Origin of the sequence: Paenibacillus sp. GCM10028914 (assembly GCF_042666275.1) — a bacterium.
In the GTDB taxonomy this organism is placed as follows: Bacteria; Bacillota; Bacilli; order Paenibacillales; family Paenibacillaceae; genus Paenibacillus_AQ.
In genome coordinates, this window is sequence record NZ_JBHTFO010000021.1 from 1 (window position 1) to 57,671 (window position 57,671).

The following is a 57,671-nucleotide window of genomic DNA, read 5'->3' on the forward strand; positions in this document are numbered from 1 at the left end:
TAAGCCTTCCAGCGCCGATGGTACTTGGACCGAAGGGTCCCGGGAGAGTAGGACGTCGCCAAGCGAAAAACCACTGTCGATGTAATCGATGGTGGTTTTTATTTTTTTGTCATTTTAATATAGATATATGCAAAAATGAGGATAAGTAATGAAGATTTTGTTACCGATGGATTGATAAAAATCAGTATAATAGAATTATTCGGGAAGCAGGGAACTATTACCTATATTTTTCCTATTTATGCAGGCCGTAGGATTAAAGACCTGAATGGAAGTTTCTCCATTAACCCAATCAACTATGTTCATTCAACAGGAGCCAGGTTACGGTGGAGAAAGGAGGATAATGTATGTTTCTTAATAGTAGACTGCGTTTTGTAGTAATATTATGCGCTTGTACTATATTGATATTGGTATCAGGATGTGGAGCATCATCAGAGCCAACATGGGAGTCATTTGACGGAGCCGCCAATGTTAAATCTTTTCCGATACCTAAGGAAGCGAATAAGACGGAGCAGACGAAAGGGAACAGCGATCTGGATTATGTTCGCTACGCGCTTCCAGGACTTAAAGAGTCAGAGAGTCTCCCTGAGGAATATATTAAAGAAATTGAATCATGGGGCTGGAAAGAGAAGAAAGAAGAGCAGAAGGGTTCATCTTTGGTTTTTGAGAAGGGAAAAAGTATCGTTCATCTTACGGTGCATGATGACTTTTTGATCATAACGGTGCCTAGTCCTCTGAAGAAGCAAGCGATTCAGGGCTTGGAAAGTAAAAAATAAAAGATCTCAATCCTTTTTGGATGAGGTCTTTTATTTTTGTGTATGTATTATTACTGCTTATAATATGAAATATCCTGATCGTTGAATTTAAGCATACCATCCTTGCGTTGGTTTGAAAATCGAATGAGTGCATAATAACGAGGGATGAGCATCCATATATGCCAGAATAGTATAGATATAATAAATGATAAAGGCGACCAGAACGCCATTATACCGATTAAGCAGATACTAATCCAAGAGGTATGTAATTGGACTTTACTAAATACGCGTGAGCTCACATGCTGATCAGGCATATATCCTAACCAGGGTGTTCTAAGAGAGAAGCGCCATTTTTTTTGATAAATCGAACCAAGGAGAAACAATACGGAACGACCGATCACAAAATGAATCCATAAGATAAGGGCAAACGCCAGCAAGAAATAAATAAAACTGTCCCAAGATAGAATGAACATTTCAGTTGCGACTACAGCACACGGCAGGAAAAGATAAATCCCGAGAATATGCTTGGAGAGTGATATTTTTTTGAGAAGCCGGTATTGATAAAAGGTAGCTTGGCCATGAGGTTGTTCTGCCATCGAGATTGCTGGCCTCCTTTATTGGGCGGTGGAAGTGTAATGACGAATGATCTTTATGTTTTTATCGGTAAGAATCTTATTTTTGTGAAGCGCTTTAAGTACAGACACCATAGAGAAATTAATACATATACATATAAAACAACAGGAGATACTATGAAAATGTTTAAAATAGTAGAAACTGTGTCATACTAATAGTAAAAGGATCAAGGTGGGATGGCTCATGGAAGAGATGAATGAACGCGTCTGTATTATATGCAGCCAGAATAAAACAGAGGGCATCACTATAGTATCACAGTTTGTCTGTGAAGATTGCGAATCGGAGATTGTGCATACGAATGCGGAAGATTCAAAATATCATTTTTTTATCCATCAATTGAAGAAGATTGTGATGCCGAGTAAAGTTTAGTAGGACATAATAATGGAGGCCTGATACTACAGAGGCCTTTTTTTGTTGTATACTCGATTAAAGTGGGAAGGCATAGGCGTAAGTTACATTTTACGATAAAATAGGGTATAGGATTTAATCGGAAGGAATTTCGTCAATGTATATAGATAAAGATAAGGCACCGCTGGTAGAAGCTTTAATGGATTACAAGCGTCGTGCCGCTAAATCATTTCATGTGCCTGGTCACAAGAATGGAAAAGCCTATGATAGATTCGGTGGAGCTGGCCTACTGAGCGAAGTTTTGAAAATTGATGTTACTGAAATTACTGGAACGGATGATCTTCATCATCCGGAAGGTGCTATTCAAGAAGCACAAGAGCTTGCTGCAGACTGTTTCGGGGCAGAGGAAAGCTTTTTTCTGGTTGGCGGTAGTACTGCCGGTAATTTAGCAATGATTCTTTCCGTATGTAAGCAGCCGGGGGATGTGCTTCTTCTTCAGCGGAATGTCCATAAGTCTGTTTTACATGGGTTGATGCTTGCCGGGGCCAAAGCAGTTTTTCTGGAACCGGAGATGGATGAGGCGAGCGGCCTTGCGGTTATTCCATCGCTAGAGACGCTAAGAGCAGCTTTAGAAAAATATCCGGAGTCGAAGGGCGTCTTAATAACATCACCTAACTATCACGGGATGAGCAGCAATTTGAAAGAGATAGCTGAACTCTGTCATGCACAAGGCATACCGCTGCTTGTAGATGAGGCACATGGGGCGCATTTTGGAATGCATCCCGATTTGCCAGAGAGTGCTCTTGCTAGCGGAGCAGATGTGGTGGTGCAATCAACACATAAAATGTTAGCTGCGATGACCATGGGGGCAATGCTGCATGTACAGGGGCCTCTGCTCGATCGCCGGTTGCTTCGCCAGCGGCTTGCCATGGTGCAGAGCTCGAGCCCATCATACCCCGTGATGGCCTCGCTCGATCTAGCCCGGCGCCTGCTCCACGCGCAGGGCCCAAGCGCCTTCACGGCTGGCTTCGCCGCCGTGGACGCGCTAAAGCGCGGCCTCGCTACGCTGCCGCGCTTCGGGCTGCTGCAGCCACCGCAGCCCGGGAACCCCGCCGCGCAGGGCCCCTGCGGCGGACAGGCCTTGCCGCCGGCGCAAGCGCATGCGGCGGCATATACGCGCCAGGACCCGTTCAAGGCGGTCATTTATGATCGCACCGGGTCCCTGAGCGGCTATGGACTCCAGCACGCGCTTGAAGCGCGCGGCTGTGTCCCAGAGATGAGCGACGAACGCTACGTCGTTCTGCTCTTTACATTGGGATCTACGGAAGAGGATGCGAATCACCTCTTATGGGCACTCCAGCATATTGTAGAGGAAGAGGAGGATTTAAGGCCTCCAGACATCCTTAATCAACTTTCAACCGAACTGACCAATGTTTCCACGTGGAACATTCCTGCACGCACAATGTCTTTTTCTGAGCCGGTACAGTTTAGCCTGACACCTATGGACCCGGAGCATATGGAGTCCGTACCCGTAGAAAACTGTGGTGGGAGGATTGCAGCTGAAATGGTGATCCCCTATCCGCCTGGCATTCCGATTTTGTATCCAGGTGAACGCATTACCGAGGATACGGCAGAGAGACTTGCTGCACTAAGAGATGCAGGTGCAAAATGCCAGGGTGCCGCAGATCACTCGATTAGAACAATACTCGTAAACAAGAATCCAGGAAAGCAGGGAACGATATGAACCGTAAGCCATTATTCATTACTATCGAGGGAGGGGAAGGTTCCGGTAAAACAACGATGATCGGTAGATTGGCAGCTTACATGCAGAATCATTCGATCCCATACCTCATCACTCGTGAACCTGGTGGTAGTGATATTGCGGAGAAGATTCGTTCTATCATTCTAGAACCTAAGCATACGAGTATGGATGCCAGAACAGAAGCTTTGTTGTATGCAGCTGCTCGCAGACAGCATTTGGTGGAGATTGTTGAACCCGCGTTAGCTGAGGGATTAACCGTCATATGTGACCGTTTTGTCGACAGTAGCCTTGTATACCAAGGCATGGCACGAAAGATCGGAGTCGAGGAAGTATGGGCGATTAATCAATTTGCCACGGAGAACCGCATGCCAGATCTTACGCTCTTGATGGATATTGACCCTGAGGAAGGTCTTTCTCGTATTATGGCGAATGGAGACAGGGAATTTAATCGGCTGGATATGGAAAGTCTGTCGTTTCATCAAATGGTGCGAGAGGGTTATAAACAATTAGCGGATCGGGACCCTGATAGAATTAAGGTTATCGATGCCTCTAAATCACTGCCTCAAGTTGAACGAGAGATGATTCGTGTGCTGGAAAGCGCGGTTTTAAAGGATTTTTGAGGATGATTGTCAAATCATATATACAAGACACTTTAGGTGTCATACTATGAAAACGGAGGGATTGCACATGAAATTAATCGTTGCGATTGTACAGGATAAGGACAGCAACCGTCTTTCGGCAGGACTCGTTAAGGCAAATTTCCGGGCAACGAAACTGGCAAGTACCGGAGGGTTTCTAAAGGCCGGTAATACCACGTTTATGATCGGGGTAGACGACAGTCAGGTAGAGAGTGTCATGAATGTTATCCGCACTAGTTGTAAAGTTCGTGAACAACTCGTTACTCCGGTTACGCCTATGAGTGGAACAACAGATTCCTACTTACCACTCCCAGTTGAAGTGCAAGTGGGTGGAGCAACCGTATTTGTACTTCCAGTTGAACGCTTTGAACACTTTTAATAAATCTTTTCGATAGACTGAACATTAGTGCTCTGAAGCTTGAAGGATAAAAACAGTAGCAGGATGAAAAGCATGGATGTTTTTATTGCGGTATCCGAAACTTGGTTCTTGAGAAAAATGAGATTCTGATATCATAATAAAGGCATCTACTCAATAGTAGGAGAACAACTATGTTTGAAAGTAACATGAATAACCGATATATCTTTTAGAGGGGGACAGGAGCGAAGAATCCATTTTCTTGGCAGAAAGTCTGTCCTCCGGTATTTAATTACGCAGTATATAAAGGCGGTAGATTTCGGTGAAGATCAATCCGGGCTTCAGGCCCATGAAAAGTGAATTGTCGGTCCCGGATAACAATGCTAAGCCGATTCAGCATAAGACGTTTTCCGACATGATGTATCAACAGGGCGAGAAAGCCTCCAAGGAGGAATTAAACCGTCAAATGCGAGAAATCGCCATGCAGGGTGACCGATTGGCACGGGCGATGACGATTCGGGAATTGAAGGCATATCGTTTGATGGTAAAAAAGTTTCTCGAAGAGACCGTTCGTCGTGGTGTATCCATGAAGGAAACGCGTGGCTGGGATCGAAGAGGCCGTGGCAAGCGGTACAATGTTATTGATGAGATCGATTCCATGCTGCTTTCCTTAGCGGATGAACTGCTTGAAAGTGAACAAGGAAAAATTGAGTTGCTCAGCAAGATTGGTGAAATTCGAGGAATGCTGATCAATATGGTTTTTTAAAAAATTGTTCTGATCTTTATATGCTTGTTTGAAGCAACCTAAGGTATTATGAATTGATTCAAGCATATTGCATAATTGTATTCCAATCTTTCTACGGTGCAGTTTATTGACGATTTAGTTCTTATCGAGCAATATATTGATTGGAATGAGTTTGTTTGATTATGCAAAATGCTAATATAGAAACGGAATGCTTCTTTGTTATACTCTATCTCCCTGATCAAAAGCCCAGTAAAATGGGTATCAGTGAAAATGCCGTTTCTACTAGAAGCAGAAAGAGAGAGGACTTATGTCTTTTAATAATATATTAGGCCAAGAGGCTGCTAAACAGTTGCTGCAGAATGCGATTCGGCGTGAAGCTGTTAGCCATGCTTATCTGTTCAGTGGGCCTGTCGGTGCCGGACAGCTGGAGACGGCAATGACTTTTGCCAAGGCATTGTTCTGTACAGAAAGTCAGGATGATGCTTGCGGCCAGTGTCTGGAATGCCGGAAGGTGGAACATGGTAACCATCCGGATCTAACCTTGATTGAACCGGATGGAGCCAGTATCAAAATCGATCAGATCCGTGAGTTGCAGCGGATTTTTTCATATCGTTCTGAGAAGAACAATCCCAAGGTGTATATAATAGACCATGCGGATAAGATGACGGTTCAGGCTGCAAACAGTCTATTGAAATTTCTTGAGGAGCCTCAAGTTCCGGCTGTGGCTATACTCATTGCTGAGAATGGACAAGCTCTACTTCCGACGATTCAGTCCAGGTCACAGACCGTCCCGTTTCGGGCACTAAATCCGGAAATGATGGAGCAGGCTCTCGTAAGCGAAGGTTATCCGTCATCCTTAGTACGATGTGCGGTTCAACTGGCTTCAGGACTTGAAGGTTGCAAGAAAATTTTGAATGAGAATTGGTTTGCAGAAATTAGAAACGTAATGTTACAATTAGGGAAGGAGTCTTTGAGCCGCTCTGGAGTAGCGATGATCACGGCTAACCAGAAAGTGTTCAAATCCGGACTCTCTGAACACCTGGACATACTGTTCAGTTTGTTCCATTTATGGTTTAAGGATATGATACATGTCCAATACGGAAGGCAAGATCGTCTCGTTTTCATAGATCAGGCGGAGTTTATCTCCGGTCACGCATCAGCCCGCAGCACGGCACAGTGGGTCTCCTACATGGATTTGGCCTCAGAGTGTCAGAAGAAGTTACGTTACAATGTCAACGGACAGCTCTGTCTCGAGCAGTTATTAATGGGTTTGGGCGGAACTCAGGCGTGAGACAACCCCCAATACCCGAGAATGGCCACAATGTACGGGCTAACAAGGGGGTTAATTTTTGTACAGTGTAGTGGGTGTCCGTTTTAAAAAAGCGGGCAAAATATATTACTTCGATCCGCTGGATCTTCCTGTGGAGAAGGAGCAATCCGTTATCGTGGAAACAGCTCGCGGTATCGAATATGGCCAAGTTGTAATTGGTAAAAAAGAAGTACAGGAATCTGATGTGGTTCTACCGCTGAAGAAAGTGATCCGCATTGCTGGTGACTCAGACGCCCGTGTGGTGGAGGAGAATAAGCTGGCGGCGAAGGATGCATTTACAACCTGTTTAAATAAAATCCGGGATCATGCATTAAAAATGAAGCTGGTCGATGTAGAATTCACATTTGACCGCAACAAGATCATTTTTTATTTCACAGCGGAAGGCCGCGTGGATTTCCGTGAATTAGTTAAGGATCTTGCCGGCATATTTCGGACAAGAATTGAACTACGTCAGATTGGCGTACGTGATGAGGCCAAAATGCTCGGGGGTTTAGGACCGTGTGGACGCGTACTGTGCTGTTCTTCATGGCTGGGTGATTTTGAGCCGGTATCAATCAAGATGGCGAAGGACCAAAGTCTATCGCTAAATCCGACCAAAATCTCCGGACTTTGTGGAAGATTGATGTGTTGTTTGAAGTTTGAGCATGACAACTATGAGAGTGTTAAGGAAGAACTTCCGTCCGTTGGCAAATTCGTTGTCACTTCGCTCGGAGATGGCAAAGTCGTTGGCCTGAATGCGGACAAACGGACTGTACATGTACAGCTGTTTGAAATCGGTAAAGTCAAAGAACTTCCTTTAGATGATGTTGTCGTCAAGTAGACCAATATTACGGTTACTTTCGGGGTGTAATCTTGGAAAAGAAAAACATTTTTGTGCGCATTCAAGAGATAGAATCACAGATGGGACATATGCACAGTGAACTGGGTGAACTAAAGCTGGTCATCAAGGAATTGCTGGAAGACAACCATCGTCTCAGCCTTGAAAATGAACAGCTCCGGAAAGTTTTTAAGAGGGAAGTTCAGTCGGCAGATTCGGAAACAACATTTCCACTCCAGCCAACTCTCGTTAAAAATGAGGAAAGCGGAGAAGATGTTGTCGGGGAAGGGTATGATAACCTGGCTAGGCTGTATCACGAGGGCTTCCATATCTGTAATGTATATTATGGGCACTTGCGAACAGAAGGGGATTGCCTGTTCTGTCTGTCCTTTTTGAACAAATAAGAAACCGTAGGAGAAAACCGCCTACGGTTTTTTTCTGAAGAGATAAGGAACTATGATGGTTGCAGTCATGAATAGAGGACGCAGATGTTTCTGTAATTTAAATAATTTAGTCAATAAAGGGTTGGGATGATGAAACGGGAAATACAACTACACAGTTCAGAGCGAATTGATGATCTGTTAACTAAGGATTTAGGAATTATTCAAAGTGAGGAGGTATTCAGCTTCTCCATGGATGCTGTGCTACTCGCTCGGTTTGCGAGTATTCCACGTCGCGGTCGCATCCTCGATATGTGTACCGGCAATGGTGTCATTCCACTATTACTTACAACTAAGAGCGAGGCAGTCATTGAAGGAATTGAAATTCAGCCAAGACTGGCTGATATGGCTAGACGAAGTGTCACCATGAATGGATTGGAAGAGCGGATCGTGATTCGGGAAGGTGATTTGAGGGAGCTTTATCTGGAGACAGGTCATGGGGTATACGATGCAATTACAGTAAATCCACCTTATATGCCTCTTAACGGCAGTGATATTAAGCTGAATCAACACCAAGCCATCGCAAGGCATGAAATTCATTGTACGCTAGAAGAAGTGATTCAGTCAGGATCCAGGTTGCTCCGTCCTGGCGGAAAACTAAGTATGGTCCATAAGCCGCTGCGTCTGGCAGAAATTATTAGCTTGATGCAAAAATACCGACTGGAGCCTAAAATCATCCGCTTTGTGCATCCTCGTCTTCATATGGAAGCGAATATGGTGCTCATCGAATGTATTAAAGACGGTAAACCGGAAGTACGTCTACAGCCGCCACTTATTGTCTATGATGATCAAGGAAAGTACTGCCCAGAAATGATGGATATTTATTATGGATCAAGTGAGGGAAAATCATGAACCTGTCCTGTCAAAATAGCTTTGCTGTTCGTAAAGAAGGAGAACCCGGGTCGCTGTATTTAGTGGCGACACCGATCGGTAATTTGGAGGATATGACTTACCGTGCTGTACGCACACTTCAGGAGTGTGATATTATCGCCGCGGAAGATACTCGTCAGACCCGTAAGCTCCTTACGCATTTCGAAATTCAGCCGAAGCAGCTGTTTAGTTATCATGAGCATAATAAGGCAGCAAGTGGACCTGAAATTATACGCTATATAATAGAAGGAAAAAATGTAGCGATCGTCAGCGATGCCGGTTTACCGGCCATTTCGGACCCTGGATCAGACTTGGTAAAGCTGGCTATTGCAGAAGGAATTTCAGTCATTCCAATACCCGGAGCGAATGCCGCACTGTCAGGATTGATTGCTTCGGGCCTGCCGACCGAACGTTTCACATTTATCGGATTTTTACCCAGAGATCGAAAAGATATTGTAGCGCAGTTGTCCTCTTTTCAAGCGGCGCAAGGCACGCTGTTGTTCTATGAATCTCCGCATAGGGTAAAGAAGACATTAGAGATTATGCGTGAAACGCTAGGAGAACGCCATGTAGTCTTAGCGCGAGAGCTGACGAAGCGTTACGAAGAATTTGTGAGGGGTCCTATAACAGAGTGTCTGGACTGGTTGGAAGAGCATCCGCCTTTAGGCGAGTACTGTATTGTCGTTGAGGGAGCGAGTAGAGAAGAGGAACAGCGGGAGAAAGATGCTTGGTGGCAGGAACTATCACTGGAAGCACATGTGGAGCATTATGAAAGTAGCGGAATGAGCCGCAAGGATGCTATGAAAAAAACCGCCTCAGATCGTGGTGTCTCTAAACGTGATATTTACAATTCCTTATTGAACCAATAGGTAACTACTATTTCTATATAATAGGAAGTATTAGTGAGTGGTGAAGATTAATAGGCTGTGGGGAGTCATAAACAAAAAAATACCTCCCTGCGGCTGGGTTATAGCCGAGGAAGGTGTAAGGAGATATGAAAAAGGTTAGAATTAACAAATTAATTATAACTATTATATACTATGTTTCTTAATTTGTCACAGGTGTTGGAATTTCAGAAACACATTCGTTGCAAACAATTTTGCCTTTGAAGTAAGTTACATTTTCCGCGTTACCACAGAAGATGCAAGCAGGCTCGTATTTTTTGAGCATAATGCGCTCACCGTCAACGTAGATTTCCAAAGCGTCTTTCTCACCGATTCCGAGTGTACGGCGGAGTTCAATTGGAATAACGACCCGTCCTAGTTCGTCTACCTTTCTTACAATACCTGTTGATTTCATCATAACTGATTGTTGCCCCTCTCGCCATAATTTAAAAAAGTCATAATTCGACATTGTTCTATGTTTTATGTTATTTATAGTACCAACGATTCCCAAATCAGTCAACCTATAATTTTGAAAATAAGAAACTTATTTACGAATATATAGTGAACAAAACCCTCTATATTCCTAGTAAAATGTCAAAAGTCGTAGGTATTTAAGCTTGTTTTTAGTCTTGTCGATTTGGAAAACGGGACATTACTTAATTCGACAATGTTCGACATTAAGTGTCAAAACTAGTGATAAAGCGATGATTTCAATGTTTAGGATAAGGAGATGAAAGGTATGCATTTGCCGATTAGCGAGGAAAAAGTGTTTAAGGATCCGGTTCATAACTATATTCATGTGCAGGATGATATAATATGGCGCTTAATCAATACACCTGAATTTCAGCGGCTTCGCCGGGTAAGGCAACTTGGTACTTCCTTCCTGACTTTTCATGGTGCAGAGCACAGCCGTTTCTCTCATTCGCTGGGGGTTTACGAAATTACGAGAAAGATAATCTCTCAGTTTGAACGTAGCGGTTACCCCGATTGGCCGAAAGAGGAGCGTTTACTTGCCTTATGTGCCGCACTTCTCCATGATATTGGTCATGGACCTTTCTCCCATTCTATAGAAGAAGCATTTCATATGAACCATGAAGATTGGACCTGTCGTATCTTGCTGGGAGATACATGCGTGAATGATGTTCTGAGAAAAGTAGATGCTGAATTTCCGCAGAGGGTTGCTTCTGTTATTAACAAAACGTATGAGAAACCAATTGTCATTAATCTGGTTACGAGCCCGCTTGATGCTGATCGGATGGATTACTTGCTGCGTGATGCATACTATACGGGCGTAAATTATGGAACGATTGATATTGACCGGATTCTGAGGATGCTCCGTCCATATCGGGATCGGGTTGTCGTTAAAGAGTCAGGAATGCATGCAGTAGAAGATTATTTAATGTCTAGGTATCAGATGTATTGGCAAGTGTATTTTCATCCGGTAACACGCAGTTCAGAAATCATCTTAAGGCAAATTTTCAAAAGAGCGAAAGAGCTGTACAAGGATGGATATGCGTTTGATTTTATGGTTGAACCACTGCCTGCGCTTTTTGAGGGGAATCCGACTGTGAGCCAATATTTACGCTTGGATGAGGCATTAATTCAGACGAGCTTTTTACAGTGGACTGCGGAAAAGGATGAACTTTTGAGCGATTTATGCGGTCGTTTCATGCATCGTCGCCTCTATAAATATGTAGAAATCGACAACATCGATGTAGAAATGATCGACGGAATCCGCCAAGCCTTTTCTGAAGCGGGATTAAACCCTAAGTATGATTTTGAGATTGATTATCCGACCGATCTTCCTTATGATGAGTTTCATTCCGGTTCGCCTGAGAGCGATAAGCAGATTCTGTTACTGGATCGACATGACCATGTACAGGAGATATCCGAAGTATCCGATATTGTGCGTTCTATCAGCGGCATTCACCGTGGGCGGTATCGTTTATATTTTCCTGAAGAAAAGGTAAGAGCTGTACTGAACAGTCTGCCTAAAGAGATTGCCTCTGTGTTTTTACAAAAATAAATAGTTTCATTAGAAGAGAATTTCAGCAGCAGATATCGGCATTTTTTGCGGCTGCTCTACAACAAGAAAGGAGTTTATTTCATTATGTTATTCGACACACACACACATCTCGATGCTCCCGAGTTCGACGAAGATCGCGAGGAGGTCATAGACCGTGCACTAGAAGCAGGCGTAACCCGTATGATCAACATCGGTTTTAACCGGGAGACAATTCCTACTACCATGAAATTGGCTGAGACCTATGATTTTATATATGCTGCTGTAGGCTGGCATCCTGTAGATGCGATTACGATGAAAGATGGGGATTTAGAATGGATTGCCTCTCTGTGCAAACATGAGAAAGTGGTGGCTATCGGCGAGATCGGCCTGGATTATCACTGGGATACCTCACCTAAGGAGATTCAGCATACAGTGCTGCGTCGCCAGATTGGATTAGCACGGGAACTGAATATGCCCATCGTGATTCATAACCGGGATGCGCATGAAGATATCGTGAAGATTTTGAAAGAAGAGAAGGCTTCCGAGGTCGGCGGTGTTATGCACTCTTTTTCAGGTAGTTGGGAAACGGCCAAGTTATGCCTCAATATGGGCTTTCACATTTCTTTTGGTGGACCGATCACATTCAAAAATGCGAAACAGCCTAAAGAGGTTTTGGCACAGGTTCCAATGGACCGATTACTCATTGAAACGGACTCCCCATATTTAACACCACATCCTTTCCGAGGGAAACGAAATGAGTCCGCTCATGTGCGTTTAGTAGCTGAGACCGCAGCTGCCATAAAAGGGTTGTCTCTGGAAGAATTAGGTTTAATTACAACCCAAAATGCGATGGAACGATTTGGAATTAAATGAAATCAAGAGTAAAACAGATGAAAAACAGAGCTTTAGCGACCAATTAAAGTTTTTTAATCAAAAAAGGCGACTATATTACAATATTTTAACCTTTTTTCTGAAAAAATGTGGTTGATTGTTGCTTTACAACCTGTATCGAAACAGGATATCATCTTGTCAGTGATAAGAAGCTGATCGAAATCATCAGCCGAATATTTTATGAACCGTCACGCTTAGTCTCCAATGATTTGGGGAACGGGGGAACCGATACAGTAATAGCTGGCTGAGTGCAAGCTTTCCTGTATTTGATTTCTTTTTTGGGTCTTAGGGGTGAATTTGAGGGCATCCGCCATGAGCGGTTGACTTGAGATAGGGCGTCTCTCTTACGTCCGAACCCGACAGCTAACTCCGTAAGCGTAATTAAGAGAGGCAAACTCGTGCATACCATTTTCCAGATCGTAGACATCAGGAAGCCACGAAAGAGTCTCTATCACTCTTTCTTTGGCTTTCTTTTATTTTAGAATATTGGAGAGTGTATCGTCATACTGTTGGTAAACAGGGGGTGACGGTTGTGTGTACGAATCGACGGGGAGTAACGCAGAGTGAAGAAAGATAGCAGAACACTCTGTGAGACAATTTGCTATAGTCGCGTCAAATGCAATCATGCGTTACCTAGACGGCGGGACTATGAAGGAGGATGAAATAGTGGGCATTTTTCAACACGAAGAGACCCATGAATCACAATCATCCAGCATGTCTTACGCATTACGATGGAAGCATGAGAATCTGCGTCAACTAATGCTGGCCGCCATTGGCGCCATCGCAATTACATTACTCGTTATGCTGATTGTTCACACTCGGCCGGGTAAAGAGGTTCAATTGGTGATTGATGGACGAATCACCACAGTAGAAACCCATAGGGCTTTGCTGCATGAAGTGCTGGATGAGCAAGCCATTTCCCTGAAACCACAGGATGAGGTTTCTATGCCGTTAAACGGTGTTCTCCAAGATGGAGATCGCATTATTATTAAACGAGCGGTACCTGTTCGTATAACCGCAGACGGCAAACAAAACACAATATTTACTACCCAAGATACGGTTGCAAATGTACTCAAAGAATCGGGCATTTCAATCAAGGGCGAAGATACAGTAAAACCTTCCCTGGAAACAAAAATTTTCGGGCAAGAAGAAATCCGTGTAGTTCGCGTCACGAAACAAACTGTTAAACAGACTGAAACTCGTGCGTTCCGAGTCATCAAAACGGCTGACCCTTCCTTGGAAAAGGGGGATAACCGCGTCTTGCAAAGCGGTAAACCAGGCGTGGTGGTGAACTATATTGAGAAAGTGTACGAGGATGGAAAGTTTGTCTCAAAGAAAATTATTAAAAAAGAAGTTCAGAGTAAGACCAAAGATAAAATCATTGCAGTCGGAACGAAAAAAGTAGCTGTGCCTGTTCAGACGGCTTCTGCTGAATCGTCGCAATCTAATAAGGCTGTTACAACAAAAACAGTAGCTACTCAAGAGAAGTCAGCGGTTAAGACGGCATCCTCAACTGAGAAAGCTAATAACGTTATATCTAGAGCCGGTGTTGACTTTGAATACAAAAAAGTAATAAACAATGTATCTATGACAGCATATTCCGCCGAACAGAAAGGCATTGGTACCCGTACTGCTTCCGGTACACGTGTTACCGAAGGACGTACGATTGCAGTGGATCCGAATGTCATTCCGATCGGCTGGTGGGTATATATTGAAGGCGTCGGCTTCCGTCGTGCTGAAGATACGGGGGGTGCCATTAAAGGCAACAAAATCGATGTGTATTACGATTCCCTAAAATCAGCACTTAGTTTCGGGCGTAAAAGCGGTCATACTGTTTATGTTATCGGTCCGGTGAAACCAGAGCTTAACTAACGTATGATTTCTGTTTTACAATGCCATGCTAATGCTATACTATTTAATTAATAGGAATGTAATGTTAAGAAGAGGATGGATCATCCTCTTCTTTTGTTTTGGGAAGGAAGAAGGTACGAATGATCAAAGAAGTTATTGTCGTGGAAGGCCGGGACGATACAGTGGCTGTGAAGCGGGCGGTTGAGGCAGACACGATCGAAACTGGGGGATCTGCTATAAACAACCGCACGCTGAAACAGATTGCGTTAGCACAGGAGCGACGCGGCATTATAATTTTAACGGACCCGGATCATGCCGGAGAACGAATTCGCAAGATCATCGATGCTAAAGTTCCTGGCTGCAAGCACGCCTTTATTCCGGAAGCAGACGCTACTCGTAAAGGAGATATAGGGGTAGAGAACGCCTCACCGGAGGCGATTCGCCATGCGCTGGGACGCGTGCACACTTCGTTTGAAGGATCGGAAAGTTTGATTGGTCTGGATGACCTGATTGAAGCAGGGCTGATCGTGCATCCTCAGGCTGCTGCGAGACGTATGACGATGGGTAATCTGCTTGGTATCGGATACTGTAACGGAAAGCAGTTTCATAAACGTCTGGCTATGTTTCAAATATCACGCGAAGAATTTGCATCAGCGCTTGCCCAGCTGGAAGAGGGAGGTACGGAGCTATGACACGAATTGAAGATATATCAACCCCGAGAAGAACGAAGGAGATCATTCAGCGCCACGGCTTCTCATTTAAGAAGAGCCTTGGGCAAAATTTTCTCATCGATCAAAATATACTGTACAAAATTGTAGAGGCAGCAGGACTGGACAAGGATAAGGGGGCGCTGGAGATTGGCCCTGGTATCGGAGCTTTGACGGAAAAGCTGGCACAGACGGCTGGATCGGTTACAGCTGTAGAAATCGACCAAAGGCTTATTCCAATCCTTCAGGAAGTATTAGAACCGTATCCTAACGTAAGCGTCCATCACGGAGATGTGCTTAAGGTGGATTTACATGAGCTGTTCCGCAAACATTTTAGCGGTGTGTCTAAGGTTAGTGTCGTAGCCAATTTGCCGTACTATGTCACTACTCCGATTTTAATGAAGCTGCTTGAAGAGAAGCTGCCGCTTGAGAATATCGTGGTTATGATTCAGAAGGAAGTTGCAGTACGTATGGCTGCTTCACCAGGAACCAAGGATTATGGCAGTTTGAGTATTGCTGTTCAATATTATAGTGAGCCGAAGCTTGTGTGTACGGTTCCTCATACTGTCTTTATTCCTCAGCCCAATGTAGAATCAGCTGTTATTCGACTTAAGGTACGGGACAAGCCTCCGGTTGAGGTTGAAGATGAAAGTCACTTCTTCGAGGTTGTACAGGCATCATTCACTCAGCGTCGTAAAACGATTGCGAATAACCTGAAAAGCCGCTTTTTCCCCGGAGAGGGACGAGAACGCCTGGAGCAATTGCTGCAGGAGGCGGAAATTGAGCCATCCCGGCGCGGTGAGACACTGAGCATTGAAGAGTATGCCCGTCTTAGCAAGGTACTCCTTGCAGCGGGTATAAGATAAGGTTTCAAACAAATCCATCAAGTAATGGCAAGGGGCTGTCCCAAAAGTAGATTTATTCTACTAAGGGACAGCTTCTTTATGATCAATTGGAGGAATGATTCGTATCCGTAGCGTCTGCTAGCACTCTATTGTGAAGAGATAGATATTTTGATCTATATAAGAACCAATCCTGATAAAGGCCCATACGATGGATGTAGGGGTGATGTTGTGATGAATTTTGGAGATTTGGTCGTTCGTAGATCGTACGGCGGCGATGTGACGTTCCGAGTGGAAGGTGTACAGCAGAACACGGCCATCATTAAAGGAACGGACTTTCGGCTGCTGGCCGACTCGCCCCTTGGGGATCTGGTAAGAGTACCACATCCTACGACGAGCGAACGGACGAAGCAGGCGCAGATTAAAGCGAATGAATCGTTAACCCGCCTGCAACAATACCACCAGGAGCAAAGTGAGCGGCGCCTGGCAGATTTGAGAACAGAATGGGGGACCGGTGAAAAAGGTTATTTTGACGTGCCGGGAAAAGTACTACATCTGGATGGAGACCCCCTTTACCTGAAAAAAAGCCTCAGCTTATACAATCAGCTTCGGGTTCCGGCTGAAGGACATCATATTCATGAATCATCGATGGCGGAGGCCTTATATCGCATGCTGCCACGTGTTCGTCCGGATATTGTCGTTATAACCGGCCATGATGGTGTGCTTAAAAGACCTCAAACCCGTGATTTGTACAGCCTGGAAAGTTATAAAAATTCACAGAACTTTGTGCAGGCGATACAGGTTGCAAGACAGTATGAACGTAATCGGGACACACTTGTTATTGTTGCAGGCGCTTGTCAGTCGCATTTTGAGGCATTGCTGCAGGCTGGGGCCAATTTTGCAAGTTCTCCGGGACGTGTGCTTATTCATGCTTTGGACCCGGTGTACGTGGCTGCCAAGACGGCATATACGTCTGTTCGCGAAACGGTTAACATGAATGACGTGCTACACAATACGATAAGTGGCAGTCAGGGTGTAGGAGGTATAGAGACCCGTGGAACTTATCGAATTGGGTTGCCGCGTCTAAATGATTTATCTACGTTGAAGGTAACTCCATCCGTCAGCTAAGATTTCCTTCTTGTGACCGCATTTCAGGTAAAGAAATAAGTGAATTCTAAAAAGCCCCTAATCGCAGGGGTTTTTTTAGGTTCACAATGTACACACTACAAACAATCGAATCTTATGTTTCGCTTCAATGGGATAAGGTATATTAATTGAAGGAAAATGTACATATTTGTTGTCGGTTTTGCGCATAATAACGGTTCTCCGCTCGACTCAACAATGTTCAAAAAAAATTCGTTGACAATATATTTTTGATGCTGATATAATTAATGGTTTTGATTTGACATTGCCTTGGTAAATTGATATAATGGACAAGGAAAGAGGTGGTCGTCGACAATGGCTAAAAATGCGCTGTTGGAAATCAAACGCAGTTTGGATGCTCATCTTGGGCAAAAAATTACGCTGCGGGCAAACGGTGGTCGCCGTAAGACCGTTGAGCGTACTGGTGTTTTGGAAGAAACGTACCCTTCTGTTTTCATTGTAAAACTGGATCAAGACCAAGAAACCTTTAAACGAGTGTCTTACAGTTATGCAGATGTGTTAACCGAAACGGTAGAAATCATGGTTTTGGATGAGGACTGCCAGTTGCGTATAACCTATATCAAGTCATAACTTTATGTAATGCAGAACAGCACCCTCTCGGGTGCTGTTTTTTGTTGCCATGAGATTTGAGAATGAGGTCCTGGCTTCAAGGTACATAATAAAGATGTATCAAGCCATCATTACCACATTCACAAGGAGGCAAACTACTGATGAGCCGAAGAAGAAGGACCATGATGTCGGAAGAACTGAAGACCGAGCTGGCTAAAGAACTTGGATTTTACGATACGGTTCAAAAGGAAGGCTGGGGCGGTATTAAAGCCAGTGATGCGGGGAATATGGTGAAAAAGGCGATTGAGCTCGCAGAGCGAGCAGCCCGCCAGTCAGACCGTTAATTCAAAGCGTTATAAGGGGCTTCCGTAGTTCGGAAGTCCCTTTCTTTCTTTTTTGGATTTGGTCTGTATTGAAAATGACTTCACGGTGTCTGTTTGATAATATATAGTCAATTAGAAGTTTTTTCTGTAATGTGTTAAGTTGTGCTTATGGGAAAAGCTAAGGATAGGTGAACTTTCTTGAAAATATACGAAAAAGCGCCTGCAAAGATAAATCTGATGCTGGACGTACTTCATAAAAGACCCGACGGTTTCCACGAAGTGGAGATGGTCATGACGATGATTGATCTGGCAGATCGGCTAGAGATGTCTGAACAACCGAGAGATACAATTATGATTACGAGTCAAGCAGGTTATATTCCTTTGGATGAGAAGAACCTGGCTTTTCAGGCGGCTAGGTTAATTAAGGAGAGGTATGATGTCCGTAAAGGGGTACATATTCATCTGGATAAAAAAATTCCGGTGGCCGCAGGGCTAGCAGGTGGAAGCAGTGATGCAGCCGCTACGCTGCGTGGCTTAAATCGGCTATGGAATTTGAATATTCCGATGGAACAGCTGCTTTCTTTGGGGGCAGAACTAGGTTCTGACGTGCCTTTCTGTGTCACAGGCGGATCTGCGCTTGCGACAGGTAGAGGCGAAATACTGACGCCTGTTCCGAATCCACCCCAATGCTGGGCGATTGTAGCTAAACCACCGATTAACGTTTCCACAGCCGAAGTGTATGGTCGCTTACGGAGTGACAATATACAACATCATCCATCGGCTAAAGATATGGTGGCAGCTCTTGAGAAGGGGAGCTTTAATGAAATGTGTGGCTCTCTTGGGAATGTGCTTGAAGAAGTGACGCTGAAATTGCATCCTGAGGTGCAGCAGCTGAAAGAAGCCATGATGAAGCTTGGGGCAGACGGGGTACTTATGTCTGGAAGCGGGCCAACCGTGTTCGGTTTAGTTGCTAAAGAGTCCAAAGTCGCGCGGATTTACAATGGACTGAGAGGCTTTTGTAAAGAGGTCTATGCCGTTAGACTACTAACATAATGTACGTAAGTCAGAGAGGTAGTTCCTTATAACCTTGTAAGAATACGTACAAAAGTGTTATATTTGCAATATAATATTCGGATTTAGCGAGGAAAAACAGTGAAGAAACTTAAACGAAGCGAACGATTGGTTGACATGACACAGTATTTATTGTCTGAACCACATACCTTGATTCCGCTAACTACGTTTGCAGAGCGATATGGGGCGGCTAAATCCTCAATTAGTGAGGACTTAGCTATTATCAAGGAAGTTTTTGAAGATGAAGGTACGGGCGAATTACAGACGCTTGCAGGGGCAGCCGGAGGCGTGAAATATATTCCGAAGCTGCGCAAAGACCATGCTCTTACCTTTGCACAGGAGCTTTGCCATAAGCTACAACAGTCTGACCGAATTCTACCTGGCGGATATCTGTATATGTCTGATCTCCTAGGAGAGCCCTCCTTGATGAATGAAGCGGGTAAGATTTTTGCTACCGCTTTTGCAGACCGAGAGATTGATGTCGTCATGACCGTAGAAACCAAAGGTATTCCACTTGCTTACGCAACGGCCGCTCAGCTTAACCTGCCGGTCGTTCTTGTGCGTCGAGACCACCAAGTGACGGAAGGGTCAGCAGTTAGCATTAACTATGTTTCAGGATCGCATAAGAGCATACATACGATGTCACTTTCACGCAGAGCGCTCAAAGAACGTTCACGCGTGCTGATTGTTGATGACTTCATGAAAGCCGGGGGCACGATCCAAGGGATGATGGATCTACTGGTTGAATTTAACGCAGATGTTGCCGGAGTCGGCGTCTTATTGGAGTCAGGAGCCGTTGAGTCGGAGGAACGGTTACTACAGAACTATATTTCATTGGCTAGACTTTCGGATGTAGATTCCAAGAGCAAGATGATAACCGTAAGTCCCGGGAATTATTTCGAAAAATAGGTCTGACGGTATTTGTCGATAAAAATAGCGTTTTCAAACGAATGAGCCCGAAGTCTGTCGAAAAGCTCACTTTTTAAAAAAAATTCCTGATTTTAGGACATTTTCTAAATAAAAAAAGAAGGAATTCGGTTTGCTGTGTGGAATTATACACCAAGTCTCTGATGGAAAAAGGTGGTGAACACATATGCAAATTACGGATGTCAGACTCCGCCGTGTTAACTCTGAGGGGAGAATGAAGGCAATCGCATCCATTACCATCGATAACGAATTTGTCGTTCACGACATTCGCGTTATTGACGGCAACAATGGAATGTTTGTTGCAATGCCGAGCAAACGCACTCCAGATGGAGAGTTTCGCGACATTGCCCATCCGATTTCTTCCGGTACTCGCGAGAAGATTCAGTCGGCTGTATTGGCTGAATACGAACGCGCTGCTGAAGAGGAAGTCATTGAAGAAGGCGCTTAAGATTCAAAATTGGGGTTCAAAGAAAAGAGAGCCGGACTTGAGGCTCTCTTTTCTTTTTTTCTAGAATGAGATATATTCAGTAGTGAGTTCAAGAGGAGGAGGCAGGGCCCTTGAAAAGATTGGCTATTGTGCTCGCCGCTGGGCAGGGCAAACGAATGAAATCGAAACTATATAAAGTTCTTCACCCCGTCTGCGGGAAACCAATGGTGGGTCATGTATTACAGACAGTTGGTCAGGTTCGATGCGAACGCAGTGTGGTAGTCGTTGGTCATGGGGCTGAAACGGTCCGTTCATACCTGGGCGATGCTGCGGAGTATGTGCTGCAGGAAGAGCAGCTTGGAACCGGTCATGCTGTGAAACAAGCGAAAGAGCTTCTTGGGGATGAACAAGGCTCGACGATCGTCATTTGTGGCGATACACCGCTTGTCACATCCGAGACTCTTGAAGGTTTGCTGGCACTGCACGAGAATAACAAAGCTGCTGCAACCGTGCTGACTGCTCATATGGACAACCCTAAAGGCTATGGCCGGGTGATTCGTGATGAGGAAGGCAAAGTATTGCGGATTGTAGAGCAGAAGGACTGCAGCCCAGAGGAAGACGCTGTAGGAGAGATCAATACAGGTACTTACTGTTTTGATAATGCTAAGCTGTTTGATGCGCTTGAGAAAGTAACGAATAACAATGCGCAGCAAGAATATTATTTGACCGATGTTATCGGTATCATGAAGCAAGCTGGTGAGACGGTACTCGCTTACCAGACCGACGATCACGCGGAGTCTATTGGGGTTAACGACCGACTGGCTTTATCGCAAGCCGAGGGCTTTATGCGTGAGCGTATAACAAGACGCCATATGTTGAACGGGGTAACCATTATTGATCCTGCTTCCACATATATTGGCGCCGATGTGACGATAGGCGCAGACACGGTGCTCCAACCAGGTACAATATTAAAAGGGAATACCGTTATTGGCAGTGAGTGCGAGATTGGACCAAACAGTGAGATTGAAGATTCGGTCATTGCCGACGGAGTGTCTATTAAATACTCTGTTCTGAATCAAGCCGAAGTCGGAGAAGGCTCAAGTATTGGGCCGTTCGCTTATTTGCGTCCTGGCGCCAAATTGGGTGAGAAAGTTAAGATTGGCGATTTCGTTGAGGTCAAGAACTCGACGATTGACAATGGCTCGAAGGTATCTCACCTGAGCTATATTGGCGACGCAAAAGTCGGAAAAAATGTTAATGTCGGTTGCGGTGCGATAACGGTGAACTATGATGGGTATAATAAATCTGTTACCGAAATTGAGGATGAGGCTTTTATCGGAAGTAACGTTAACTTGGTTGCACCGGTTAAAGTGGGTAGAGGCGCATTTATTGTTGCTGGTACTACCGTCACTCATTCTGTGCCCGAAAACGACTTGGCAATAGGAAGACAACGGCAAGAGAATAAACCTGGATACGCCGAGAAAATCCGGGCGCGCGCTATAGCGAAGAAGAACAGTCAGACACAATCCTAGTTGCTGTCCTCTTAAGCGAAAAAAAGCGGTGATCGGACAGCCTAATTCAATGAACCAGCACGGAGGGTTTCTATTCTATGACTTATCTAGATTCTAAATTGAAAATTTTCACATGTAATTCCAACCCAAGGTTAGCCCATCAAATTGCCGATTATATCGGAATTCCAATGGGTGAATCCCATACAACCAGCTTTAGCGACGGTGAGATTCAAGTAAAACTCTCTGAAAGCGTTCGTGGTTGTCACGTTTATATCGTGCAGTCTACATGTGGACCGGTTAATGACAACCTGATGGAGCTTCTGGTTATGGTTGATGCGCTTAAGCGGGCTTCCGCAAAGAGTATCAATGTGGTTATTCCGTATTACGGTTATGCTCGACAAGACCGTAAAGCTCGTTCCCGGGATCCAATCACGGCGAAGCTGGTTGCTAATCTCATTGAGAAGGCTGGTGCACATCGTGTAATCACGATGGATTTACATGCGATGCAAATTCAGGGATTCTTTGATATTCCTGTAGACCATTTGCTAGGCGTTCCTATCATAGCCCAGTATTTCCGTTCCAAGCAGATCGAGAATCCGGTCGTTGTTTCACCGGATCACGGCGGTGTGGTTCGTGCGAGAAAGCTGGCTGATTTCTTGAACGCTCCGCTTGCGATCATTGATAAACGGCGTCCAGAGCCAAACGTTAGTGAAGTTATGAACATTATCGGGAATATCGAGGGTAAGACAGCTATCCTGATCGATGATATCATCGATACAGCTGGTACAATTGTTCTTGGTGCTAACGCACTTATGGAAGGCGGCGTAAAAGAAGTATACGCTTGTTGTACGCATCCGGTCTTGTCCGGTCCGGCTCACGAGCGTCTGGAGAATTCACCGCTTAAGGAAGTTATTGTGACGGACACGATTCCAATTACGCACGAGAATCCGACCAGCAAGCTGACGGTCTTGTCCGTTGCTCCACTCATGGGTGAGGCAATTATCCGTGTCCACGAAGAATTGTCCATCAGTAAGCTGTTCGAAATCGAATAAATACTTGCTATATCTTACAGGGTTACGTTTCCTCAAGTGGGGAAATGTAACCCTTGTCGGCTATAGCGGCATTTTCTGTGAACATGTTTAGAATCAACTTGGGAAACCGGTTACAATTATATGTACGGGCAATCAATACCCTGGACGCGAGATGAAAGTATAAGAGCTTCGGTTATATAGTGTTCCTTCTACTTCTACAAAATGAGCGTCTAATGCGGTGATTAGCCCCACATCTAGATGGCAATTTTGCTCGTATACCTGCACGGGGATTGCGTGCTTCATGTGGTATTGAAAATGGCTATGATGCGTCAATCTCTGTTCATAATTATTCAATGCCGTCCACCTTCTTATGTGAGGGTATGGATCAAATGTATGGATTAAATTGGTCTGAAAGACACAGTTATGTAAGATGAGATCGAATTGATCCGACTACTGATGTATTGTTCATATTGTACTCAGAAAATTGCAAAGAAGAAAGTACAAATAAAGAAAGGAATCTCAACCAAATGAAATGGATTGTCGGATTGGGCAACCCTGGTCCAGCTTATGAAAAGACGCGCCACAATGTCGGGTTTATGGCACTCGATGTCTTGGCAGAACGTCATGGGATGAAATTTACGAATCATAAATCGAAATCGATGATCGCTGAAGGATTTATTGGGGGCAAGAAGACGGTATTGATTAAACCGATGACATTTATGAATCTATCGGGTGAAGCTGTACGTGCCTTCATGGATTACTATAAAGCGGATTTAGAAGATATGATTGTTGTTTATGATGATCTGGATACGACAGTTGGGAGAATACGACTAAGATATCAAGGCAGTGCTGGCGGACATAATGGGATTAAGTCGATTATCCAGCATACAGGCACTCAAACGTTTAATCGGGTAAGAATGGGCATTTCACGTCCTGAACCGGGTCATGCTGTGGTGGATTATGTGCTGGGAACTTTCCCGAAAAAAGAACATGAGCTGTTAAAAAGTATGATCGAAGCTACCTGTGATTCTCTTGAATATAGTCTGGACCATACATTTGAGCAGACCATGCAAAAATTTAATGGTTAATAGCTAGTCCATCGATATTCTGTCCTTTTGAATAAGGTGAGAAAGTGTGACGGGAAAGTCTGAAAGGATGGCAATTCGGGCATACTGAAGGTATAAACGACCTTCAGGAGGCATATGATGGCGATAAACTATATTTGTAGACACTGTCGTACTTTTCAGGGACGTATTGAGTCGAAAGATGTCTCAGAAACGCAGCTTGGATTCGATTCCTTGACCACCGAAGAGCGCAGGGATATAATAGCGTATGATTTTAATGGGGAAGTTACCGTACGGGTAACCTGCGATCACTGTAGGGAAGCGCTGGAAGCGCATCCTGAACTCAGTCTATTGACTAGTCCCCTCCAGTAGCACGACATGGAATTAGTCTTGCGATTAATGTAAGATGGACAATAACGCGGTTAGCGAAAAAGGCCGCGGGTGTAGCCTTGGCAGTTTGCTGAGGCTTCTTTTCGATTACACATTTTCAATAAATTTATATGTTCGCATAAGAGAGGTGCCCCCTTTTGTTACAAGCACTTATTGATGTCTTTTCAGAAGATACGGATTTTAAATCCATTGCGGCAGGTACTTCAGCCGGAATGAGAGAACAGCTTATTTCAGGCCTGTCCGGTTCATCCAGACAAGTCTTGATGGCTGCATTGTTTCAGAACCAGCAGCGTCCATTGCTCGTGGTTACTCATAATATGTTCTCTGCACAAAAAATTGCAGATGACCTGCAGGAAGTATTATCTGCGGATCAAGTATTGCTCTACCCCGCTAATGAGCTCGTGGCAGCTGAATCAGCGGTATCGAGCCCGGAGACCCTAGCTCAGCGGATTGATGTACTGCATCGCTGTGCACGTGGTTTCCGGGGTATTGTTGTGGCTCCATTTTCGGGTGTGCGTCGTTTGCTTCCTGCACCGGAAGTCATGGCTGACGCGAGAATCACTCTAAACGATGGAGGTACTCTTGAACTAGAATCATTTTTGAGTCGAATGATTGAGCTTGGATATGAGCGTGTGGAAAGAGTAGAAAGCCGCGGAGAGATGAGTGTTCGGGGTGGAATTATCGATTTCTATCCGATGACAACGGCTTATGCTTATCGGGTGGAGCTGTTTGATGAGGACATTGATTCCATTCGTACCTTCGATCCGTCAGACCAGCGCTCGATCGATAAAGTGAAAGAAGTGGTTATCACTCCATGCAAAGAAATTATTGCGGATTCAGAGCGGCTTACCAGAGCTGCAGATCGTGTTTCCAAACTTCTGGAATCACAGCTGGAGAGAATGACAGACAGACAGGCAAAACTTCGTCTTCGCGAGGAAATTAATCGTGAGATGGAAATGATGCGTGAACGCGTGTATTTTCCAGAAATCTATAAATATATTTCTTTGCTATACCCAGAAAAAACACATTTATTTGATTATATGCCGGAAGACACATTGCTTGTTTTGGATGAACCGACTCGTCTTCTTGAAACAGGAAAACAGTTAGAGCGTGATGAAGCAGAATGGAATATTCATTTGATGCAAAATGGTAAATCCCTACCAGATCTGCCGTTATCAATTGATAGTGATGAAGTGGTATACCAACATCGATTCCAGACCCTTCTTATCTCGATATTTTTGCGTCAAGTTCCTAGAATTCAGCCTCAAAACATCGTTAACTTTATCACCCGTGGGATGCAGGATTTCCATGGGCAGATGAATGTTCTTAAGTCTGAAATGGAGCGTTGGCACAAAACCGGCGTCAAAGTAATTATGCTCGCAGGTGGCCCAGATCGTATGGACCGGATGAGACGTGTTTTGCAGGATTATGATATCGATGAGCCGATCATGCTCGATGGCAGCCTGCAGAACGGATTTGAAATGCCTTCTGTTCATGTGGCCGTCATTACCGAGGCGGAAATGTTCTCCCAGAAGCAACGGAAAGTACGCAAAACGAACAAAAATATGGATAACGCCGAGCGAATTAAAAGCTATACAGAGCTTAAAGTCGGAGATTATGTTGTTCATCAAAACCATGGTATCGGTAAATATATGGGAATCGGCACACTTGAAATTAACGGTATCCATAAGGATTATATGCACATCCTCTATGCCGGTAGTGACAAGCTTTCTGTACCGATCGAACAGATCGATCTCATCCAGAAATATGTCGGTTCAGAGGATAAGGAACCTAAGATTTATAAGCTCGGAGGTAACGAATGGACACGGGTTAAGAATAAGGTCCGTTCCTCCGTACAAGATATTGCCGATGACTTGATTAAGCTGTATGCAGACCGTCAGTCGGCACCAGGTTATGGCTTTGAAAAAGATACGCCAGAGCAGCAGGAATTTGAGGATTTATTCCCTTATGACGAAACGCATGATCAGCTGCGGGCAATCGAGGAAATTAAGAAAGACATGGAACAGAACCGTCCGATGGACAGATTGCTCTGTGGTGATGTCGGTTATGGTAAAACAGAGGTTGCGGTTCGTGCTGCTTTTAAAGCAGCTATTGAGGGTAAGCAGGTAGCTGTTCTAGTACCTACGACGATACTCGCTCAGCAACATTATGAGACGTTCCGTGAGCGTTTTTCCAATTACCCGATTAATATTCAGGTGCTTAGCCGATTCCGCAGCCGTAAGGAGCAGAATGAGACAATTAAGAAGGTTAAACAAGGTACGGTTGATATTTTGATCGGTACGCATCGTCTTTTGTCACAGGACCTTGTATTTAAGGATCTGGGTCTTCTTATCGTCGATGAGGAGCAGCGTTTTGGCGTAACCCATAAGGAGAAATTAAAGCGTCTTAAGACGAATGTGGATGTGTTGACGCTGACAGCAACCCCGATTCCACGTACTCTTCACATGTCCATGCTCGGTGTCCGCGATTTGTCTGTTATTGAGACACCACCAGAAAACCGTTTCCCGGTGCAGACTTATGTTGTTGAGCATAGTCAAACTCTCGTTAGAGAGGCTATTGAGCGGGAACTCGCTCGTGGTGGACAGGTTTATTATCTATACAACCGAGTACAGGGTATCCAGGAGATGGCTGCTCAAATTTCAATGCTTGTTCCCGAGGCAAAAGTAGGGGTTGGGCACGGGCAAATGTCCGAAACGGAATTGGAGAAGACGATTCTTGATTTCTTAGATGGTGAATACGACGTTCTTGTAAGTACAAGCATCATTGAGACAGGTGTAGACATTCCTAACGTGAACACGCTCATTGTTCATGATGCTGATAAGATGGGGCTTTCCCAGCTGTATCAACTGCGCGGCCGGGTGGGACGTTCCAACCGGATAGCCTATGCTTACTTTACGTATCAGCGCGATAAGGTGCTGACCGAGGTAGCAGAGAAACGTCTTCAGTCGATTAAAGAGTTCACAGAGCTAGGCTCTGGTTTCAAAATCGCGATGCGAGACTTGTCCATTCGTGGAGCGGGGAATCTGCTTGGTGCTGAACAGCACGGATTCATTGCATCTGTCGGTTTTGATCTATACTCACAAATGCTGGCGGAAGAAATTCAGAAACGTAAAGTAAGTATGCTTGGTGAACCTGTGGTTGCATCTCAGCACTGGAACACCTCCATCGATCTGGGGATTGATGCATATTTACCGTCGGATTATATTTATGACAGCATTCAAAAAATTGAAATATATAAAAAAGTGGCGGTCGTTTCCTCCTTCGACGAAGCGGCAGAACTTGAAGATGAGCTGCTTGATCGGTTCGGAGAATTGCCGCTTGCCGTGCAAAACTTACTGGCCGTTTCCCGTTTAAAAGTATATGGACGAATGTACGGAATTGACTCCATTTCTCAACGTGGAGATGATGTCCTTTTGCAGTTCTATGAAGGACAGGATAAAATTGTTAATACGGTTCGGCTTGCCGAAATTGGAAATCTGTTCGAAAGACGTGTACAATTTGATCAGGGTCCTAATATGCTGATCCGTCTCAAGGGTAAGGGTCTATCGGATCAACAGTTGCTCGAACTGCTGGAGCAGTTTCTAGAGGCCGCCAAGGAGCCATTCAACCTGAAGGGAGATTTACAAAATGCCGTCAAGAAATAAAAAGGCGTGGAAGATGTTTATCGTATCGCTTACTGCGGTAATGTCCATGTCGGTACTCGCTGCATGCGGTGACGACAGTAAAGATAACGCACAACCGAAGGATGATAGCAAAGTTGTAGTGAAATACAAGGGCGGGGAAATTACGGAGAAAGAGTTCGAGCTTGAACAGCGTATGATGCAGTTCATGTCTCCGGAATATGCTCAATTCTTGCAAATGGACCAGTTCAAGGAATACTTGGCCAAGCAGGGAGTAGCCTATGAGTATCTCTATTCCAAAGCAGGTGAAGAGGCAAAGAAAACAGCACAAACTCAGGCGGAAGATCTGGTGAAACAGAATAAAACCGCGATGGGTGAGGAGCAGTTTAAAAAATCCTTGGAGGCGCAAAATCTGACTGAGCAAGATCTTGAGAATTACATGGTTCGTGTTCTAACGGTGATGGAAGACCAGAAGAACAAAGTGACGGAAGATGATATCAAGAAGGAGTTCGAGAGCAATAAACAGGACTTCACTATGATCAGTGTTCGTCATGTTCTGATTGGATTTACAGACGCCGAAGGAAATGAGCGTACCAAAGAAGATGCTTTAAAACTTGCCAAAGAGGTTAAATCTAAATTGGACAAGGGTGAAGATTTTGCAAAAGTTGCGAAAGAGTATTCCGAAGATCCAGGATCTAAGGATAACGGTGGCCTGTATGAGAACAAGGCAGCCGGCAATTGGCTGGCCGAGTTTAAAGAAAAGGCACTGACTCTTCCTCTGAACAAGATCAGTGATCCAGTTGAGACGGAAGCTGGTTACCATATTATGAAAGTTGAAAGCCGCAAGGAAGTTACCTTTGACACGCTGAGCGATACTCAGAAGGAAAGCATTCATAACGAACTGGCTTCCCTTAAAGTCGATGACTTCATGAAGAACGAGTTAAATGGTCTGATTGAGGAAATGGATCTTCCAAAAAGCGAAACTGAAACCGCACCTGCTGAAGGTGAGGACAAAGGTACCGATAGCACGGACAAGGAACCTGCAACAGGTGAAGGAACGAAAGACAGCGAGAAGAACGAAGGAACTGGGAAATAACAAATCGGATAATCTAGGCAAGGACAGCAGTCTCAGACCCGCATTTTTCACAGTCTATCCATCACATCATGTCACAGTCATCAGTTGAAAAACAAAATCGCGCAGATGAGAATCAGCTTCCTGCCAACCACGAATGGATGGGGCTTGGTCTATTATGACTAAGTAACGTTTATCCAGTGTGTTGATTAGGAAATTGGGAATCCATAGCGCGAAATCTGCGCTATGGATTTTTCTGCTCGTAACGCCTTGCTGGTTCAAATAGGAATTATATTTTGTAACCAATATCGGGCCAACCATGTATAAGGATATGGGAAAGGATGAATACTATGGTCAGACATTACACTTATATACCTGGGGACATCCTCTTCCCGTATCGAACAGTAGTTGAAAAATCTTCTTAAGAAAGTGGGGCAACATGTGAAATGAAAGCTACTGGAATCGTCCGCCGTATAGATGACCTCGGGCGCGTGGTCATCCCTAAAGAAATTAGACGCACTCTGCGAATCCGTGAAGGAGATCCGCTTGAAATTTTTGTAGATCGGGATGGGGAAGTTATTTTAAAGAAATACTCTCCGATCGGTGAATTGGGTGACTTCGCAAAAGAATATGCTGAATCCCTGTATGAAGGTACTGGTCACATTACCATTATTTCCGACCGCGACACGTTTATCGCTGTAGCTGGTGGATCCAAGAAAGAATACTTGGACAAGCAGATCGGCAACTTGCTCGAGAACTGCATGGAAAATCGTAAAACGGTTTTGGAAACAAACAAAGGCACATATGAGATCAGTAAAGATAACCCTGAAGAATTTGCAAGCTTCGTAGCGGCTCCAATCGTTACAGGTGGAGACCCTATCGGCTGCGTTCTATTGCTGAACAAAGACGATTCGGTAACGATGGGTGAATTGGAAGTGAAGATGGCTGAAACAGCCGCAGCATTCCTTGGTAAGCAAATGGAGCAGTAAGATCAGGAGGCTCCTTCCTGAATAAAGGTAACTTACTCCCTCTGATCTACGGACCATGTTGGTCCGAAGACGGGCGGGAGTTTTTTTGTATTCTGAGAAAGATTCAAGTTTTGAGTCTGTGATCCTGTTCCGGTTATAATGGGTTATCAAAGGTCCTGTTATATGGGCGAGGTAAGGGAATGGGCAGACAATGAAACCGAATGAAACTGGATCAAGGTTACTTCAGGGAGCATTTATCCTTAGTGCAGCCGCGATCGGCTCCAAACTGATCGGAACGCTGCAAAAAATACCGCTGCAGAACCTGGGCGGCGACGCCGTCTTTGGCATCTATAATACGGTTTATCCGTTATATATGATGATTATTACTATAGCAGCGGCTGGTTTCCCGGCGGCTCTGTCAAAATATGTTGCCGAGTATGAGGCTGCTGGACGGTGGGAAGAGAGCCGCAGGATGCTTCGTGTATCGACGGTAACCCTTGTTCTGTTTGGGCTCTTGCTGGGTATGGTCATGTACTTTGGTGCACCGGTAATAGGCACATGGATCGGTGATGAACACGTCGTGCCAGCTCTGCAAAGCGGGGCGTTTGCCTTGGCATTCGTACCATGGATGGCTCTCTTGCGAGGGTATTTTCAAGGATTGCATAATATGGTGCCGACGGCCGTTTCACAAATTGTGGAGCAATGCATAAGGGTAGCTGTCATGATTGTCCTGCTCATGTACATGATTCATTCTGGAGCTGGGGTGGATCAAATCGCTGCGGGGGCACTTTTTGGATCAGCCGCAGGCGGAGCAGCAGGTCTGCTTGTCATGGCTTACTACTGGCGTAGAGAATCCTCATCACGGAGTAGCATGAAATCTGTACAAAGAGGCCTGGACGCGAGTGTGATCAATAAGGAGCAGCATAAACCTATAGGGGATTTACCAGAGGAGCGGGAAGGGTATTGGCGCATCCTTCAGCGGTTGGCTGTTTATGCAGTGCCAATATGTTTGAGCGCACTAGCTGTGCCGCTAATCGGTCTGGTGGATACATTTACGGTGCCTAGGCTGTTGAAAGACACCGGGTTACCAGGTGAGGCTGTTATGGCGCAGTTTGGGGTGTACAACCGCGGGTTACCGCTTGTGCAGTTGGTGACTATGATGGCCACCTCGCTATCTGTGTTGTTCATTCCAGCCTTGGCGGAGGCTAAGTTTAAAGGGGAGAACAGCTTAGTGGTAAGCCAGTGCCGTCTAGCACTGCGCTGGTTTTGGTTGTTGGGCCTTGCAGCATCTGTAGGCCTTGCTTCACTTGCCACCCCGATTAACATTATGCTGTACCAAGATGCGGTAGGCAGTGATGTGCTAAGATGGATTGCTTTTACGGCTGTCGGCGGCACAGTAAGTATAATATCTGCGGCGTTGCTGCAAGGTATAGGCATCGTTCGGGCACCAGCGATCCATCTGCTTGCAGGCGCTGCGCTGAAGTTAGGGCTTAACCTTTTGCTTGTACCCAAAATGGGTATTACCGGAGCAGCGATAGCCGGCGTAGCGGCACACTTCACTGCTGCTGCGTTAAACGTGGCTGTTCTAGCAAGGTCCACCGGTTTTCGGGTGAGTGTTAAAGATTTGCTCGTTAAGCCAGCGCTTATCCTTGCGGGGCTAATACTGGCGGCGTGGGGTGCAGCTAGTGGAGCCAGCTTTATTATTACAGCGGCTGGTATCGCTTCAGTTCGCTTAAATGCTGCGGCTGCAAGCTTAGCCGGTGTTGCAGCTGGCGGCGTTGCCTTTCTGGCTGGGGCGGTAATCACGAAGCTCCTCACCGAGGAGGAGCTTCGCATGCTGCCGAAAGTAGGGAATTCACTGGCAACTATGCTTAAAAAGCTGCGTATACTACGTTGACTATGTGCGAGGCGTGAGATGTTTTTCCGTCTGTGGTATAGTAGTGTACGAAAAACACCGCCCATCAGGGGCGTTCGAGGAGCGGAGGAAGCTTTATGAGTGCAGCCATTACGGTTGTTGGTCTCGGTTCGGGCAATCCGGACAGGCTGACATTAGGCATTATGAAAACACTACAAGGTGCTGCCAAGGTTTACGTGCGCACCTTATCTCATCCTGTGATATCGGCACTGGAAGAGTTGGGTGTGGTTATGGAATCGTTTGATCACGTGTATGAGAGTCACGACACGTTTCCAGAGGTATATAATTTTATTGCATCTACATTAATTCAGGCATCACTGGCTGAAGATAGCGGTAGTGAGATTGTCTACGCCGTTCCGGGCCACCCAATGGTGGCAGAGGCGACCGTAAAGCTGCTTCGGGAGCGATGCCCGGAGCAGCAAATACCACTGACTGTACTCGGCGGAGAAAGCTTCCTTGACGAAGCCTTCGTACGCCTCGGATTTGATCCGATTGAAGGCTTTCAGCTGCTGGATGCTGCCGAGCTTCGTAGCAGTCTCATTCAGCCTCAGCTACATACGCTAATCGGCCAAGTTTACGATATGTTCACCGCATCAGAGGTTAAGCTTGCACTGATGGACATTTATCCGGATGAGTATGAGGTAATTGTTGGACATGCACTCGGGGTGGAAGGCGAAGAGTCCATTGTCCGCGTACCGCTGTATGAGCTGGACCGGATTGAGGGTTATGGTAACCTATCTCTGGTCTATGTACCTCGTAGCGATGATGAAAGGCTGCGAAAGCGGACTTTTGCACGCCTTCACGAAATTGTTGGCATTCTCCGAAGCCCTGAGGGTTGCCCTTGGGATCGGGAGCAGACTCATGAATCCATTCGTAAGAATCTCATTGAAGAGACATACGAGGTTCTCGAAACGATTGATGAGGATGATCCTGAACATATGCAGGAGGAGCTTGGCGATTTGCTGCTTCAAATTCTGCTTCACTCTCAAATGGAAGAAGAGCTTGGTACATTTACGGTCTATGATGTAATTCAAGGATTGAATGATAAGTTGATTTTCCGCCATCCACACGTCTTTGGTGAGAACTCCGCCAACAATGCGGAGGACGCTCTTCAAAACTGGGAACAGATGAAGGCAGAAGAGAAGCGGCGGAAGGGACTTGATCCGGAGAAGTCATCTGTACTTGATGGCATTCCACGTGATCTCCCGGCTTTGATGAAGGCATATAAGCTGCAGAAAAAAGCATCCAAAGTCGGCTTCGACTGGGATGATATTGATGGTGTGTTCCAGAAGATTGAAGAGGAACTCGCCGAGCTGCGTGAGGCTGTTGCCGAAGGGCAATCGCTGGATGACCAGGCACTTGAGCTAGGTGATTTACTTTTTGCCGTAAGTAATGCTGCCCGGTTCATAAAAGCTGATCCAGAGGAAGCATTGTCGAGAACAAACCGGAAGTTTGTTACAAGATTTCGGTATATCGAAGAGCAGCTGAAAGCACAGGGCAAGTCAGTGCATGAGAGCTCACTAGAAGAGATGGAATCGTTATGGCAGTCAGCCAAACAAATTTCGTCATCTGATGGTGACGGCAAACCATGAAAAAAGACAGTTTTTCGCGTAAAAAATAAAAAAATAGCGTAATGCGGCAGGAATTCAGAAAGCAATCCAGAATATCCAAGTAAGGTATTTCGCGGCTTATGCTGCTGACATACTGTCTGCAATACCGCAATCTTTTACTTTTTTGATAATTGGGAGGATTTTAAAACATGAACAAAACAGATCTTATCAACAACATTTCCAGCAAAAGCGGATTGACTAAAAAAGACGTAGAAAACGTATTGAACGGTTTCCTTGGTGAAATCACAGACGCCCTTGCTAGCGGCGACAAAGTACAATTGATCGGCTTCGGTACATTCGAAACTCGTAAACGTGCAGGACGCACGGGCCGTAACCCTCAAACAGGTAACACAATTGAAATTCCTGAGTCTAATGTTCCTGCATTCAAAGCTGGTAACAAACTTAAAGAAGCTGTAAAGTAATGCGTGTCGATAAATTCCTTAAAGTATCGAGGTTAATCAAGCGGCGTACCGTAGCGAAGGATGTATCAGACCAAGGACGGGTGCTGATCAACGGCCGTGAGGCTAAACCGAGCGGCACAGTCAAGGTAGGCGACGAGATTACGATTCAATTCGGCCAGAAACTGGTCACAGTTCGCGTCGAACGTCTTGCAGAGACAACCCGTAAGGATGAGGCAACAAGCCTTTACACCTTGGTTAAGGAAGAACCGATCGTTAAAGACAATGGATTGAACTGGTAGGTACAATCCATTCAAAAGCACTCTTTCACTAAATGTGAGAGAGTGCTTTTTTTGTATATAGCGGCGGTTCTAAAGACAGGCTCTACCCCATAAGCTATTTCTAAAAGGAGGGGTACATGCCATGATCGACCAAGGGAAAGGTAAGCAACATGACCTGCGGATGCATAACCGTAAGCAGCTTGACATCACGGGCGTCCAAAATGTGGAGAGCTTCGACAGTGAAGAATTCCTGCTTCAGACGGAACTTGGACATCTGACCATCCGGGGGCAGAATTTACATATTAAAAATCTGAGTCTGGAAGAGGGGCTCCTGACTATTGATGGATTAGTACATTCCCTTATCTATTTGAATCCCGGGTCTCAGGCTAAAAATAAGAGCCTCCTCGGCAAACTGTTTAAATGAACCCGCAAATCCAATGGATCACGCTGCTCTGGATGCTCTTCTCCGGAGTAGCAATGGGACTGGCCTATGACAGCTACCGGGTGCTGGCAGGCCAGCTTCGTTTTCCCAGATGGTCGCAGCATACGCTAGATTTAGCGTATTGGGTCGCAGCGGCTTTATTTGTATTCCGAATGCTGTATGTTACGAACTACGGTCAACTACGTTTTTATGTGTTTCTAGGGCTCTTTCTAGGGGTTTGGATCTATTTTTTATTATGGAGTGTTATAACTAGGCGTTTTGTGGTAATGTTAATTCAGGTGGCAAAACGCTTGCTATCGGTTTTAATGACGATGTTTCGCGCGTTGATCTGGAATCCGATCAAAGGTATTCTGAACCTACTGAAAGGACTGCTAAAGCTTCTATGGAGATTGGTCATGTTCCTTTTACGTGTGGTACTGAAATGTTTGTTACCTTTTTGGAGACTTCTGAAATGGATGCTAAGGCCGATCACATCACGTATAAGGATGCCGGTTTGGTCCAAACGTGTGGCGGACAAGGTTATAAAGGCGTGGAAGCGCTGGTTTTAGGAGGAATGAGTCATGGGAAGATTTGCTGAACAACCGAAGCAGGCTCCCCACAAGACAACAAAGAACAAAGGCGCACTTCGGCGCAAAAGAATGTATATGGCCGTCATGGCGCTGTTTTTGATCTGGGCAGGTTCAACGCTTTGGTCTCAACATGTTCAAATCCAGAACCGGAGTGAAACGCTAGCACAGAAACGAACAGAACAGAAGGCCGTACAGGATTCGTGGAACAATCTGAGTCTTGAGGTCGAAAGGCTGCAAGATCCCGAATATATCGGGCAAATTGCTAGGAAGAAGTTCGGGTTATATCCACCGACAGAAGTTCCTATTATTCAACCACAAAATGAGGGTGAATAAAGCCGGTAAAGCCATGACATACGTCTGTTGACCTCTTTTCGGTCATTGGGTATAATCAAATCACCGCAGTGAGATTCAAGAAATCGGACTGTATATTTTTAAGGGAGGATCATTTTATTCTATGGCAATTGAAGTGGGCACCAAGTTAGAGGGCAAGGTGACAGGCATAACGCATTTTGGAGCATTTGTGGATCTGTCAGGAGGTGTCACGGGCCTCGTTCACATCTCGGAGATCGCCGACAACTACGTTAAGGATGTCAACGATCACTTGAAGATCAACGATGTCGTTACCGTGAAGGTGATTAATGTCGACAAGGATGGTAAGATCGGTCTTTCGATTAAGCAAGCTGTCGACAAGCCGGCTTCCGAAAGTCGTCCACCCCGCGCACCTAGACCGGAGCGTAGTGGAGGCGGCGGAGAAAGATTCGGAGGTGGCGGCGGAGGAGGATATAACCGTGATCGCGGCGGACGCCCGTTTAAGCCTGCGGCCAATAAGCCTTCTTTTGAGGATAAAATGTCACGTTTCCTAAAAGATAGTGAAGAACGAATTTCTTCGCTTAAGAAGAATACGGAAGGCAAACGCGGTGGACGCGGAGCCAAACGAGTATAATTCGATAAAATATAATTTACCGCAGAAGGAAATAACCTTCTGCGGTTTTTTTGTCGTGTAATACAAGGGTACGACATGTTCCTACGTGATTTACGGCCCTAAACGTTGAAACGAAAAAATCCAGTCGCCCCAATTCGGGAAATGAATTACCCAATATATGGTTACTTGAATCACCTGAATAGCTACTATACCAAGGGATTGACCTGTCTTCCACGAGTTTTCGCGAGGGCAGGCTTTTTTGTCGGAAATTTCTTTTGGGCTCGTCCGGTGTTCTGACAAACTTTCTCGTTAGGAGGGTTTTATAATGAGACCAAACAAATTCGTGAAAGAATGGGGTGCCAGGGTGATGGAAAAAAGAAACGTGGTATTGTTTCCGGGGACAGAAACGGCAAAAGGAAGAGCGGGAGCTATTCGTGCCCGCTTAGCGGATCGTATTGGGCAAATGTCTTTTCTGCAGCGCCCTCTTGAGCTACTGGCCGCGAAAAAGTGGATGATATTGCTGACATTTATGGGGTTTCTGCTCGGAAGAGCGATGATTCTAGATGAGCTATCACCGTTTGCAGTCGCTTATTTTGCAGTCATAGCCTTTATGCGAAGAGATTATATGGTTCCGGTAGGGGTAGCGGTAATTGCAGGCAGCTTTTTCGCTTCAAGCCTATCAGCATTGATGATTCCAGCCGAGCTTATTCTTTTCTACTTTATGCTTAGGGGACTTGAATCTTATGAACGTGCGGAGTTGTCATATGCACCGCTGATGGTGTTCGTATCGACTTTCGTTGTGAACTTGTTCGCGCTATTAATTGGTCCATCCATGACCTGGTACTCGATCATGATGATGACACTGGATGCGGTACTCGGATTCGTACTGACGCTCGTATTTATCCAGGCGATTCCGGTACTGACGCTGCGCAAAAAAAATTATGTTCTTAAAAACGAGGAAATTCTTTGCCTTATCATACTCCTTGCTTCGGTTATGACGGGTGCTGTGGGCTGGGTCATTCAGGGAATGTCCCTAGAGCATGTGCTATCACGCTATCTGATACTGCTGTTTGCCTTAGTTGGTGGAGCGCCGCTCGGTGCTTCCGTCGGTGTGGTCACGGGATTGATCTTAAGTTTGGCTGATATATCAGCCTTTGCCCAGATGAGTTTGCTTGCATTCTCAGGAATGCTCGCGGGTATGCTCCGAGAAGGCAAAAAGGGTGGTGTCTCACTCGGAATGCTGCTTGGAGCGACGATATTGTCCATTTATTTTAATAAACCGAATGAGGTCATGGTTTCTACATGGGAAACTTGTATAGCGATTGGGCTATTCCTAATTACGCCTAAAAGCGTGACGCGTGCCATAAGCAAGTATGTACCGGGCACTCAGGATCATACCAAGTCCCAGCATGAGTATGCGAAAAGGGTGCGGGATTTGACTGCAGACCGGGTGACCCAATTCTCTAAGGTGTTCCGCCAGCTTTCACAGAGCTTTGGGCAGACAACGGAGACGATGCAGCCGCCTGGTAAACAGACGGAGGAAATGAATCATTTTATGGATGCAGTTGCAGAAGGGGCTTGCTCCTCCTGCTTTAAGCGGAATCACTGCTGGGATGCGAAGTTTTATCAGACCTATAAATATATGAGCGATATGATGACCACCATCGAGGAAAATCCGGAAGTGGAGACCAAGGATCTTCCAAAGGCTTGGGATAAAATTTGCGGAAAGAAGGATGAGGTACTTGGTCTTCTCAAGCAGCAATATCACCTCTACCAACATGATATGCAGTGGAAACGCCAAATATTCGATAGTCGCCATCTAGTAGCCGAGCAACTATCTGGTGTATCCCAGGTTATGGAGGACCTGGCGCGTGAGATTAAGCGGGAAAGCGAGACTATGCATATCCAGGAAGAGCAGATTCGAGAAGCATTGCAGCATCTTGGCCTGTCGATACAAGGCATTGATATTATAAGTTTGGATTCGGGTCATGTGGAAATTGAGATTATTCATGCCTATACGAGAGGATACGATGAGTGCCGGAAGATCATCGCACCACTTCTTTCGGATATCATCGGGGAACATATTGCCGTCGTGGACGAAACGATGACTCATCCGCGAGATGGTCTTGTTACAGTACGATTTGGATCAGCGAAGTCATTCGAAATTACGACAGGTGTGGCCGCAGCAGCCAAAGGAGGAGATTTATTATCAGGAGACAGCTTCAGTACGGTAGAACTCGGAAATGGAACGTTTGCGGTTGCGTTAAGTGACGGAATGGGTAATGGAGAGCGAGCAAGAATGGAGAGCAGCTCTGCACTTAATATATTAGAACAGCTGCTTCAGTCAGGTATGGATGAGAAGCTGGCGATCAAATCCGTGAATTCAATATTAATGCTACGTTCGCCAGAAGAGATATATGCAACGGTGGATATGGCGTTGATTGATCAATACTCTGCTCAGACTATTTTTATGAAAATCGGGTCCACACCAAGTTTTATCAAAAGAGGGAATGAGGTCATCCCTGTTACTGCGAGCAATTTACCAATTGGTATCATCCAGGATATCGAGGTGGATTTGGTATCTGTACAGCTTCAGGCAGGTGATGTGCTTATTATGATGACAGATGGTATTTATGATGCACCAGGGTATGCGGTAAACAAGGAACTTTGGATGAAACGAATTATCCAAGAAGTAAACAGCTCTGATCCTCAGGAAATAGCTGATTGTTTATTGGAAAAGGTCATTCGTTACCAGCAGAATCAGATCCATGATGATATGACAGTTGTGGTAGGACGTGTGGATCACTTCCACCCTGAATGGGCTAATGTTCACGTGCCAGGCTTTGCAAGGATGGAGCGGCCGCGCACTGTAAGTTGATAAGGAGAATATTTGATCGAAATTATATATCCTTTTAGGAGGAAAGGAATGAGTTGTTAAATTACCCGGGAAATCCCTGTCTAATCTTCTAATATATCGTTTGAACTCTCTAAAAATGGGAATGCTAGAGACAGACGATAGTTTTAAGAAGATGACGGGAGGGTACAAAGATGAAACAGATATTGCTTATCACGGACGGTTGCTCCAATGTCGGGCCGAGTCCAGTTATGGCAGCTGCACATGCGCTGCAGGAAGGGATCACGGTTAATGTTGTCGGTGTACTCGATTATGGAACGATAGGCGAGTTAGGTGCCTTTGAAATTCAAGAGATTGCAAAAGCCGGAGGAGGAATCCATAGGATTGTTGGAACCACTCAACTCGCAAGAACGATGCAAATGATGACCCGTAAAACGGTTGTTCAAACGATACAGCAAGCAGTCAATAAAGAGATACAGCAAATATTAGGAGGAGGTACGCTTGAAGATCTCCCACCCGAGAAACGGTCGCAGGTTGTGGAGGTTGTAGATGAGCTTGCCGAGACTTCTCCGCTTCAGGTTGCGCTATTAATTGATGCGAGTGCAAGTATGAAGCCCAAGCTCGGTGCAGTGGAAGAAGCGATAAGAGATTTGATGCTCAGCTTAAAGGCACGGGCTGGTTCAAGTAGACTTGCGGTATTTCATTTTCCAGGACGCGGAAGCGGAGAGGATATCGTTAAAGATGTCGACTGGACACCTAATCTGGATGGGGTAAAAGCTATATTCCAAAGACTCCAGATGAAAGGTGCTACCCCAACGGGACCAGCCTTGCTGAAGGTGATTGATTATTACCGTTATGGTACACTAGAAGGTAATCAATTATGGCGGGCTGATTCCGGCCAAGAGGAAGGGATGCTCGGTGACTACGTTGTCTAATTCCGGTTATCCGCCAGGGACCGTAATTACAGGCAAATGGCGGAAGAGTCGGTACATCGTGGAGCGGATGTTAGGCAAAGGGGCAAACGGCAGAGTCTATTTAGTACAGCGTCTTGGGCGTACGGAGCGATATGCATTAAAAATCGGATTCGATACGTTAGATCTGCAATCAGAAATCAATGTACTAAATACATTAAAAGAGCAGATGCCCAATCCATATCTGGTGGAAGCTGATGATCATCAGGATAGCAGTGGAGAAGTACCTTTTTATGTCATGCGATATATTGAGGGAAGTCAGCTGCAGCGTTTTATTCGTTCTCGGGGGAGAGAATGGCTTGGTCTCGTAGGCCTAAAACTACTACAAAAACTCACTGCACTGCATAGGTCTGGGTATATTTTTGGTGATTTAAAGCCTGCAAACGTAATGGTGACAACATACGGTCAAGTGGAATTGATAGATTATGGTGGTGTCAGTGCGGTAGGTCGAAGTGTGAAGCAGTTTACGGAATGGTATGACCGTGGGTATTGGAATGCTGGTAGCCGGACTGGGGATGAAGCATATGATCTGTTCTCGTTTGCCGTGATGTGTATTCAGTTACTGGATGAGGAGGCACTTAAATCGGCCTCTGCACAGCTGCCACAGGTCCGCACTGCTGCGGATCTTCAAGTTGCGCTGCGAAAAAGCCCACAGCTCAGGCCATACGCCAGCTGGTTGAGCAAAGCCCTTGCAGGCGAATTCGCAGATTCACGGGAAGCGGTGAACCACTGGAGAAGCAGTGTGTATTCTCCCTCTCAGTTAGACGGAGGGCTAGAAAAGACACCACAGTGGCTTAAAAATTCATTTGTTATGTCGCTCATTGTTTTAGGATGCGCTGTTTATTTGTTCCTCCGAACATAAGACAGTCACATGGAACATTGCCTTCTGATCTTACCCGCACTAAAAAAAGGGGACAAACAAAATTGGAACATGATTATTTGAGATCATTAGTTGAACGTGTTGAGGATGTGGCACGCGAGAAAAAACTATGGTCGGCTGGTGATGTCATCATTGTTGCTGTTTCCGGTGGTCCGGATTCTGTAGCTTTATTACACGTTCTTCATGAGATTTCAAGCCGAAGAACACCGCTTAAACTCGTGTGTGCTCATGTACATCACGGGTTCCGTCAGGAATCGGATGATGAGGCTATCATGGTACAAAATCTTGCCGAATCTTTAGGTATTCCAGTAGAAACGGCTTATATTGACGTGCCTGCATATATGGAGCAAAGCGGGAAAGGTCTTCAGGAGGCAGCTCGGGATAAGCGATACGAGTTCCTTTTTGAAACTGCGGCCAAATATGGTGCAAAATCCATTGCCCTAGCTCATCATGCAGATGATCAGGCGGAAACCGTACTGATGCGTTTGCTACGTGGTACAGGTCCTTCGGGCCTTGCTGGCATGAAAATAAAAAGAACCCAAAAAAATGTGAAACTGATCCGTCCGTTACTTCGTATTAACAAGACGGACTTGTTAGATTTATGCGATCAAAGTGGTTATTCCTACGCAGTGGATTGTAGCAATCTGACGACAAAATACCGTCGTAACGCTGTTCGTCTGGAAGTACTTCCGTTTCTGGAACGGTATAATGGTCAAATCTCGTCCTCCCTTAATCAGCTTGCTGAGGTGATCGGGGAGGAGGATGACTTCATGGATCTCGCTGCTGAGAATGCTTATCGTTCCTACGTACGGGAGATCGATGGAAGGCTCGCATTTGACGCGCCTTCCTTTTTGGGCCTACATGTCGCTTTACAACGGCGTTTGATTAAACTAATATTAAATTATCTGTCGGCAGACCAGGAAAATTCTGATTTCGTAAAGATTGAAACGGTTCGCCAAGGGGTTTTACAGGATCGCCGGACGAATTGGCGTCTGGATTTAGGAGGCGGTTTGACCTGTATCCGTGAATACGGTGAGGTGAGTTTTATGCCTAAACCACTTGAAAGACAGGGGAATTACATATATCAATTGAAATCCCCCGATGGACCGGATCTGGCTCTGCCGGAAATCGGAAAGATTTTAAGGCTTGAGCGTATGAACAAAGAGGAAATGAGAGATAGCATTAACATGTCATCAGGTGAGGCATCCTTTGATGCAGATCAACTTGTTTTCCCTTTGACTGTGCGCTGCAGGCAGCCCGGAGACAAGATGAAGATCATGGGATTAAACGGCAGTAAAAAGGTAAAAGATATTCTCATTGATGAGAAAGTGCCTCCGTCTGTTCGTTCCATGATCCCTATAGTATGCGATGGCTCGGGTAGCATCGTATGGATTCCGGGTGTAAGACGCTCTGTTCACGCTGCTGTTGGGCGGCATACATCATGTATTCTCCGCATGGAACTCGTGGATGCGGAGAAAGTGTAAAATGGGAATGGCCCGTTTTTCACTTTCATAGTATAAACACGTAGGAGGTTCTATCAGTTGCAGAATGACATTCAGGAAGTACTTTTCAGCGAAGAGGAAATACAGGCTAAGGTTAAGGAATTAGGGGAGAAACTCAGCGCAGAATATGAGGGACGCGATCCTTTGGTGATTTGTGTTCTCAAAGGTGCGTTTATTTTTATGGCGGATTTGGTTAAGAACATAACGGTACCTATGGAACTGGATTTCATGGCAGTGTCGAGTTATGGTGCTTCAACGAAATCATCCGGAGTCGTAAAAATTATTAAAGATTTGGATGTATCTGTTGAAGGTAGAGACGTATTGATTGTTGAAGATATTATCGACAGCGGTCTGACACTCAGCTATTTGATCGAACTGCTTGAGAACCGTAGTGCCAAATCAGTTGCCGTGGTGACACTGTTTGATAAACCGGCACGCCGGACTGTAGACTTACAGGCAGACTATACTGGGTTTGTTATCCCTGATGCGTTTGTTGTAGGATATGGTCTGGATTATGCTGAGCATTACCGGAACCTCCCTTACATCGGGGTTTTGAAACCGGAGATTTACAGCAACTAAATACCAAGCTGGATCAGGAATCAATGATTGCTGATCCCTGCGCCATTTCGTCTTGTTGAGATGGTCAGACAGGCTGTGGTAAAATATCTTATGTGTCTTTGAGAGGAGGTAGGGGATGAATCGGTTCATCCGGAATTCTGGTTTTTATTTGATTCTATTTTTAGTCGTGGTGGGAATCGTGCAATTCGTTACCAACGGCAACGAAGTAGCCGATAACCCTAGGTATGATCAGCTGCGGCAGGAAATCAAGGCCAACAACGTAAAAGAAATTACAGCTCAATTTGACGGTTATGCATACCTTGTGACCGGTAAATATAAGAATCCCAAGGGTGAAGATCAGTCAGAGAATTTCTCGACCTACATTCCTGCTACTGATGACGCGATGAATGAACTTGTTCAGGCAAGCGAACAGAACGAGATTGAATTCAACGTCAAGAAGATGGAAGGCCAGAGCATTTGGCTGACCTTGTTATCATCATTTATTCCGCTTGTAATCATGTTCATTCTGTTCTTCTTCCTGTTCAATCAGGCTCAAGGCGGCGGCGGCAAAGTGATGAACTTTGGTAAGAGTAAAGCCCGTCTTTATAATGAAGAGAAGAAAAAGATTACATTTGAGGATGTAGCGGGAGCAGATGAGGAGAAGCAGGAACTTGTTGAAGTTGTTGACTTCTTGAAAGATCCGCGCAAGTTTAACACAGTTGGCGCTCGTATTCCAAAAGGTGTTCTTCTTGTGGGCCCTCCGGGTACCGGTAAAACCCTCCTAGCTCGTGCAGTTGCGGGTGAAGCAGGTGTGCCATTCTTCAGTATCTCCGGTTCCGACTTTGTTGAAATGTTTGTCGGTGTCGGTGCATCGCGTGTTCGTGACTTGTTCGAGAACGCGAAGAAGAATGCTCCTTGTATTATCTTTATTGACGAGATCGATGCAGTTGGTCGTCAGCGTGGCGCTGGACTTGGCGGCGGACATGACGAACGTGAGCAGACGCTCAACCAATTGCTCGTAGAGATGGATGGATTCGGAGCTAACGAAGGTATCATTATCGTGGCTGCGACGAACCGTCCGGATATTCTTGACCCAGCCTTGCTCCGTCCAGGCCGTTTTGACCGTCAGATTACGGTTGATCGTCCAGACGTGAAGGGGCGTGAAGCGGTACTTAAAGTACACGCGCGTAACAAACCACTTACGAAAGACGTTAGACTCGATATTATTGCGAAACGGACAACAGGTTTCACTGGTGCTGATCTGGAGAACCTCTTGAATGAAGCGGCTCTACTTGCAGCACGTCGTAATCGTAAAGATATTTCCATGCGTGAAGTGGATGAAGCTATTGACCGCGTTATTGTCGGTACTGAGAAACGCAGCCGCGTGATCAGTGATCGCGAGAAACGAATTGTGGCTTACCACGAAGCAGGCCATACCATTGTTGGTTATTTCCTTGAGCATGCTGATATGGTGCATAAAGTAACGATCATTCCGCGCGGACGCGCTGGTGGATATGTTATTATGATGCCGAAGGAAGACCGTATGCTCGTAACGAAACAAGAACTTCTCGACCGCGTTACTGGTTTGCTTGGCGGCCGTGTAGCTGAAGAGTTGTTCATTGGTGAAATCGGAACTGGTGCATATAGCGACTTCCAGCAGGCTACAGGCATTATCCGTAGCATGATTGTAGAATATGGTATGAGTGAGAAACTCGGACCTATGCAGTTCGGTACTTCACAAGGTCAAGTATTCTTGGGCCGCGATATCGGACATGAGCAGAACTACAGTGATCAAATCGCTTACGAAATCGATCAGGAAATGCAACGCTTCATCAATGAATGTTATGAGAAGTGTAAGCAGGTGCTCACAGAGCACTCCAAGGAAGTTCATCTGATCGCGAATACACTCCTTGAAGAAGAGACACTGGAGCTTGAACAGATTAAGCAATTGATCGAGACAGGCGCACTCAGTGACAAAGAGGATTCAGGAGATGGCGGTCAAGGATCATCCGAGAATGGAGAGCCTGTTATCGATAACATCGGTGACGTGCGCGTTCGGATTCAAGGTAAAGATGAAGCTGAACAGCCTAAATCAAGCGATGATATCCCGAACAATCCATTAGACGGTAACGATCCAGAACGCAAAGATCCGGACGGAGAAACTCCTCCGGGCGGTTCGGACAACGGTAATAATAGATTGACGTAAGAAATGCGATAAAAACGTCGCATTCCGAATAAAAACAAAGAACCGGAGAACGATCATTCGTTTTCCGGTTCTTTTTGTGCTTCTTGTCACATTGACAGTCATTCGAACGTTGTGTACATTAGGTGATAAACGAAAGGTGCATCCTTTCACAAAGAAAATACCAGCATCTTGGACATTGTCACCAGCGGTCATCGTGGACCGCAATACATAAGGGGAGAGGGTCACTCGTGGAAGCTTTGGCACTGGAGCGTAAAGCGGAACAAAACCGTGAACTGCGCGAACGATTAATGCAGTTGAAAAAGGAACGCAATGCCATTATTTTGGCTCATTACTACCAGAGAGATGAAATTCAGGAAGTAGCTGATTTCCGGGGAGATTCTTTCCTGCTTGCACAGAAGGCTGCTCAGACCGATGCAGATACAATCGTATTTTGCGGTGTACATTTCATGGGTGAGAGTGCAAAAATTCTTGCACCAAATAAAACGGTGATTATTCCCGACGAACGTGCTGGATGTCCTATGGCAGACATGGTTAATGTCGATGGGCTTCGTAAGTTAAAAGCGCAGCATCCAAATGCAAAGGTCGTAACATATATTAACTCCTCAGCAGAGATTAAAGCGGAGACCGACATCTGCTGCACATCTTCTAACGCTGTTAAGGTTATTCAATCTGTTGATTCGGATGAGATTATTTGGGTCCCTGATAAAAATCTAGGTCATTATGTTCAGCAGCATACCGACAAGAAGCTTATTATTTGGGAAGGTTATTGTAATACACATGATATGCTAACCGTTAAAGATGTCGTGGAGATGAAGGCTAAGTACCCGAATGCAGAGTTTGTTGTTCATCCAGAATGTCGGCCGGAAGTCGTAGCAATGGGCGATTTTGTGGGTAGCACAACGGCAATTTTAGAATATTGCAGGGATTCCTCTTGCAAAGAATTCATTGTAGGCACAGAAGATGGAACAGGGTATCAGCTTCGTTTAGATAGTCCGGATAAATCCTTCCATTTTGCTACGAAATTTCTGGTTTGTCCGAATATGAAAGTAAATAATCTTAAAAAACTCGTTAAATGTCTTGAGACCATGAAGCCACAAATCTATGTTCCACCCGTGGTTGCCGAGAAGGCCCGAACCTCATTAGAGCGCATGTTACAAGTAAAGTAGCATGCGCTACTCTTTGCTAAAAGACAGGTGAATTACGTGATACCGCAGTATTTAATTGATTTTGATCTGCAGGATTTGCCGGTAGTTGAGACAGATGTAATCGTGATTGGTTCGGGGATAGCTGGATTATATACGGCGATTGAAGCCAGTGCTGACCATAGCGTATTGCTAATCACTAAAAAATCGCTAATGGAGAGCAATACGCGTTATGCTCAGGGCGGAATTGCGGCTGTGACGGCAGAGGATGATTCTCCGGCATATCATCGGCACGATACGCTTTTAGCAGGAGCTGGACTCTGCTCTTCTACAGCTGTTGATGTTCTGGTTCATGAAGGTCCAGCGGGTGTACAGGATTTAATTCGGTTAGGAACCACCTTTGATATTGAGAACGGTGAGCTCGCATTGACGAAAGAGGGAGCGCACAGTCATCGAAGAATTCTCCATGCGAATGGAGATGCGACGGGATACGAAATTGTACGTGCTCTTTCCATTCAGGTAGAGCAGCATCATAATGTGACTGTATGGGATGACCATTTTGTAATTGACCTTGTTACAGAGGAAAATGTATGTTTAGGTGCCCTGGTGCAAATGCCAGATGGCAGTCGTGTATTTGTGCGAGGGCAGGCAACAGTGTTATGCTCCGGTGGAGCTGGTCAGCTATACCGTTATACAACCAATCCAGAGGTGGCTACGGCAGATGGCGTTGCTATGGCTTACCGTGCAGGCGCCGAGATTAGAGATATGGAATTTATTCAGTTCCACCCAACCGCTCTTAGCTACCCAGGTGCACCAAGATTTTTAATATCGGAAGCAGTTCGAGGTGAAGGAGCTTATCTTCGGAATATTAAAGGTGAGCGTTTCATGGAACGATATCATGAACTGCAAGAGCTTGCCCCACGAGACATTGTGGCTAGAGCGATCGTAAGTGAAATGGAAGAGACCAGGGCAACGTTTGTTTATCTCGATATTACTCATGAATCGCCTGAAATGGTGAAGCGCCGTTTCCCGACCATCTACGAAACTTGTATGAGATACGGACTTGATTTGACAACCGATTGGATTCCCGTATCCCCTGCAGCGCATTATATGATGGGGGGCGTTAAAACCGATTTGTATGGAAAGAGCAGTATTTCCAGACTATTCGCATGTGGGGAAGTTTCATCTACTGGAGTTCATGGTGCCAATCGCTTGGCGAGTAACTCCTTATCCGAGGCATTAGTATATGGGCGGAGAATTGTGGAGCAAATCAGAAATCTGCCCGGAAATGGTTCCGACGAGTTACAACTATCCTTCAGTTGGGAACGCAAAGAATCGCCCTCACAAGCTATTGTGGAACGCAGACTGAAGCTACAGAAAGTGATGGTTCGGTATGCGGGTTTACGTCGAAGTAAGGATACACTGCTTCGTGCGATCGATGACTTGAACCGCCAACTTCCGATATTTCACTCCGTGCTCACGAAACGGGAGGAATATGAGTTCGCAAATATGCTCACAAGTTCCCTCTTGGTTGTTCAAGGTGCGCTGCGCCGTGAAGAGAGCCGGGGAGCCCATTACCGTGAAGATTTTCCGCTGCGAGATAATGAAGGATGGCGTAAACATATTGTTCATGTCCTGGATCAAGGAATGACGGAGGAATTCAGCGATGATGTTTAACGGATATAATAAAAGCTTGGTTGAGAATATCGAGGCTTGGCTTCGTGAGGACGTTGGATCGGGTGATATAACAACGATAACAACAATTCCGGAGGGGCATGAATCTAAAGCGATTATTCATGCTAAAGAAGGTGGAATTGTAGCTGGTATGCCGGTTGCGGAACTTGTGTTTCAGATCGTGGATAAGGATCTAGTGTTCAAAGCCCATGTCCAGGATGGACAACGGGTGGAGAAGGGAGATATTTTAGCAGAGATCGAGGGCAGCACTCACCGCATATTGACCGCTGAGCGGCTTGCGCTTAATTTGCTTCAACGCTTATCAGGCATTGCTACGAAGACGCGAGCTTTTGTGGATGCTCTGGAGGGACTTCCTACCAGACTTGTGGATACACGTAAAACAACACCGGGTCACCGTATGCTTGAGAAATATGCTGTACGCGTGGGTGGAGGAGCTAACCATCGATTCGGGTTGTATGATGCGGTTATGATTAAGGATAATCATATTAAGGGTGCAGGTGGCATCACTCAGGCTGTTAGTAGAGCGCGAAGCAATATCCCGCACACAATGAAAATCGAGGTTGAAACCGAGTCTATGGAGCAGGTGGAGGAAGCATTAACAGCTTGCGCTGATATTATCATGCTTGATAATATGGATCCTGTGACGATGGCAGATGCTGTTCGCCGCATCAAGGCAGTTTCACCGCATGTTATAACGGAAGCTTCCGGAAATGTTACACTTGATACGGTTCGGACGATCGCCATGTCAGGCGTTGAGGTTATTTCCGTTGGACGTTTGACTTACTCTTTTAACAGTTTGGATATCAGCTTAGACTTAAACGCCAAGAAAGGAGGCGGAACATCATGATTCTTGTTGTGGATGTAGGCAATACAAACATCGTATTAGGTATTTATCAAGACAAAGAGCTTCTTCATCATTTTCGAATTAGTACCTCACGTCAATCTACAGTGGATGAGTATGGGGTATTAATTCATAACCTGTTTCAAATGTCTAATATATTGGTAAGCGAAATAGAAGGGGTTATTGTTTCTTCTGTTGTTCCCCCGCTGGTGGGCGTGGTGGAGGAAATGTGCCTTAAATATATAAAGAAGACTCCGCTTATTGTAGGCCCGGGAATCAAAACAGGTCTGAATCTTCGTTATGAAAATCCGAGAGAAGTCGGTGCAGACCGAATTGTAAACGCAGTGGCAGCTGTCGAGAAGTATGGTGGTCCTCTAATCGTTGTAGATTTCGGTACGGCGACGACTTTTGACTGCATAGATAATAAGGGCAACTATCTCGGGGGCGCTATTGTTCCGGGAATCGGTATAGCAACTGAAGCGCTTGTTCAGCGTGCATCTAAACTCCCACGGGTGGAGCTTGAGAAGCCGAAGAAGGTTATTGGGCGCAATACAGTTCATGCGATGCAGGCTGGAATTATTTTTGGCTACGCGGGCCAGGTTGATGGTCTTGTAAAACGGATCAAGGCAGAGATGGAATCAGACAGTGTGAAGGTTATCGCGACCGGTGGATTAGCAGAGCTTATCGCAAGTGAAACCGACTCTATAGATAAGATCGACTCCATGCTTACATTGGAAGGATTACGGATCATTTACGAACGCAATTAAATTAAGAACATTAAAATTTATCTATTCATCAAACAAACCGATAAATTGTAGAGTTATATATAATGAGTATTTACCAAATAATCTAACATCAAGAAGTACAAGGAGGCTGTAAGATGGACAAACATAAAGACCGTATACTCCGCGGAACGGCAATGTCAGGAAAAATAAGAGCTTTTGCCGTGCGCACGACGAACCTTGTAGAGGAACTGCGGCGTAGACATGACACATTCCCCGTCGTAACAGCCGCTTTGGGACGTACCGTTTCGGCTGCTGCAATGATGGGCGCGATGCTAAAGGGAGATGAGCGTCTCAGTATTCAGGTTCGCGGAGACGGCCCGATTGGTTTAATCGCTGCCGAGGCAAATGCCAATGGAGAAGTTCGTGGGTATGTGAATAATCCTCATGTGGAACTGACGAACATCCGTCCAGGGAAGATGAACGTGGCAGCAGCGGTAGGAACGACTGGGCAAATCCATGTCATTAAAGATTTAGGATTAAAAGAGCCTTACCGTGGTAGTATTCCAATCATATCCGGCGAACTGGCTGAGGATTTCACGTATTATTTTGCGGTATCGGAGCAGACGAATTCGGCAGTAAGTCTTGGTGTTCTTGTAGCACCCGACTATACAGTTGCGAATGCAGGCGGATTTATTATTCAACTGTTGCCTGGTGTGACAGATGATGAAATAACTGAGCTGGAGAAAGCTCTGAGTGAGATTCCACCAGTGACAACATTGCTTGAGGAAGGACTCGAGCTGGAGGATATTTTGCGCCGAATCCTGCCGGATGTATCGATTTTAGAAGAATCCGAAGTTCATTTTTACTGCGATTGTTCCCATGAACGTGTAGAGCGTGCGTTGATCAGTATGGGAGCGGATGAGCTCGAAAAGATGATTGATGAGGATCAAAAAGCTGAAGTTACTTGTCACTTTTGTAATGAAGTATACACGTATAATGAAGACCAGCTAAAATCCGTTTTAGAGCGGGCCAAATCTTAAGGTATTGGGATGAGCAGCCGAAATGACGAGACAAGAGAAGGGATTATGGGTAACCGTCATTGTCTTGACTGCAGGTGTGTTATTTATGGGGAGCTGGATACTGTTTTCAGGGGTATTAAGTCAGGATAACAATAAATCTGATCTAGCCCCCCATGTAGTCGCATCGGTACATGACAGGGCGATTACAGAGGAAGAATGGACTAGCGAGCTAAAGAAGAGGTATGGTAGCGAAGTGCTGATGACGATGATGAACCGTCAGGTAGTCGAACTGGAGGCTGCGGCTGCTAATATCAAGGTTACTCCTCAAGAGGTTGATCAGGAACTGGAACGCATGGGGCATGGATATGGCTCGAAGGAGCGGTTCTTGCAAGAAATGGAGCAGCAGCTTGGTCTGACAGAAGAACTATTAAAGGCAGAAACCAGTTACCGTCTAACCTTGGAAAAAATAGCGACAGCTGACGTTGAAATTGATGATGCGGAAATTGATCAATATCTTCAGCAGTATCCAGATCAATTTCGTCCCAAGAAACAGCTGGAATTATCCATCATTAAGGTGGAACAGGAGACAGAAGCAGAAGAGGTACTAGACCGGCTGGAGAACGGTGAGGTTTTCGCCGATCTCGCCGAAGAAGTATCTATTGATGAATATACACGGGATCAGGGAGGTAGATTGGGATTGGTCGAAGAAGATGATCCCTTTCAACCCGAGACATTGATGGAGACCGCTTTATCCTTAAGTAAGGGCGATATAGCGGGACCGATTCCACTGGATGAAGGTTACGGAGTTGTCTATGTTCAGGACATTTTGATTCCTGAGGAGTCAGATGAGAATCTGATTCGAGAGACAGTGCGTAAACAGCTCGCGCTGGAGCAATCCGTTTCTCTCTCTGAGCTTGAGGGCCAGCTTCGTGATAAGTATGGCGCTCGTATCATTGCCGAACCTAATAATCAATAAAGCAGGTCTTTGCAGCGGAGTGATTCCCTTGTTGCAAAGGCTTGTTTTTTTATGACGTAAATAATCGAACTTGAAAAGATATCATACCTGTTCTTTTTATTGACAAGGCGATGTAAGGTTGATAATATGAATATATAAAACCTAGCGAATTACTCGGATATCAAAAAATCGCGATTCGGATATGCTTTTCCGATTCGTATAGTCATTGTTCAATCATACAACTAGAGATCATCGGGATATATAACACAGTTAAACGAATTAAGGGAGGGCTTCATTTATGGCTAAAGTAGTAAACAGTGTAACAGATTTAATCGGCAGTACACCACTTGTCCGTTTGAACCGAATCGTACCGGAGGACAGTGCAGAAATTTACTTGAAGCTAGAATATCAGAACCCAGGTTCGAGCGTTAAGGATCGGATTGCTATCAGTATCGTGGAAGAAGCAGAGAAAGACGGGCGCTTGAAGCCGGGAGATACGATCATTGAAGCGACAAGCGGTAACACAGGTATTGGACTTGCGATGGTTGCTGCGGCAAAAGGATACAAGGCGGTTATCGTAATGCCTGAAACGATGAGCCTCGAGCGGCGCAACTTGCTTCGTGCTTACGGAGCGGAACTGGTTCTTACGCCGGGAGCGGAAGGTATGAACGGAGCCGTTAAGAAAGCTGAAGAGATTTTACAAGAAAACTCCGGATTTTTTATGGCAGAGCAGTTTAAGAACTTGGCTAATGTGAAGATTCACCGTGAAACAACAGGTCCTGAAATCGTAGAAGCTGTGAATTCCATTGGCGGCACACTTGATGCTTTCGTAGCTGGAATCGGTACGGGTGGAACGATTACGGGTGCTGGTGAAGTGCTTAAGGAAGCATTCTCGGACATTAAGATTTATGCAGTAGAACCCGCAGCTTCCCCGATCTTGGCAGGTGGAAAGCCTGGACCGCACAAAATCCAGGGGATCGGTGCTAACTTCGTACCAGAAATTCTGAATCAAGAAATTTATGATGAAATTATTCATGTAGAGAATGATGATGCTTTTGAAATGGCACGTCGTGTAGCAAAAGAGGAAGGTATTCTTGCAGGAATCTCCTCCGGTGCGGCAGTTCATGCAGCCTTGAAGGTTGCGAAAGAGCTTGGTAAAGGCAAACGGGTTGTTGCTATTATTCCTAGTAACGGGGAACGTTACCTGAGCACTCCGCTGTACAACTTTGAATCCTAATCCGTTTTTTATTGTATGAAAGCTTACGGCCTTCAATGTGATATGCATTGGAGGTCTTTTCTGTTGAAATGAGCGGGATGTCATAACAGATACTTCAAAATAATTATAATGTACAGTGGTTTCGGGGTTTTCAAGTGGGGCAGGATAAAGTATACTGACAGGCAACAGAACAGGCTTATGCGGATTAAGGAGGACAAGCATGGATAGAAAGATAGAGCTAGCTCAATGGCTTGAGTGGGTGGAAGAGGGCTGGTCCGTGCTGCCTTATATGGTTCAATTTCAGGGCTGGAAGGAAGGATTGCCTTCAACCTGGGAAAAAGCATGGAAGGCTGCTTCCCCTTATGCCTTCGTGCTGGAAAGTGGGAAAAGCGGAAGATACACTTATTTGGGTTTAAATCCCGTATCTGTGCTAACAGGAAAAGGGATGCGTGGTGAGATTACAGATCTTCGAACAGGGGAGACAAGTTTCAAGGAGGGCAAACCACTTCAGCTATTAGAGAGTTGGATGGGGGAGCTGCGCTCCCCTCGGGTCCCGGGTTGGCCTGATTTCCGAGGTGGTTGTGCCGGATTTTTAGGTTATGATGTGATTCGATCTCTTGAGGACTTACCTACACTTGCCCAGGATGACGCGGGTTTTCCAGATTACATGTGGATGCGGATGGAAGAAGTCTGGATCTATGATCATGAACAGAAGCTGGTATATTGTGCAGTACATGTACCATGGAAAGAAGGCAAGGGTAGTCATAATGATCCGGAAGACCTTATGTCCTTATATAAGGAAGCTGCTGCAAGAGCGGAGCGTATGATGGAACGTTGGAATGCTTTACTCGGTGCTAATACATGTGAGGAAGAACAATCCGAAGAGAAACGCCGGATGACAATCAGGCAGGAGAGAGCAGCTTCACTGTCAGGTCCTCATGTCGAAGGATGGGATCGGTTGGAAAGTGATTTCTCACAAGAGGATTTTCAGCAGGCTGTACTTTCGATTCAGGAGTATATTCGTCAGGGCGATGTATTCCAAGTGAATCTGTCTCTGCGGCGTCATTTGAAGCTAGAATCTAAACCGGCAGATCTTTATGAGTGGCTGCGCCTTTTGAATCCTTCGCCGTACATGGGTTTTATTACATCGCCCCGATTTGCACTGGCCAGCGGTTCGCCAGAGTTGCTAATCAAGCTGGATGGGGATACCGTTTCGGCGAGACCGATAGCAGGCACACGCAGAAGGGGAGCGGGACCTGAAGAAGATGCTGCCATGGAGGCTGAACTAACTGGTAGCGAAAAAGAACGGGCCGAGCATATTATGCTTGTTGACCTTGAACGTAATGATATCGGGCGAATTGCAGCCTATGGTACGGTACACGTACCTGAGCTGATGACCGTGGAGCGTTATTCTCATGTCATGCATCTCGTTTCTCAGGTAGAAGGGCAGATCGCTGAGGATAAGGACGCCTACGATGTTATTGCTGCTACTTTTCCAGGGGGGACGATCACGGGTGCGCCAAAGATTCGAACCATGGAAATTATTGAGGAACTAGAGCCGGTTACGAGAGGACCTTATACGGGTTCTATGGGATGGATTGATTATAACGGGGATATGGAATTGAATATTATTATCCGTACACTCGCTATTCAGGATGGTGTAGGTTATATTCAGGCAGGTGCAGGTATTGTCATTGATTCCGATCCGTACAGGGAGTACCGAGAATGTCATAATAAAGCGAAGGCGTTAATTGCAGCGGTGATGTGCAGTGAAGAGGAAGCCGGTTTAGCGGCTGTAAAATAGGGGGAGTATATCATGATTCTCGTGATCGATAACTACGATTCATTTACTTATAATCTCGTGCAATATTTAGGAGAGCTTGGCGAAGAAGTAAAAGTGTTCAGAAATGATGAAATCGATCTTGAGGGAATTAAAGAATTGGCGCCGGATCATATTCTGATCTCTCCGGGTCCTTGTACTCCGAATGAGGCTGGTATCAGCCTTGAGGTTATTGACCGATTTAAAGGGATTATCCCAATCTTCGGTGTGTGCTTAGGCCACCAGGCAATTGGACAAGCTTTTGGAGGAAAGGTTATTCGAGCAGAGCGCCTCATGCATGGTAAAACTTCACCCATTCACCACTTGGGTACATCTGTATTCGAAGGCCTTCCCGTTCCGTTTACCGCAACCCGATATCATTCCTTACTTGTGGAAAAAGAAACGTTGCCAGAATGCCTTGAAATTACGGCTTGGACTGAAGAGGGCGAAATTATGGGTCTTCGGCATAAGGAATATCCTGTCGAAGGTGTGCAGTTCCATCCGGAATCGATTATTACTGACCATGGGCACCAAATGCTGCGCAACTTTTTGAAACGTAATGCGGGGGCTAAGGCATGAGATTTATGGGAGTGGACGGCCGTGTAGTAGACACGGCCGAGGCCGTGGTATCCGTAATGGATCACGGCCTTTTATATGGTATGGGTTTATTTGAGACGTTTCGGACCTATCGTGGGGAACCATTTTTACTGGAACGCCATCTAACCCGGCTTGCAGAAAGCTGCAGTCTGCTCGGAATTACCTACAAACCAGATCCCGAGTATATACAGGGGTGGATTACCCGGCTTTTACTGGCTAATGATCTTGAGGATGCCTATGTCCGCTATACAGTAACAGCAGGCGTGGAGGCGCTTGGACTTCCTGCTGGTGATTATATGAATCCATCGGAACTGCTGTATGTTAAGTCTTTGCCAGTACTGTCACCCGCATTATATAAACAAGGGAAAGCTTTGCAGCTGCTGCTAACTCCGCGGAATACACCGGAGACATCTGTGCGATTGAAGTCGCTGCATTATATGAACAACATAATGGCTAAACGTGAGCTTCAGCGTTATCCGGAAGCGGTTCGGCTTCAGGCTGAAGGGTGCATGCTGACTGAAAATGGCGAGCTGGCTGAAGGCATTGTAAGCAACATATTTTTCATTAAAGATGGAAAGTTATATACACCAGATATAGGAACCGGTATCTTACCTGGTATTACCCGTGCGAAAGTGCTCGAACTGGCCCAACAACTCAGCATTCCTACGGAAGAGGGCCGCTATACATGGGATACCTTCACGGATGCGGATGAGATATTTACGACAGGTTCTGTGCAAGAGATTATGCCAATCACAAGATTGCTGAAAGCAGAAGAAGAACCCGTTGTGGTGGGTAATGGATTGGCAGGCCCTATTACTGAACGTTTAATGAAAGCTTACCAGGCAGAAAGCAGGGGATGTAATGAAGACAACAATTTATGAACAAACCTATCCATGCGGGGAGACGAAGCTTGAACTGGGAAAATCCACGCTGATTATGGGGATTTTGAACGTCACGCCGGATTCTTTTTCTGATGGAGGTCGATATAACGAAACGGAACGAGCTGTGAAGCATGCACTTCAACTGGTTGCGGAAGGTGCCGACATTATAGATATCGGTGGAGAGTCGACCAGACCGGGTCACGAAAAAGTAGGTTTGGACGAAGAGCTTAGCCGTGTGATTCCTGTCATTGAAGCGATACACCGAGAAGCGCCTCATATACCACTTTCAATTGATACCTATAAAGCAGAGGTCGCGCGTCAGTCTATTGAAGCGGGTGCACATATCATTAACGATATTTGGGGGTTCAAGGAAGATCCGAAGATGGCGAGTGTAGCTGCGGCTTTAGATTGCCCCGTGATACTTATGCATAACCGTAAGAATCGGGATTACACCAATTTAATTGAAGATGTGAAGTCTGATTTGATGGAGAGTGTGAATATTGCACTTCATGCTGGAGTGAAGCATAATCGCATTATTTTGGACCCAGGCATCGGTTTTGCGAAGGATTATGATGAGAACATGAAGGTCATGATGTCATTAGATGAGCTCGTGGATCTCGGTTATCCAGTCCTTTTGGCGACTTCTCGTAAAAAATTCATCCGTACCGCACTCGACTTACCGGTTGATGATGTGGTGGAAGGGACAGCGGCTACGGTTGCCTATGGCATTGCACAGGGATGTCAGATCGTTAGAGTTCATGATGTAGCGCAGATCAAGCGAACAGCACGTATGTGTGATGCAATGTTATATGCCTCAACAGGGCTGAAGCGGGTAAAATAGAACAAGATAATCGATGAAGGGCGGAAATAAGAGATGGACAAGATGATTTTACGTGGAATGGAATACTACGGTTATCATGGTGTTTTTGAAGAGGAGAGAAAGCTCGGACAGCGCTTTTATGTAGACCTCGAGCTCGAGCTTGATTTGAGCAAAGCAGGACAGACCGATGATCTAACCCAAACGGTAAATTATGCCGAGGTACATGAACTGCTCCAAGGTATCATGCGAAGCGAGTCTTTTAAGCTTATTGAAGCTTTAGCGGAGCATATTGCATCCAAGGTGCTCGACACTTATACTAGTATCGAAGCTTTAACGGTTAGGTTGACCAAACCACATCCGCCGTTTGATATTCATTTTGAAGGTGTTACCATTGAGCTGCACCGGACCAGAAAGTGAGAATAACCATGAATTCACTTGTTCCCTCTGAGATGTCAGAGGCTTATATTGCTTTAGGGGCCAATTTGGGAGACCGGGAAGCGACCCTTATGGAAGCATTGGAGTTGTTGGATTTACAACCTGAGATTACCGTGCTGCGCTGCTCGAACTTATATGAGACCGAACCTGTCGGTTATCTAGACCAGCCCATGTTTTTAAATATGACTGCTGCTGTAGCTACGACGCTTGAACCGCATTCTTTTTTAGCAATTATGCAGCAGATTGAGGGGCGGCTCGGCCGGGTGCGTCATATTCTTAACGGACCTCGCACTGTTGATCTCGATCTTTTGTGGATGGAAGGAATAAAGCTGGATACACCAGACTTGATTCTTCCCCATCCTCGTATGCTGGAAAGGGCGTTCGTATTGATGCCGCTATCGGACATCGTT

59 protein-coding genes and 1 riboswitch (1 of these 60 running past the window's edge) are annotated in these 57,671 nt (G+C 45.5%); of the genes, 56 read left to right on the forward strand and 3 right to left on the reverse strand.

The window, feature by feature from the left end; all coding sequences use genetic code 11:
- Positions 1-344: 344 nt before the first annotated feature.
- A complete protein-coding gene (locus ACFQV5_RS25240) occupies positions 345-773 on the forward strand; it encodes a hypothetical protein (RefSeq protein ID WP_379251296.1) in 429 nt (142 codons plus the stop codon).
- A gap of 50 nt (positions 774-823) precedes the next feature.
- On the opposite strand, the gene ACFQV5_RS25245 is transcribed toward ACFQV5_RS25240, so the two are convergent.
- Entirely contained in the window at positions 824-1,348 is a 525-nt protein-coding gene (locus tag ACFQV5_RS25245) for a hypothetical protein (RefSeq protein ID WP_379251298.1), read from the reverse strand.
- 220 nt (positions 1,349-1,568) lie between these two features.
- Between ACFQV5_RS25245 and ACFQV5_RS25250 the strand changes: the two genes are divergently transcribed.
- The 10 genes from ACFQV5_RS25250 to rsmI all read left to right on the forward strand — a co-directional run bounded on the left by ACFQV5_RS25250 (position 1,569) and on the right by rsmI (position 9,559).
- The gene (locus ACFQV5_RS25250; protein ID WP_379251300.1) at positions 1,569-1,754 is read left to right on the forward strand and encodes a sigma factor G inhibitor Gin; all 186 of its coding nucleotides are present in this window, start codon (positions 1,569-1,571) and stop codon (positions 1,752-1,754) included.
- Positions 1,755-1,890: 136 nt separating this feature from the next.
- Complete coding sequence (locus ACFQV5_RS25255) at positions 1,891-3,477, forward strand: aminotransferase class I/II-fold pyridoxal phosphate-dependent enzyme (protein WP_379251302.1); 1,587 nt, start codon at positions 1,891-1,893, stop codon at positions 3,475-3,477.
- Positions 3,474-4,115 carry a dTMP kinase gene (tmk, locus tag ACFQV5_RS25260; RefSeq protein WP_379251304.1) on the forward strand — a complete coding sequence of 214 codons (642 nt, stop codon included), beginning with the start codon at positions 3,474-3,476 and terminating at the stop codon, positions 4,113-4,115. The genes ACFQV5_RS25255 and tmk overlap by 4 nt, the downstream gene beginning before the upstream one ends.
- Positions 4,116-4,182: 67 nt before the next feature.
- Complete coding sequence (locus tag ACFQV5_RS25265; protein ID WP_208916789.1) at positions 4,183-4,512, forward strand: cyclic-di-AMP receptor; 330 nt, start codon at positions 4,183-4,185, stop codon at positions 4,510-4,512.
- Positions 4,513-4,810: 298 nt separating this feature from the next.
- A complete protein-coding gene (locus ACFQV5_RS25270) occupies positions 4,811-5,254 on the forward strand; it encodes a YaaR family protein (protein WP_379251306.1) in 444 nt (147 codons plus the stop codon).
- A 286-nt stretch (positions 5,255-5,540) separates the two neighbouring features.
- Positions 5,541-6,524 carry a DNA polymerase III subunit delta' gene (gene holB, locus ACFQV5_RS25275; RefSeq protein ID WP_379251308.1) on the forward strand — a complete coding sequence of 328 codons (984 nt, stop codon included), beginning with the start codon at positions 5,541-5,543 and terminating at the stop codon, positions 6,522-6,524.
- 58 nt (positions 6,525-6,582) lie between these two features.
- On the forward strand, positions 6,583-7,383 hold the full coding sequence (locus tag ACFQV5_RS25280) for a PSP1 domain-containing protein (protein WP_379251310.1): 801 nt from the start codon (positions 6,583-6,585) through the stop codon (positions 7,381-7,383).
- A gap of 32 nt (positions 7,384-7,415) precedes the next feature.
- Complete coding sequence (gene yabA, locus ACFQV5_RS25285) at positions 7,416-7,784, forward strand: DNA replication initiation control protein YabA (RefSeq protein ID WP_379251312.1); 369 nt, start codon at positions 7,416-7,418, stop codon at positions 7,782-7,784.
- Between the two features lie 126 nt (positions 7,785-7,910).
- The gene (locus ACFQV5_RS25290; protein WP_379251314.1) at positions 7,911-8,672 is read left to right on the forward strand and encodes a tRNA1(Val) (adenine(37)-N6)-methyltransferase; all 762 of its coding nucleotides are present in this window, start codon (positions 7,911-7,913) and stop codon (positions 8,670-8,672) included.
- Entirely contained in the window at positions 8,669-9,559 is an 891-nt protein-coding gene (gene rsmI / locus ACFQV5_RS25295) for a 16S rRNA (cytidine(1402)-2'-O)-methyltransferase (RefSeq protein WP_379251316.1), read from the forward strand. The genes ACFQV5_RS25290 and rsmI overlap by 4 nt, the downstream gene beginning before the upstream one ends.
- A gap of 178 nt (positions 9,560-9,737) precedes the next feature.
- On the opposite strand, the gene ACFQV5_RS25300 is transcribed toward rsmI, so the two are convergent.
- A complete protein-coding gene (locus ACFQV5_RS25300) occupies positions 9,738-9,992 on the reverse strand; it encodes an AbrB/MazE/SpoVT family DNA-binding domain-containing protein (RefSeq protein ID WP_379251318.1) in 255 nt (84 codons plus the stop codon).
- A 321-nt stretch (positions 9,993-10,313) separates the two neighbouring features.
- On the opposite strand from ACFQV5_RS25300, the gene ACFQV5_RS25305 reads away from it, so the two are divergent.
- From ACFQV5_RS25305 to ACFQV5_RS25365, 13 genes are all read left to right on the forward strand, one after another.
- Complete coding sequence (locus ACFQV5_RS25305; RefSeq protein WP_379251319.1) at positions 10,314-11,600, forward strand: HD domain-containing protein; 1,287 nt, start codon at positions 10,314-10,316, stop codon at positions 11,598-11,600.
- An 81-nt stretch (positions 11,601-11,681) separates the two neighbouring features.
- Complete coding sequence (locus ACFQV5_RS25310) at positions 11,682-12,452, forward strand: TatD family hydrolase (protein WP_379251405.1); 771 nt, start codon at positions 11,682-11,684, stop codon at positions 12,450-12,452.
- A gap of 199 nt (positions 12,453-12,651) precedes the next feature.
- Positions 12,652-12,863, forward strand: a riboswitch (cyclic di-AMP (ydaO/yuaA leader).
- Positions 12,864-13,136: 273 nt separating this feature from the next.
- A complete protein-coding gene (locus ACFQV5_RS25315; protein WP_379251321.1) occupies positions 13,137-14,342 on the forward strand; it encodes a resuscitation-promoting factor in 1,206 nt (401 codons plus the stop codon).
- Positions 14,343-14,461: 119 nt separating this feature from the next.
- The gene (gene rnmV, locus ACFQV5_RS25320) at positions 14,462-15,013 is read left to right on the forward strand and encodes a ribonuclease M5 (protein WP_379251323.1); all 552 of its coding nucleotides are present in this window, start codon (positions 14,462-14,464) and stop codon (positions 15,011-15,013) included.
- Complete coding sequence (rsmA, locus tag ACFQV5_RS25325) at positions 15,010-15,894, forward strand: 16S rRNA (adenine(1518)-N(6)/adenine(1519)-N(6))-dimethyltransferase RsmA (RefSeq protein ID WP_379251325.1); 885 nt, start codon at positions 15,010-15,012, stop codon at positions 15,892-15,894. Before rnmV ends, rsmA begins: the two co-directional genes overlap by 4 nt.
- Positions 15,895-16,104: 210 nt before the next feature.
- Positions 16,105-16,998 (forward strand): sporulation peptidase YabG, encoded by an 894-nt coding sequence (gene yabG, locus ACFQV5_RS25330; protein WP_379251326.1) that lies wholly within the window; start codon positions 16,105-16,107, stop codon positions 16,996-16,998.
- A 330-nt stretch (positions 16,999-17,328) separates the two neighbouring features.
- The gene (gene veg, locus ACFQV5_RS25335) at positions 17,329-17,604 is read left to right on the forward strand and encodes a biofilm formation stimulator Veg (protein ID WP_379251328.1); all 276 of its coding nucleotides are present in this window, start codon (positions 17,329-17,331) and stop codon (positions 17,602-17,604) included.
- A gap of 140 nt (positions 17,605-17,744) precedes the next feature.
- A complete protein-coding gene (locus ACFQV5_RS25340) occupies positions 17,745-17,927 on the forward strand; it encodes a small, acid-soluble spore protein, alpha/beta type (protein WP_379251330.1) in 183 nt (60 codons plus the stop codon).
- Between the two features lie 177 nt (positions 17,928-18,104).
- Positions 18,105-18,959, forward strand: a complete 855-nt coding sequence (ispE, locus tag ACFQV5_RS25345) for a 4-(cytidine 5'-diphospho)-2-C-methyl-D-erythritol kinase (RefSeq protein WP_379251332.1) — start codon at positions 18,105-18,107, stop codon at positions 18,957-18,959.
- Between the two features lie 99 nt (positions 18,960-19,058).
- The gene (gene purR / locus ACFQV5_RS25350; protein WP_379251334.1) at positions 19,059-19,886 is read left to right on the forward strand and encodes a pur operon repressor; all 828 of its coding nucleotides are present in this window, start codon (positions 19,059-19,061) and stop codon (positions 19,884-19,886) included.
- A 184-nt stretch (positions 19,887-20,070) separates the two neighbouring features.
- Positions 20,071-20,352 (forward strand): septation regulator SpoVG, encoded by a 282-nt coding sequence (gene spoVG, locus ACFQV5_RS25355; protein WP_379251336.1) that lies wholly within the window; start codon positions 20,071-20,073, stop codon positions 20,350-20,352.
- A gap of 110 nt (positions 20,353-20,462) precedes the next feature.
- Entirely contained in the window at positions 20,463-21,863 is a 1,401-nt protein-coding gene (glmU, locus tag ACFQV5_RS25360; RefSeq protein ID WP_379251338.1) for a bifunctional UDP-N-acetylglucosamine diphosphorylase/glucosamine-1-phosphate N-acetyltransferase GlmU, read from the forward strand.
- Between the two features lie 77 nt (positions 21,864-21,940).
- The gene (locus tag ACFQV5_RS25365) at positions 21,941-22,894 is read left to right on the forward strand and encodes a ribose-phosphate diphosphokinase (protein WP_379251340.1); all 954 of its coding nucleotides are present in this window, start codon (positions 21,941-21,943) and stop codon (positions 22,892-22,894) included.
- 132 nt (positions 22,895-23,026) lie between these two features.
- On the opposite strand, the gene ACFQV5_RS25370 is transcribed toward ACFQV5_RS25365, so the two are convergent.
- Positions 23,027-23,227 carry a hypothetical protein gene (locus ACFQV5_RS25370; protein ID WP_379251411.1) on the reverse strand — a complete coding sequence of 67 codons (201 nt, stop codon included), beginning with the start codon at positions 23,225-23,227 and terminating at the stop codon, positions 23,027-23,029.
- A gap of 173 nt (positions 23,228-23,400) precedes the next feature.
- Between ACFQV5_RS25370 and pth the strand changes: the two genes are divergently transcribed.
- The 32 genes from pth to folK all read left to right on the forward strand — a co-directional run.
- Positions 23,401-23,961, forward strand: a complete 561-nt coding sequence (pth, locus tag ACFQV5_RS25375; RefSeq protein WP_379251342.1) for an aminoacyl-tRNA hydrolase — start codon at positions 23,401-23,403, stop codon at positions 23,959-23,961.
- Positions 23,962-24,078: 117 nt separating this feature from the next.
- A complete protein-coding gene (gene fin / locus ACFQV5_RS25380) occupies positions 24,079-24,309 on the forward strand; it encodes an anti-sigma-F factor Fin (RefSeq protein ID WP_379251407.1) in 231 nt (76 codons plus the stop codon).
- Between the two features lie 155 nt (positions 24,310-24,464).
- On the forward strand, positions 24,465-27,992 hold the full coding sequence (mfd, locus tag ACFQV5_RS25385) for a transcription-repair coupling factor (RefSeq protein ID WP_379251344.1): 3,528 nt from the start codon (positions 24,465-24,467) through the stop codon (positions 27,990-27,992).
- Positions 27,976-29,064 (forward strand): peptidylprolyl isomerase, encoded by a 1,089-nt coding sequence (locus ACFQV5_RS25390; RefSeq protein WP_379251346.1) that lies wholly within the window; start codon positions 27,976-27,978, stop codon positions 29,062-29,064. Before mfd ends, ACFQV5_RS25390 begins: the two co-directional genes overlap by 17 nt.
- A gap of 422 nt (positions 29,065-29,486) precedes the next feature.
- On the forward strand, positions 29,487-30,029 hold the full coding sequence (spoVT, locus tag ACFQV5_RS25395; protein WP_379251348.1) for a stage V sporulation protein T: 543 nt from the start codon (positions 29,487-29,489) through the stop codon (positions 30,027-30,029).
- 190 nt (positions 30,030-30,219) lie between these two features.
- A complete protein-coding gene (locus tag ACFQV5_RS25400; protein WP_379251349.1) occupies positions 30,220-31,905 on the forward strand; it encodes a putative polysaccharide biosynthesis protein in 1,686 nt (561 codons plus the stop codon).
- 95 nt (positions 31,906-32,000) lie between these two features.
- The gene (gene yabN, locus ACFQV5_RS25405; protein ID WP_379251351.1) at positions 32,001-33,515 is read left to right on the forward strand and encodes a bifunctional methyltransferase/pyrophosphohydrolase YabN; all 1,515 of its coding nucleotides are present in this window, start codon (positions 32,001-32,003) and stop codon (positions 33,513-33,515) included.
- 167 nt (positions 33,516-33,682) lie between these two features.
- A complete protein-coding gene (locus ACFQV5_RS25410; protein WP_054956725.1) occupies positions 33,683-33,955 on the forward strand; it encodes an HU family DNA-binding protein in 273 nt (90 codons plus the stop codon).
- Positions 33,955-34,233 carry an RNA-binding S4 domain-containing protein gene (locus ACFQV5_RS25415; RefSeq protein ID WP_379251354.1) on the forward strand — a complete coding sequence of 93 codons (279 nt, stop codon included), beginning with the start codon at positions 33,955-33,957 and terminating at the stop codon, positions 34,231-34,233. The genes ACFQV5_RS25410 and ACFQV5_RS25415 overlap by 1 nt, the downstream gene beginning before the upstream one ends.
- A gap of 121 nt (positions 34,234-34,354) precedes the next feature.
- Complete coding sequence (gene yabP / locus ACFQV5_RS25420) at positions 34,355-34,636, forward strand: sporulation protein YabP (protein ID WP_379251356.1); 282 nt, start codon at positions 34,355-34,357, stop codon at positions 34,634-34,636.
- Positions 34,633-35,202, forward strand: a complete 570-nt coding sequence (gene yabQ, locus ACFQV5_RS25425; RefSeq protein WP_379251358.1) for a spore cortex biosynthesis protein YabQ — start codon at positions 34,633-34,635, stop codon at positions 35,200-35,202. Before yabP ends, yabQ begins: the two co-directional genes overlap by 4 nt.
- Before the next feature lie 12 nt (positions 35,203-35,214).
- Positions 35,215-35,556, forward strand: a complete 342-nt coding sequence (locus tag ACFQV5_RS25430; RefSeq protein ID WP_379251360.1) for an FtsB family cell division protein — start codon at positions 35,215-35,217, stop codon at positions 35,554-35,556.
- Between the two features lie 121 nt (positions 35,557-35,677).
- Positions 35,678-36,166 (forward strand): S1 domain-containing RNA-binding protein, encoded by a 489-nt coding sequence (locus ACFQV5_RS25435; protein ID WP_379251362.1) that lies wholly within the window; start codon positions 35,678-35,680, stop codon positions 36,164-36,166.
- A 346-nt stretch (positions 36,167-36,512) separates the two neighbouring features.
- The gene (spoIIE, locus tag ACFQV5_RS25440; protein WP_379251409.1) at positions 36,513-39,023 is read left to right on the forward strand and encodes a stage II sporulation protein E; all 2,511 of its coding nucleotides are present in this window, start codon (positions 36,513-36,515) and stop codon (positions 39,021-39,023) included.
- A gap of 170 nt (positions 39,024-39,193) precedes the next feature.
- Entirely contained in the window at positions 39,194-39,934 is a 741-nt protein-coding gene (locus ACFQV5_RS25445; protein WP_379251364.1) for a vWA domain-containing protein, read from the forward strand.
- Positions 39,918-40,832 carry a serine/threonine protein kinase gene (locus ACFQV5_RS25450; protein WP_379251366.1) on the forward strand — a complete coding sequence of 305 codons (915 nt, stop codon included), beginning with the start codon at positions 39,918-39,920 and terminating at the stop codon, positions 40,830-40,832. Before ACFQV5_RS25445 ends, ACFQV5_RS25450 begins: the two co-directional genes overlap by 17 nt.
- 62 nt (positions 40,833-40,894) lie before the next feature.
- Positions 40,895-42,334: a tRNA lysidine(34) synthetase TilS gene (gene tilS, locus ACFQV5_RS25455; RefSeq protein ID WP_379251367.1), complete on the forward strand. Its 1,440-nt coding sequence runs from the start codon at positions 40,895-40,897 to the stop codon at positions 42,332-42,334.
- Positions 42,335-42,391: 57 nt separating this feature from the next.
- A complete protein-coding gene (gene hpt, locus ACFQV5_RS25460) occupies positions 42,392-42,931 on the forward strand; it encodes a hypoxanthine phosphoribosyltransferase (protein WP_379251369.1) in 540 nt (179 codons plus the stop codon).
- Positions 42,932-43,046: 115 nt separating this feature from the next.
- Positions 43,047-45,116, forward strand: a complete 2,070-nt coding sequence (gene ftsH, locus ACFQV5_RS25465) for an ATP-dependent zinc metalloprotease FtsH (protein ID WP_379251371.1) — start codon at positions 43,047-43,049, stop codon at positions 45,114-45,116.
- A gap of 227 nt (positions 45,117-45,343) precedes the next feature.
- A complete protein-coding gene (nadA, locus tag ACFQV5_RS25470) occupies positions 45,344-46,282 on the forward strand; it encodes a quinolinate synthase NadA (RefSeq protein ID WP_379251373.1) in 939 nt (312 codons plus the stop codon).
- Positions 46,283-46,318: 36 nt separating this feature from the next.
- Positions 46,319-47,935, forward strand: a complete 1,617-nt coding sequence (gene nadB, locus ACFQV5_RS25475; RefSeq protein ID WP_379251375.1) for an L-aspartate oxidase — start codon at positions 46,319-46,321, stop codon at positions 47,933-47,935.
- On the forward strand, positions 47,925-48,800 hold the full coding sequence (gene nadC, locus ACFQV5_RS25480) for a carboxylating nicotinate-nucleotide diphosphorylase (RefSeq protein WP_379251377.1): 876 nt from the start codon (positions 47,925-47,927) through the stop codon (positions 48,798-48,800). Before nadB ends, nadC begins: the two co-directional genes overlap by 11 nt.
- Positions 48,797-49,561, forward strand: coding sequence for a type III pantothenate kinase (locus ACFQV5_RS25485; protein ID WP_379251378.1), 765 nt, complete (start codon positions 48,797-48,799; stop codon positions 49,559-49,561). The genes nadC and ACFQV5_RS25485 overlap by 4 nt, the downstream gene beginning before the upstream one ends.
- A gap of 113 nt (positions 49,562-49,674) precedes the next feature.
- Positions 49,675-50,559 (forward strand): Hsp33 family molecular chaperone HslO, encoded by an 885-nt coding sequence (gene hslO / locus ACFQV5_RS25490; RefSeq protein ID WP_379251380.1) that lies wholly within the window; start codon positions 49,675-49,677, stop codon positions 50,557-50,559.
- 22 nt (positions 50,560-50,581) lie between these two features.
- Entirely contained in the window at positions 50,582-51,514 is a 933-nt protein-coding gene (locus ACFQV5_RS25495) for a peptidyl-prolyl cis-trans isomerase (protein ID WP_379251382.1), read from the forward strand.
- A 277-nt stretch (positions 51,515-51,791) separates the two neighbouring features.
- On the forward strand, positions 51,792-52,730 hold the full coding sequence (cysK, locus tag ACFQV5_RS25500; RefSeq protein ID WP_379251384.1) for a cysteine synthase A: 939 nt from the start codon (positions 51,792-51,794) through the stop codon (positions 52,728-52,730).
- Between the two features lie 199 nt (positions 52,731-52,929).
- Positions 52,930-54,513: an anthranilate synthase component I family protein gene (locus tag ACFQV5_RS25505; RefSeq protein WP_379251386.1), complete on the forward strand. Its 1,584-nt coding sequence runs from the start codon at positions 52,930-52,932 to the stop codon at positions 54,511-54,513.
- A gap of 12 nt (positions 54,514-54,525) precedes the next feature.
- The gene (gene pabA / locus ACFQV5_RS25510) at positions 54,526-55,107 is read left to right on the forward strand and encodes an aminodeoxychorismate/anthranilate synthase component II (protein ID WP_379251388.1); all 582 of its coding nucleotides are present in this window, start codon (positions 54,526-54,528) and stop codon (positions 55,105-55,107) included.
- On the forward strand, positions 55,104-56,006 hold the full coding sequence (locus ACFQV5_RS25515; protein ID WP_379251390.1) for an aminotransferase class IV: 903 nt from the start codon (positions 55,104-55,106) through the stop codon (positions 56,004-56,006). Before pabA ends, ACFQV5_RS25515 begins: the two co-directional genes overlap by 4 nt.
- Positions 55,987-56,847, forward strand: a complete 861-nt coding sequence (gene folP, locus ACFQV5_RS25520; RefSeq protein ID WP_379251392.1) for a dihydropteroate synthase — start codon at positions 55,987-55,989, stop codon at positions 56,845-56,847. The genes ACFQV5_RS25515 and folP overlap by 20 nt, the downstream gene beginning before the upstream one ends.
- 33 nt (positions 56,848-56,880) lie before the next feature.
- Positions 56,881-57,243, forward strand: a complete 363-nt coding sequence (gene folB / locus ACFQV5_RS25525; protein ID WP_379251393.1) for a dihydroneopterin aldolase — start codon at positions 56,881-56,883, stop codon at positions 57,241-57,243.
- 8 nt (positions 57,244-57,251) lie between these two features.
- A protein-coding gene (gene folK / locus ACFQV5_RS25530) for a 2-amino-4-hydroxy-6-hydroxymethyldihydropteridine diphosphokinase (protein WP_379251395.1) crosses the window boundary here: on the forward strand, positions 57,252-57,671 show its 5' portion. 129 nt of this gene lie beyond the right edge of the window; 420 of the gene's 549 nt are visible here — the first part of the coding sequence; its start codon is at positions 57,252-57,254; its stop codon lies beyond the right edge, outside the window.

Bases quoted from the DNA above. Each gene is read 5' to 3' on its own strand.
- ACFQV5_RS25240 (WP_379251296.1), top strand. From the start codon at position 345: ATGTTTCTTAATAGTAGACTGCGTTTTGTAGTAATATTATGCGCTTGT.
- ACFQV5_RS25245 (WP_379251298.1), bottom strand. From the start codon at position 1,348: ATGGCAGAACAACCTCATGGCCAAGCTACCTTTTATCAATACCGGCTT.
- ACFQV5_RS25250 (WP_379251300.1), top strand. From the start codon at position 1,569: ATGGAAGAGATGAATGAACGCGTCTGTATTATATGCAGCCAGAATAAA.
- ACFQV5_RS25255 (WP_379251302.1), top strand. From the start codon at position 1,891: ATGTATATAGATAAAGATAAGGCACCGCTGGTAGAAGCTTTAATGGAT.
- tmk (WP_379251304.1), top strand. From the start codon at position 3,474: ATGAACCGTAAGCCATTATTCATTACTATCGAGGGAGGGGAAGGTTCC.
- ACFQV5_RS25265 (WP_208916789.1), top strand. From the start codon at position 4,183: ATGAAATTAATCGTTGCGATTGTACAGGATAAGGACAGCAACCGTCTT.
- holB (WP_379251308.1), top strand. From the start codon at position 5,541: ATGTCTTTTAATAATATATTAGGCCAAGAGGCTGCTAAACAGTTGCTG.
- ACFQV5_RS25290 (WP_379251314.1), top strand. From the start codon at position 7,911: ATGATGAAACGGGAAATACAACTACACAGTTCAGAGCGAATTGATGAT.
- rsmI (WP_379251316.1), top strand. From the start codon at position 8,669: ATGAACCTGTCCTGTCAAAATAGCTTTGCTGTTCGTAAAGAAGGAGAA.
- ACFQV5_RS25300 (WP_379251318.1), bottom strand. From the start codon at position 9,992: ATGATGAAATCAACAGGTATTGTAAGAAAGGTAGACGAACTAGGACGG.
- ACFQV5_RS25305 (WP_379251319.1), top strand. From the start codon at position 10,314: ATGCATTTGCCGATTAGCGAGGAAAAAGTGTTTAAGGATCCGGTTCAT.
- rnmV (WP_379251323.1), top strand. From the start codon at position 14,462: ATGATCAAAGAAGTTATTGTCGTGGAAGGCCGGGACGATACAGTGGCT.
- rsmA (WP_379251325.1), top strand. From the start codon at position 15,010: ATGACACGAATTGAAGATATATCAACCCCGAGAAGAACGAAGGAGATC.
- yabG (WP_379251326.1), top strand. From the start codon at position 16,105: ATGAATTTTGGAGATTTGGTCGTTCGTAGATCGTACGGCGGCGATGTG.
- veg (WP_379251328.1), top strand. From the start codon at position 17,329: ATGGCTAAAAATGCGCTGTTGGAAATCAAACGCAGTTTGGATGCTCAT.
- ACFQV5_RS25340 (WP_379251330.1), top strand. From the start codon at position 17,745: ATGAGCCGAAGAAGAAGGACCATGATGTCGGAAGAACTGAAGACCGAG.
- spoVG (WP_379251336.1), top strand. From the start codon at position 20,071: ATGCAAATTACGGATGTCAGACTCCGCCGTGTTAACTCTGAGGGGAGA.
- ACFQV5_RS25365 (WP_379251340.1), top strand. From the start codon at position 21,941: ATGACTTATCTAGATTCTAAATTGAAAATTTTCACATGTAATTCCAAC.
- pth (WP_379251342.1), top strand. From the start codon at position 23,401: ATGAAATGGATTGTCGGATTGGGCAACCCTGGTCCAGCTTATGAAAAG.
- fin (WP_379251407.1), top strand. From the start codon at position 24,079: ATGGCGATAAACTATATTTGTAGACACTGTCGTACTTTTCAGGGACGT.
- ACFQV5_RS25390 (WP_379251346.1), top strand. From the start codon at position 27,976: ATGCCGTCAAGAAATAAAAAGGCGTGGAAGATGTTTATCGTATCGCTT.
- spoVT (WP_379251348.1), top strand. From the start codon at position 29,487: ATGAAAGCTACTGGAATCGTCCGCCGTATAGATGACCTCGGGCGCGTG.
- ACFQV5_RS25400 (WP_379251349.1), top strand. From the start codon at position 30,220: ATGAAACCGAATGAAACTGGATCAAGGTTACTTCAGGGAGCATTTATC.
- yabN (WP_379251351.1), top strand. From the start codon at position 32,001: ATGAGTGCAGCCATTACGGTTGTTGGTCTCGGTTCGGGCAATCCGGAC.
- ACFQV5_RS25410 (WP_054956725.1), top strand. From the start codon at position 33,683: ATGAACAAAACAGATCTTATCAACAACATTTCCAGCAAAAGCGGATTG.
- ACFQV5_RS25415 (WP_379251354.1), top strand. From the start codon at position 33,955: ATGCGTGTCGATAAATTCCTTAAAGTATCGAGGTTAATCAAGCGGCGT.
- yabP (WP_379251356.1), top strand. From the start codon at position 34,355: ATGATCGACCAAGGGAAAGGTAAGCAACATGACCTGCGGATGCATAAC.
- yabQ (WP_379251358.1), top strand. From the start codon at position 34,633: ATGAACCCGCAAATCCAATGGATCACGCTGCTCTGGATGCTCTTCTCC.
- ACFQV5_RS25430 (WP_379251360.1), top strand. From the start codon at position 35,215: ATGGGAAGATTTGCTGAACAACCGAAGCAGGCTCCCCACAAGACAACA.
- ACFQV5_RS25435 (WP_379251362.1), top strand. From the start codon at position 35,678: ATGGCAATTGAAGTGGGCACCAAGTTAGAGGGCAAGGTGACAGGCATA.
- spoIIE (WP_379251409.1), top strand. From the start codon at position 36,513: ATGGAAAAAAGAAACGTGGTATTGTTTCCGGGGACAGAAACGGCAAAA.
- ACFQV5_RS25445 (WP_379251364.1), top strand. From the start codon at position 39,194: ATGAAACAGATATTGCTTATCACGGACGGTTGCTCCAATGTCGGGCCG.
- ftsH (WP_379251371.1), top strand. From the start codon at position 43,047: ATGAATCGGTTCATCCGGAATTCTGGTTTTTATTTGATTCTATTTTTA.
- nadC (WP_379251377.1), top strand. From the start codon at position 47,925: ATGATGTTTAACGGATATAATAAAAGCTTGGTTGAGAATATCGAGGCT.
- ACFQV5_RS25485 (WP_379251378.1), top strand. From the start codon at position 48,797: ATGATTCTTGTTGTGGATGTAGGCAATACAAACATCGTATTAGGTATT.
- hslO (WP_379251380.1), top strand. From the start codon at position 49,675: ATGGACAAACATAAAGACCGTATACTCCGCGGAACGGCAATGTCAGGA.
- ACFQV5_RS25495 (WP_379251382.1), top strand. From the start codon at position 50,582: ATGACGAGACAAGAGAAGGGATTATGGGTAACCGTCATTGTCTTGACT.
- cysK (WP_379251384.1), top strand. From the start codon at position 51,792: ATGGCTAAAGTAGTAAACAGTGTAACAGATTTAATCGGCAGTACACCA.
- ACFQV5_RS25505 (WP_379251386.1), top strand. From the start codon at position 52,930: ATGGATAGAAAGATAGAGCTAGCTCAATGGCTTGAGTGGGTGGAAGAG.
- pabA (WP_379251388.1), top strand. From the start codon at position 54,526: ATGATTCTCGTGATCGATAACTACGATTCATTTACTTATAATCTCGTG.
- ACFQV5_RS25515 (WP_379251390.1), top strand. From the start codon at position 55,104: ATGAGATTTATGGGAGTGGACGGCCGTGTAGTAGACACGGCCGAGGCC.
- folP (WP_379251392.1), top strand. From the start codon at position 55,987: ATGAAGACAACAATTTATGAACAAACCTATCCATGCGGGGAGACGAAG.
- folB (WP_379251393.1), top strand. From the start codon at position 56,881: ATGGACAAGATGATTTTACGTGGAATGGAATACTACGGTTATCATGGT.